Annotated in this window: 49 protein-coding genes (2 of these 49 running past the window's edge); 30 read left to right on the forward strand and 19 right to left on the reverse strand. The window is 70.3% G+C overall.

Annotation, left to right across the window (positions count from 1 at the left end):
* The 3 genes from ABTW72_RS19715 to ABTW72_RS19725 all read right to left on the reverse strand — a co-directional run.
* Window positions 1-256, reverse strand: partial view of a hypothetical protein gene (locus tag ABTW72_RS19715; protein ID WP_350860670.1) — the beginning only. 299 nt of this gene lie to the left of the window's left edge; 256 of the gene's 555 nt are visible here — the first part of the coding sequence; the start codon lies at window positions 254-256; its stop codon lies off the left edge, out of view.
* A 129-nt stretch (window positions 257-385) separates the two neighbouring features.
* Window positions 386-2,233 (reverse strand): glycoside hydrolase family 15 protein, encoded by a 1,848-nt coding sequence (locus tag ABTW72_RS19720; protein ID WP_350860672.1) that lies wholly within the window; start codon window positions 2,231-2,233, stop codon window positions 386-388.
* A 144-nt stretch (window positions 2,234-2,377) separates the two neighbouring features.
* Window positions 2,378-3,382, reverse strand: a complete 1,005-nt coding sequence (locus ABTW72_RS19725) for a LacI family DNA-binding transcriptional regulator (RefSeq protein WP_350860674.1) — start codon at window positions 3,380-3,382, stop codon at window positions 2,378-2,380.
* Between the two features lie 139 nt (window positions 3,383-3,521).
* Here ABTW72_RS19725 and ABTW72_RS19730 point away from each other — a divergent pair, with 139 nt between their 5' ends.
* The 4 genes from ABTW72_RS19730 to ABTW72_RS19745 are packed head-to-tail and all read left to right on the forward strand — an operon-like array spanning window position 3,522 to window position 9,050.
* A complete protein-coding gene (locus ABTW72_RS19730) occupies window positions 3,522-4,829 on the forward strand; it encodes an ABC transporter substrate-binding protein (RefSeq protein ID WP_350860676.1) in 1,308 nt (435 codons plus the stop codon).
* Window positions 4,826-5,824, forward strand: a complete 999-nt coding sequence (locus ABTW72_RS19735) for a carbohydrate ABC transporter permease (RefSeq protein WP_350860678.1) — start codon at window positions 4,826-4,828, stop codon at window positions 5,822-5,824. The genes ABTW72_RS19730 and ABTW72_RS19735 overlap by 4 nt, the downstream gene beginning before the upstream one ends.
* Window positions 5,825-5,826: 2 nt before the next feature.
* Window positions 5,827-6,687, forward strand: a complete 861-nt coding sequence (locus ABTW72_RS19740) for a carbohydrate ABC transporter permease (RefSeq protein WP_181539431.1) — start codon at window positions 5,827-5,829, stop codon at window positions 6,685-6,687.
* Window positions 6,688-6,725: 38 nt separating this feature from the next.
* On the forward strand, window positions 6,726-9,050 hold the full coding sequence (locus ABTW72_RS19745; RefSeq protein ID WP_350860680.1) for a beta-xylosidase/alpha-l-arabinosidase: 2,325 nt from the start codon (window positions 6,726-6,728) through the stop codon (window positions 9,048-9,050).
* 135 nt (window positions 9,051-9,185) lie between these two features.
* Here ABTW72_RS19745 and ABTW72_RS19750 read toward each other — a convergent pair whose 3' ends face one another.
* The 3 genes from ABTW72_RS19750 to ABTW72_RS19760 all read right to left on the reverse strand — a co-directional run bounded on the left by ABTW72_RS19750 (window position 9,186) and on the right by ABTW72_RS19760 (window position 11,918).
* Complete coding sequence (locus tag ABTW72_RS19750) at window positions 9,186-10,049, reverse strand: oxygenase MpaB family protein (protein ID WP_350860682.1); 864 nt, start codon at window positions 10,047-10,049, stop codon at window positions 9,186-9,188.
* A complete protein-coding gene (locus ABTW72_RS19755; RefSeq protein ID WP_350860684.1) occupies window positions 10,046-10,702 on the reverse strand; it encodes a haloacid dehalogenase-like hydrolase in 657 nt (218 codons plus the stop codon). The genes ABTW72_RS19750 and ABTW72_RS19755 overlap by 4 nt, the downstream gene beginning before the upstream one ends.
* A gap of 169 nt (window positions 10,703-10,871) precedes the next feature.
* The gene (locus ABTW72_RS19760; protein ID WP_350860686.1) at window positions 10,872-11,918 is read right to left on the reverse strand and encodes an SMP-30/gluconolactonase/LRE family protein; all 1,047 of its coding nucleotides are present in this window, start codon (window positions 11,916-11,918) and stop codon (window positions 10,872-10,874) included.
* Window positions 11,919-12,199: 281 nt separating this feature from the next.
* Between ABTW72_RS19760 and ABTW72_RS19765 the strand changes: the two genes are divergently transcribed.
* The 3 genes from ABTW72_RS19765 to ABTW72_RS19775 all read left to right on the forward strand — a co-directional run bounded on the left by ABTW72_RS19765 (window position 12,200) and on the right by ABTW72_RS19775 (window position 15,163).
* On the forward strand, window positions 12,200-13,378 hold the full coding sequence (locus tag ABTW72_RS19765; protein WP_350860688.1) for a MalY/PatB family protein: 1,179 nt from the start codon (window positions 12,200-12,202) through the stop codon (window positions 13,376-13,378).
* A gap of 103 nt (window positions 13,379-13,481) precedes the next feature.
* Window positions 13,482-13,997, forward strand: coding sequence for a SigE family RNA polymerase sigma factor (locus ABTW72_RS19770; RefSeq protein WP_112676297.1), 516 nt, complete (start codon window positions 13,482-13,484; stop codon window positions 13,995-13,997).
* Entirely contained in the window at window positions 13,994-15,163 is a 1,170-nt protein-coding gene (locus ABTW72_RS19775; protein WP_350860693.1) for a hypothetical protein, read from the forward strand. Before ABTW72_RS19770 ends, ABTW72_RS19775 begins: the two co-directional genes overlap by 4 nt.
* Before the next feature lie 103 nt (window positions 15,164-15,266).
* On the opposite strand, the gene ABTW72_RS19780 is transcribed toward ABTW72_RS19775, so the two are convergent.
* On the reverse strand, window positions 15,267-15,665 hold the full coding sequence (locus ABTW72_RS19780) for a hypothetical protein (RefSeq protein WP_350860695.1): 399 nt from the start codon (window positions 15,663-15,665) through the stop codon (window positions 15,267-15,269).
* A 125-nt stretch (window positions 15,666-15,790) separates the two neighbouring features.
* On the opposite strand from ABTW72_RS19780, the gene ABTW72_RS19785 reads away from it, so the two are divergent.
* A complete protein-coding gene (locus ABTW72_RS19785) occupies window positions 15,791-16,021 on the forward strand; it encodes a hypothetical protein (protein ID WP_112584423.1) in 231 nt (76 codons plus the stop codon).
* A 7-nt stretch (window positions 16,022-16,028) separates the two neighbouring features.
* On the opposite strand, the gene ABTW72_RS19790 is transcribed toward ABTW72_RS19785, so the two are convergent.
* The gene (locus tag ABTW72_RS19790; protein WP_350860697.1) at window positions 16,029-16,904 is read right to left on the reverse strand and encodes an alpha/beta fold hydrolase; all 876 of its coding nucleotides are present in this window, start codon (window positions 16,902-16,904) and stop codon (window positions 16,029-16,031) included.
* Window positions 16,905-17,010: 106 nt separating this feature from the next.
* The gene (locus ABTW72_RS19795) at window positions 17,011-17,355 is read right to left on the reverse strand and encodes a DUF1330 domain-containing protein (RefSeq protein WP_350860699.1); all 345 of its coding nucleotides are present in this window, start codon (window positions 17,353-17,355) and stop codon (window positions 17,011-17,013) included.
* Window positions 17,356-17,533: 178 nt separating this feature from the next.
* On the opposite strand from ABTW72_RS19795, the gene ABTW72_RS19800 reads away from it, so the two are divergent.
* Window positions 17,534-18,337, forward strand: a complete 804-nt coding sequence (locus ABTW72_RS19800; RefSeq protein WP_350860701.1) for a helix-turn-helix domain-containing protein — start codon at window positions 17,534-17,536, stop codon at window positions 18,335-18,337.
* A gap of 15 nt (window positions 18,338-18,352) precedes the next feature.
* Here the strand turns inward: ABTW72_RS19800 and ABTW72_RS19805 are convergent, their stop codons facing one another.
* On the reverse strand, window positions 18,353-19,357 hold the full coding sequence (locus ABTW72_RS19805) for a hypothetical protein (protein WP_350860703.1): 1,005 nt from the start codon (window positions 19,355-19,357) through the stop codon (window positions 18,353-18,355).
* Between the two features lie 470 nt (window positions 19,358-19,827).
* On the opposite strand from ABTW72_RS19805, the gene ABTW72_RS19810 reads away from it, so the two are divergent.
* On the forward strand, window positions 19,828-22,827 hold the full coding sequence (locus ABTW72_RS19810) for a glycoside hydrolase family 95 protein (protein ID WP_350860705.1): 3,000 nt from the start codon (window positions 19,828-19,830) through the stop codon (window positions 22,825-22,827).
* 221 nt (window positions 22,828-23,048) lie between these two features.
* On the opposite strand, the gene ABTW72_RS19815 is transcribed toward ABTW72_RS19810, so the two are convergent.
* Both ABTW72_RS19815 and ABTW72_RS19820 read right to left on the reverse strand, forming a co-directional pair.
* Entirely contained in the window at window positions 23,049-26,510 is a 3,462-nt protein-coding gene (locus tag ABTW72_RS19815; protein WP_350860707.1) for an alpha-glucuronidase family glycosyl hydrolase, read from the reverse strand.
* Between the two features lie 147 nt (window positions 26,511-26,657).
* Window positions 26,658-27,740 (reverse strand): LacI family DNA-binding transcriptional regulator, encoded by a 1,083-nt coding sequence (locus ABTW72_RS19820; protein ID WP_350860709.1) that lies wholly within the window; start codon window positions 27,738-27,740, stop codon window positions 26,658-26,660.
* A gap of 185 nt (window positions 27,741-27,925) precedes the next feature.
* On the opposite strand from ABTW72_RS19820, the gene ABTW72_RS19825 reads away from it, so the two are divergent.
* Genes ABTW72_RS19825 through ABTW72_RS19840 form a run of 4 tightly spaced genes read left to right on the forward strand, consistent with a single transcriptional unit; the run spans window position 27,926 to window position 32,041 of the window.
* Window positions 27,926-29,146, forward strand: a complete 1,221-nt coding sequence (locus ABTW72_RS19825) for an ABC transporter substrate-binding protein (protein ID WP_350860711.1) — start codon at window positions 27,926-27,928, stop codon at window positions 29,144-29,146.
* The gene (locus ABTW72_RS19830) at window positions 29,143-30,255 is read left to right on the forward strand and encodes an ABC transporter ATP-binding protein (RefSeq protein ID WP_350860713.1); all 1,113 of its coding nucleotides are present in this window, start codon (window positions 29,143-29,145) and stop codon (window positions 30,253-30,255) included. The genes ABTW72_RS19825 and ABTW72_RS19830 overlap by 4 nt, the downstream gene beginning before the upstream one ends.
* On the forward strand, window positions 30,252-31,151 hold the full coding sequence (locus ABTW72_RS19835; protein ID WP_350860715.1) for an ABC transporter permease: 900 nt from the start codon (window positions 30,252-30,254) through the stop codon (window positions 31,149-31,151). Before ABTW72_RS19830 ends, ABTW72_RS19835 begins: the two co-directional genes overlap by 4 nt.
* Window positions 31,151-32,041: an ABC transporter permease gene (locus tag ABTW72_RS19840; RefSeq protein ID WP_350860717.1), complete on the forward strand. Its 891-nt coding sequence runs from the start codon at window positions 31,151-31,153 to the stop codon at window positions 32,039-32,041. The genes ABTW72_RS19835 and ABTW72_RS19840 overlap by 1 nt, the downstream gene beginning before the upstream one ends.
* On the opposite strand, the gene ABTW72_RS19845 is transcribed toward ABTW72_RS19840, so the two are convergent.
* Window positions 32,019-33,545, reverse strand: coding sequence for a gluconokinase (locus tag ABTW72_RS19845; protein ID WP_350860719.1), 1,527 nt, complete (start codon window positions 33,543-33,545; stop codon window positions 32,019-32,021). The two genes, ABTW72_RS19840 and ABTW72_RS19845, sit on opposite strands and share 23 nt — an antisense overlap.
* A gap of 292 nt (window positions 33,546-33,837) precedes the next feature.
* Between ABTW72_RS19845 and ABTW72_RS19850 the strand changes: the two genes are divergently transcribed.
* Complete coding sequence (locus ABTW72_RS19850; protein WP_350860994.1) at window positions 33,838-34,446, forward strand: class I SAM-dependent methyltransferase; 609 nt, start codon at window positions 33,838-33,840, stop codon at window positions 34,444-34,446.
* Between the two features lie 9 nt (window positions 34,447-34,455).
* Here ABTW72_RS19850 and ABTW72_RS19855 read toward each other — a convergent pair whose 3' ends face one another.
* The 3 genes from ABTW72_RS19855 to ABTW72_RS19865 form a co-directional block, all read right to left on the reverse strand.
* Entirely contained in the window at window positions 34,456-35,169 is a 714-nt protein-coding gene (locus tag ABTW72_RS19855) for a hypothetical protein (RefSeq protein ID WP_350860721.1), read from the reverse strand.
* A 106-nt stretch (window positions 35,170-35,275) separates the two neighbouring features.
* Complete coding sequence (locus tag ABTW72_RS19860) at window positions 35,276-35,938, reverse strand: response regulator (protein ID WP_112736509.1); 663 nt, start codon at window positions 35,936-35,938, stop codon at window positions 35,276-35,278.
* 25 nt (window positions 35,939-35,963) lie between these two features.
* Window positions 35,964-37,094 carry a sensor histidine kinase gene (locus ABTW72_RS19865; protein WP_350860723.1) on the reverse strand — a complete coding sequence of 377 codons (1,131 nt, stop codon included), beginning with the start codon at window positions 37,092-37,094 and terminating at the stop codon, window positions 35,964-35,966.
* Window positions 37,095-37,238: 144 nt separating this feature from the next.
* Here ABTW72_RS19865 and ABTW72_RS19870 point away from each other — a divergent pair, with 144 nt between their 5' ends.
* The 11 genes from ABTW72_RS19870 (at window position 37,239) to ABTW72_RS19920 (ending at window position 48,492) form a co-directional block, all read left to right on the forward strand.
* Window positions 37,239-38,231, forward strand: a complete 993-nt coding sequence (locus tag ABTW72_RS19870) for a carboxymuconolactone decarboxylase family protein (protein WP_350860725.1) — start codon at window positions 37,239-37,241, stop codon at window positions 38,229-38,231.
* A gap of 9 nt (window positions 38,232-38,240) precedes the next feature.
* The gene (locus ABTW72_RS19875) at window positions 38,241-38,693 is read left to right on the forward strand and encodes a DUF6220 domain-containing protein (RefSeq protein ID WP_350860727.1); all 453 of its coding nucleotides are present in this window, start codon (window positions 38,241-38,243) and stop codon (window positions 38,691-38,693) included.
* Complete coding sequence (locus tag ABTW72_RS19880) at window positions 38,690-40,429, forward strand: multicopper oxidase family protein (RefSeq protein WP_350860729.1); 1,740 nt, start codon at window positions 38,690-38,692, stop codon at window positions 40,427-40,429. The genes ABTW72_RS19875 and ABTW72_RS19880 overlap by 4 nt, the downstream gene beginning before the upstream one ends.
* A gap of 25 nt (window positions 40,430-40,454) precedes the next feature.
* Window positions 40,455-40,898 carry an OsmC family protein gene (locus ABTW72_RS19885; RefSeq protein WP_350860731.1) on the forward strand — a complete coding sequence of 148 codons (444 nt, stop codon included), beginning with the start codon at window positions 40,455-40,457 and terminating at the stop codon, window positions 40,896-40,898.
* Window positions 40,899-40,955: 57 nt separating this feature from the next.
* Window positions 40,956-42,041, forward strand: coding sequence for a hypothetical protein (locus tag ABTW72_RS19890; protein WP_350860733.1), 1,086 nt, complete (start codon window positions 40,956-40,958; stop codon window positions 42,039-42,041).
* A 186-nt stretch (window positions 42,042-42,227) separates the two neighbouring features.
* Entirely contained in the window at window positions 42,228-43,622 is a 1,395-nt protein-coding gene (locus tag ABTW72_RS19895; protein ID WP_350860735.1) for a glycoside hydrolase family 62 protein, read from the forward strand.
* Between the two features lie 259 nt (window positions 43,623-43,881).
* Entirely contained in the window at window positions 43,882-44,439 is a 558-nt protein-coding gene (locus ABTW72_RS19900) for a GNAT family N-acetyltransferase (protein WP_350860737.1), read from the forward strand.
* A 107-nt stretch (window positions 44,440-44,546) separates the two neighbouring features.
* On the forward strand, window positions 44,547-45,161 hold the full coding sequence (locus tag ABTW72_RS19905) for a dihydrofolate reductase family protein (protein WP_350860739.1): 615 nt from the start codon (window positions 44,547-44,549) through the stop codon (window positions 45,159-45,161).
* Between the two features lie 75 nt (window positions 45,162-45,236).
* A complete protein-coding gene (locus ABTW72_RS19910) occupies window positions 45,237-45,911 on the forward strand; it encodes a DUF6891 domain-containing protein (RefSeq protein ID WP_350860741.1) in 675 nt (224 codons plus the stop codon).
* 122 nt (window positions 45,912-46,033) lie between these two features.
* Window positions 46,034-46,927, forward strand: a complete 894-nt coding sequence (locus ABTW72_RS19915; protein WP_350860743.1) for an SGNH/GDSL hydrolase family protein — start codon at window positions 46,034-46,036, stop codon at window positions 46,925-46,927.
* A gap of 125 nt (window positions 46,928-47,052) precedes the next feature.
* Entirely contained in the window at window positions 47,053-48,492 is a 1,440-nt protein-coding gene (locus ABTW72_RS19920) for a serine/threonine-protein kinase (RefSeq protein WP_350860745.1), read from the forward strand.
* A gap of 163 nt (window positions 48,493-48,655) precedes the next feature.
* Here the strand turns inward: ABTW72_RS19920 and ABTW72_RS19925 are convergent, their stop codons facing one another.
* The 3 genes from ABTW72_RS19925 to ABTW72_RS19935 form a co-directional block, all read right to left on the reverse strand.
* Window positions 48,656-49,681 (reverse strand): glycoside hydrolase family 11 protein, encoded by a 1,026-nt coding sequence (locus ABTW72_RS19925; RefSeq protein ID WP_350860747.1) that lies wholly within the window; start codon window positions 49,679-49,681, stop codon window positions 48,656-48,658.
* 428 nt (window positions 49,682-50,109) lie between these two features.
* The gene (locus ABTW72_RS19930) at window positions 50,110-51,255 is read right to left on the reverse strand and encodes an RNA polymerase sigma factor (protein ID WP_350860996.1); all 1,146 of its coding nucleotides are present in this window, start codon (window positions 51,253-51,255) and stop codon (window positions 50,110-50,112) included.
* A gap of 8 nt (window positions 51,256-51,263) precedes the next feature.
* Window positions 51,264-51,671 (reverse strand): YciI family protein, encoded by a 408-nt coding sequence (locus tag ABTW72_RS19935; RefSeq protein WP_350860749.1) that lies wholly within the window; start codon window positions 51,669-51,671, stop codon window positions 51,264-51,266.
* Between the two features lie 198 nt (window positions 51,672-51,869).
* Between ABTW72_RS19935 and ABTW72_RS19940 the strand changes: the two genes are divergently transcribed.
* The 4 genes from ABTW72_RS19940 to ABTW72_RS19955 form a co-directional block, all read left to right on the forward strand.
* On the forward strand, window positions 51,870-52,325 hold the full coding sequence (locus ABTW72_RS19940) for a Fur family transcriptional regulator (protein WP_279616384.1): 456 nt from the start codon (window positions 51,870-51,872) through the stop codon (window positions 52,323-52,325).
* Entirely contained in the window at window positions 52,322-54,598 is a 2,277-nt protein-coding gene (katG, locus tag ABTW72_RS19945) for a catalase/peroxidase HPI (protein ID WP_350860751.1), read from the forward strand. Before ABTW72_RS19940 ends, katG begins: the two co-directional genes overlap by 4 nt.
* Window positions 54,599-54,842: 244 nt before the next feature.
* A complete protein-coding gene (locus tag ABTW72_RS19950) occupies window positions 54,843-56,135 on the forward strand; it encodes a glycosyltransferase family 4 protein (RefSeq protein ID WP_350860753.1) in 1,293 nt (430 codons plus the stop codon).
* 180 nt (window positions 56,136-56,315) lie between these two features.
* Window positions 56,316-57,369 carry the 5' portion of an O-antigen ligase family protein gene (locus ABTW72_RS19955; RefSeq protein ID WP_350860755.1) on the forward strand. The gene runs 404 nt beyond the window's last position, so the window shows 1,054 of its 1,458 coding nt (coding positions 1-1,054); it begins with the start codon at window positions 56,316-56,318; its stop codon lies off the right edge, out of view.

Consider the following 57,369-nt stretch of genomic DNA (forward strand, 5'->3'; position numbering starts at 1 on the left):
GCAGCAGGTCGCTACGTGTCACGTCCAGCCCGGCGAAGGTGGCGTACGCGCGGCCGGTGTGTGCGGGCCGGGTCGCGTCGCCGAGCACGACGATGCGGGGGCCGGCCGTCCAGCCGGTGGTGCCGCGCTCGAAGCCCGGGTTCGGGTGGATCTGCCCGGCGCAGGGCGGGTCGGCTGCTGGTTGGCCGTGGGATGCGCCGCCCGTGGCCAGGAGCAGCAGGGCCGCAACCGAGACGGTGGTGACGAGTGCCTTCATCGGTTCTCCCCGCGTCAATACATTCGAGACGGTCGATGGATATCGACGATGCGCGATGCGACGTGGGCGCGTCAAGCCCTTCCCGCCGTCGGCTCCCCGTGGGCGGCGGCCGGCCGCAACATGCCGGCGCTACCGCCTGCGGCGGGCGTCGGCCTCGGTGTCGAGCAGGTCGTTGAGCGTCAGCGCTGAGTTGATCAATGAGAGGTGGCTGAACGCCTGGGGATAGTTGCCGATCTGCTCCCCGGTCGAGGCGATCTCCTCGGCGTAGAGGCCGAGGTGGTTGCTGAAGGTGAACATCTTCTCGAACGTGAGTCGGGCGTCGTCGAGGCGGCCGGAACGGGCCAGCGCCTCGACGTACCAGAAGGTGCACATGTTGAAGGTGCCCTCGTGGCCCGGGAGGCCGTCGGGGGAGTGGACCGGGTCGTAGCGGTGGACCAGGCTGTCGGAGACCAGCTCACGTTCGATCGCCTGCAAGGTGGACTGCCACAGCGGGTCGCTCGGCGTGACGAAACCGACCGACGGCATGGCGAGCAGCGCCGCGTCCAGCACGTTCTCGTCGTACGCCTGCACGAAGGTGCCGCGGCCCCGGTCGTACCCGCGCTCCATGACCTGGTTGTAGATGCGGTTGCGCTGCTCGGTCCAGCAGGTCATGTCCCCGGGGCGGCCGGTGCGGGTGGCCAGCCGGATGGCCCGGTCCAGCGCGACCCAGGACATCACCCGACCGAAGGTGTAGTTGCGGGGGTGGTGGCGGCTCTCCCAGATGCCGGCGTCGGGTTGGTCCCAGTTGTGGCAGAGCCAGTCGACCAGCCGGACGGTGCTCTTCCACACCTGGTGCGAGACGCGGATGCCCTGCTCGTCGGCGAGGTGCATGGCGTAGAGGGCCTCGCCGTGGATGTCGAGCTGGAGCTGGTCGGCGGCGCCGTTGCCGATCCGCACCGGCCGGGAGCCTCGGTAGCCCTCCAGATGGTCCAGCACCTCCTCGTGCAGGTCGGAGGAGCCGTCCACCCGGTACATGATCTTCAGCGGGTCCTGGTGGTCGCCGGCCTCGCGGATCCGCTCGTCCAACCAGTTCATGTACCGGCTGACCTCCTCGGTGAAGCCGAGGCCGAGCAGCGCGTGCACCGAGAACGACGTGTCGCGTACCCAGGTGTAGCGGTAGTCCCAGTTGCGGGTTCCGCCGACCAGTTCGGGCAGCGCGGTGGTGGGTGCGGCGATCATCGCGCCGGTCGGCGCGTACGTCATGAGTTTGAGCGTGATGGCCGAGCGCTCGACCATCTCCCGCCAGCGCCCGGTGTAGCGGGAACGCTCGAGCCAGCGCCGCCAGTAGTCCCGGGTCCACTCGAACATGCCCTGGATCTCTTCCGGCGAGAAGATGCGCGGTTCGGCGCCGCCCGTCTCCAGGACCACCCCGCCGGTGTCGCCCTCGTTCAGCGTGCCGTACGCGACCAGGTCGCCGCCCTCAAGGTGGACGTCACCCTGTTCGGAGATCAACCGCCGCACGGGGTCGACCGGGTTGAACGTCAGCGCCGCCGACCGGCTGCGGAAGACGTAACCGTTGTGGTGGCGCTCAAGCTGATGCTCTTCGCGGGCGTAGTCGAACCGCGGCCGGCACTCCACCCGGAAACGCATGCTGCCTCGGACCATGGTGACGGTCCGGACCAGCCGATGCGCGTCGGTGGCCCGCTCGCCGGTGACCGGCATGAAGTCCATCACCTCTGCCACCCCGTCGGCGCTGATGAACCGGGTGATCAGGATGGGTGTGCCGGGCAGGTAGAGCTGCTTGGTCACGTACCGTACGTCGTGCGGCGCGATCTGGAAGTAGCCGCCCTTCTCCTTGTCGAGCAGGGCGGCGAAGATGCTCGGCGAGTCGAACCGCGGCGCGCAGAACCAGTCGACCGTCCCGTCGCACGTCACCAGCGCGGCGGTCTGCAGGTCGCCGATGAGCCCGTGATCCTCGATCGCCGGATAGCTGTCCACGTCTCTCCCCGGTTCGGCTGCGTCCTGCGCACCGAACCTAGGGGAGGAATTGTCGACTTAGGTGAGATTCACGTTCCGCCACCCTGTCGCGTGCCCCCATGTGCCACGGTGACGGCCAAGGTCCTGCGCTGCCCGCCCCGGGCGTCAGTGCAGCGGGCGGCAGGAGGAACGGATGACCAGTTCGGTGGGGAGCCGGATGTGGGTGTCGCGTTCGACGCCGGCGATCAGGTCGACCAGCAGGCGCAACGCCTCGGCGCCCATCCGTTGCAGCGGCTGCATGATGGTCGTCAACGGTGGGTTGACCAGCGCCGACTCCGGTACGTTGTCGAAGCCGATCACCGACAGGTCGTCGGGCACCGACAGGCCCATGTCGCGGGCCACGGTCATCGTGGAGATCGCGGAGAGGTCGTTACCCGCGAAGATCGCGCTCGGTCGGTCGGCGAGGGCGAGAAGCTCCGCTGCCGTGCCGGCGGCGCTCTCGATCCGGAACCCGCCGACGCGGACGAGCCGCTCGTCCACCGGCACGCCGGCGTCGGCCATCGCACTGCGGAAGCCGGCCTCGCGCAGCTGAGCGGACTTCAGGTCCGTGCGTCCACTGATGTGCCCGATCCGCGTGTGGCCGAGGGACAGCAGGTAGTTGGTTGCCAGCACGGCGCCGGCGAAGTTGTCCGAATCGACGGTGGGCAGGTCGGACGGCCCGGTGTGTGGGTCGACGGCCACGACGTGGAAGCTGTGTTCGGTCTCGACCACGGTCGGCGTGACGATCACGGCGCCGTCGATGAGTGTGCCGGAGAGCCGGGCCAGCGAGCGACGCTCCCACCCCACGGCGGCGCCCTCGCCGTCCCCGCTGGAGTAGGCCAGCAGCTGGTATCCGCTCCCGGCGACCTCCTGCGACGCCCCCTTGAGCAGCTCGGTCGAGAACGGCTCGAACTCGGCGACCAGGATGCCGAGCACGTTGGTGCGGTGGCTGCGCAGGCTCTGCGCCCCCAGGCTCGCCTCGTAGCCGAGCTCGTGGATGACCTGCTGGACGCGCTCCACGGTTGCCTGGGCAACGCCGTAGCGGCCGTTGACGACCTTCGACACGGTCGCGACCGAGACGCCGGCAGTACGTGCCACATCCGACATCTTGACGCGCTGCTGAAACACCACGTCGATGATGATAGGGCCCCGTCGTCGGCGCGTCGCCACCGACTCGAAAACGTTATCGATACCGATTGACATCAAGTTACATGACTGTAAAACTTCGCCGCAGGCCGAGTACCGCGACTGACTAGTCGAGGAGACATCGATGGCAACGAAGCGGCGTGCGAGTGCCGTTCTGGCACTGTTAATGACAAGTGTTGTCGTCCTCGCCGGGTGTTCCGGCGGCGGCGAAGAGGCGGCCCCTCAGAGCGAGCTGTACAAGGACCCGGTGACCCTGACCTGGTGGCACAACGCCTCACAGGACGGGCCCGGCAAGACCTACTGGGAGAAGGTCGCCAAGGACTTCTCCGCACTCCACCCCACCGTCAAGATCGAGATCGAGGCGATCGAGACGAACCAACTCCAGCGCACCCGGCTCCCTGCCGCGCTGCTGAGCAGCGACCCGCCGGACATCTTCCAGGCCTGGGGCGGCGGCGAGATGACCGAGCAGGTGGAGGCCGACTACCTCAAGGAGATCACCGACCAGACCAAGACCGAGGTCGGCGACATCGGCAGCGCCGCGGAGATCTGGCAGGTCAAGGGCAAGCAGTACGGCCTGCCGTTCCGGATGGGCATCGAGGGCATCTGGTACAACAAGGAAATGTTCGCCAAGGCGGGCATCGCGGCTCCGCCGACCACCTTCGAGGAGCTCAACGCCGCGGTCACCAAGCTCAAGGCGATCAACGTCGTTCCGATCGCCGTGGGTGCCGGTGACAAGTGGCCGGCCGCGCACTGGTGGTACAACATGGCGCTGCGCGCCTGCTCGGTCGACGCCCTCAAGAAGGCCGCCGCGGAGAAGAACTTCGACGATCCGTGCTTCGTGAAGGCCGGCCAGGACCTGAAGACGTTCATCGACACCAAGCCGTTCCAGCCCAACTTCATCGCGACGCCGGGCCAGAACGACCCGACCAGCGCCAACGGCATGCTCGCCAACGGCAAGGCCGCGATGGAGCTCATGGGTGACTGGAACCGCGGCACGCTGGACACCGTCACCACGGACAAGGCGAAGCTCGCGTCGTTCCTCGGCTGGTTCCCGGTGCCGGCGATCTCCGGTTCCCCGGGTGACCCGAAGGCGGCTCTCGGTGGTGGCGACGGGTTCTCCTGCGCCAAGAACGCCCCGGCCGAGTGCGTCGAGTTCCTCAAGTACCTCGTGAGCCCCGAGGTGCAGAAGGGCTACGCCGAGACCGGCACCGGCCTGCCTGTCGCCAAGGGCGCGGCGGACGCCGTGAAGGACCCCGCGCTGAAGTCCATCTTGGAGGCCACCTCCGGGGCGAGCTACGTCCAGCTCTGGCTGGACACGGCTTACGGCAGCACCGTCGGCAACGCGATGAACGACGCGATCGTCGCCATCTTCGCCGGCAACGGGACGCCTGAGAAGGTCGTCTCGGCAATGAAGGCGGCCGCAAGCAAGTGACCTCCGCCAACCAGCTTCGTATGCCCGCCGGCGGCGCTTCCGCGTCGCCGGCGGGCCCCCACAGGGCCGGGCGCGACTCCGCCCGCCGAGCCGACAACCGCCGTAAGTGGTACGAGATCATCGGGCTCACCACGCCGGCCGTTCTGATCTACGTGATGTTCGTGCTGGTGCCGATGGGCTTCGCGGTCTACTACAGCCTGTTCCGGTGGCGAGGGGTCGGGCCTCCCACCGAGTTCGTCGGTCTGCGCAACTACACCCTCGCCTTCCAGGATCCGATCTTCCTGGACGCCCTGCGCAACAACGCGATCATCGTGTTCGGGTCGCTGCTGATCCAGGGCCCGATCGCCCTGGGCGTCGCCCTGCTGCTCAACCGTCGGTTCCGTGGGCGGGCCGTGTTCCGCCTGCTGGTGTTCGTGCCGTACGTGCTGGCCGAGGTCACCGTCGGCATCATGTGGAAGCTGCTGCTGACCGGCAACGGCACCATCGACGCGCTGCTGCGGTCGCTGGGAATGGGCGGCCTGGTGCAAGCCTGGCTGGCGGACCTGGATGTGGTCATCTGGACCCTGCTGGCCATCCTCACCTGGAAATACGTCGGCTTCGCCATCATCCTTCTCCTCGCCGGGCTGTCCAATGTGCCCGATGAGCTGACCGAGGCGGCGGCCATCGACGGCGCGAGCTGGTGGCAGATCCAACGGCACGTCACGATCCCGCTGCTCGGCCCGACGATCCGGATCTGGATGTTCCTGTCCATGATCGGCTCGCTGCAGATCTTCGACATGATCTGGGTGACCTCGGTGCCCGCGGTGCGGTCCCTCGGCGCATCGGCCACCATGGCGACATACATGGTGGACAACGGGTTCTTCGCCCGGCTGTGGGGCTACGGCAACGCTGTGGCGGTAATCCTGTTCGTCATCTCCTTCGTGGCGGCGCTGCTGTTCCAGCGGTTCCTGCTTCGCCGCGACATCGAGGGCGCCATCACCGGAAGGGCGAAGTGACGATGGCCGTGAACTCGGTTCTCCCCCCGTCCACCGGACGCCGTCAGGTCTCCTGGGGCACGCCGCTCACCTACGCGCTCGCCCTCGCGATCGCCGCGGTGTCGATCGCCCCGGTCATCTACGTGGTCATCGGCGGTTTCCGCACCACCCCGCAGATCGTCGCGGACCCGGCCGGCCTGCCCGACCCGTTCGTCTGGGACAACTACGCCAGGGTGCTGACCCAGAGCAACTTCTGGCAACAGGCGTTCAACAGTGCGGTCATCGCCCTCGGCACCACGCTGGCCGTGGTCGTGCTCGGACTGGCCGCCGCGTTCGTGCTAGCCCGCTACAGCTTCCGTGGGCGGGAAGGGCTCTACACCTTCTTCACCCTCGGTCTGCTGTTTCCGGCCGGGGCGGCGATCCTGCCGCTCTACCTCATGCTGCGTGACCTGAACCTGATCAACTCCTACTACGCGGTGATCCTGCCGCAGGTCGCCTTCTCACTGCCGCTGACGATCGTGATCCTGCGTCCCTTCCTCTCGGCCATCCCGAGAGAGTTGGAGGACGCCGCCGCCATCGATGGTGCGAGTCGGCTCGGCTTCCTCTGGCGCGTCGCGATGCCGCTGTCGCGGCCCGCGCTCGTCACCGTTGGCGTCCTGGCGTTCGTGGCGAGCTGGAACTCGTTCCTGCTGCCGCTGCTCGTCCTCAGCGACGTCAACCTGCACACCCTGCCGCTGGGCGTGCAGAACTTCTCCAGCCAGTACACCACCGACACGGCAGGCGTACTCGCCTTCACCTCGCTGGCGATGCTGCCGGCACTGCTCTTCTTCACGCTCGCGGAGAAGCAGATCGTCGGTGGCCTGCAGGGCGCGGTCAAGGGCTGAGCGGCAGCGGTACGAGCACAACCACAGGAAGGCACAGCATGACTGAGGTCCACGCGGTGGTGGGCGGGCCGGCGCCGGCTCAGGCAGGTCCGGAGCACGGACGGCCGGACGGGCATGACGGCGAGGCCCGCGTACGCGATCTCCTCGGCCGGATGACGATCGAGGAGAAGATCGCCCAGCTCGTCGGCTTCTGGGAGAAGGAGGACGGCGAGGCGGTCGCACCGTTGCAGGGGGAGTTCGGCGACGCCTTCAAGCTCGAAGAATTCTCCCGGCACGGGCTCGGTCACCTCACCCGCGCCTACGGCACCCGCCCGTTGGACGCGGCGCAACGCGCGTCCTGGTTGTGGAAGTTCCAGCGGGACCTGGTCACCGGCACCCGGCTCGGCATCCCGGCGATCGTCCACGAGGAGTGCCTCACCGGGCTGTCCGCGTGGAAGGCGGCCACGTTCCCCACCCCGCTGGCCTGGGGTGCCGCGTTCGACCCTGAACTGGTCACCGAGATGGCCGCGGCGATCGGCGCCTCGATGCGGGCCCTGGGCGTGCACCAGGGGCTCTCTCCGGTGCTCGACGTGATCCGTGACCCCCGCTGGGGTCGGGTGGACGAGTGCATCGCCGAAGACCCGTACCTGGTCGGCACCATCGGCACGTCGTACGTGCGCGGTCTGCAGTCGCAGGGGGTGCACGCCACCCTCAAGCACTTCGCCGGCTACTCCGCCTCGCGCGCCGGGCGCAACTTCGCCCCGGTGCACATCGGCCGCCGGGAACTGGCCGACGTGCTGCTCCTCCCGTTCGAGATGGCGATCATCGACGGCGACGCCCGCAGTGTCATGCACTCGTACACCGAGATCGACGGGGTGCCGGTCGCCGCCGACCCGACGATGCTGACCGGCATCCTGCGGGACCAGTGGGGCTTCGACGGCACGGTGGTGGCCGACTACTACGGGGTCGCGTTCCTGAACCTGCTGCACCATGTGGCGAGCGATCACGCGGACGCGGCCGTGCAGGCGTTGACCGCCGGTCTCGACGTCGAACTGCCGACCGGCGACGCCTATCTGACCCTGGGGGAGTCGGTGCGCTCGGGCAAGCTCGACGAGGCGCTGATCGACCGGGCGGTGCTGCGGGTGCTGCGTCAGAAGCAGGACCTGGGTCTGCTCGACGCGACCTTCAGCGACGAGCCGCCCCAGACGATCGACCTCGACTCGCCCGAGCACCGGTCGATCGCCCGCCGGCTCGCCGAGGAATCGATCGTGCTGGTCGCCAACCGGGATGCGCTGCCGTTGCCCGCCGGACGACGGGTGGCCCTCATCGGCCCGAACGCCGACCGGCAGAGTGCGCTCTTCGGGTGCTACTCATTCCTCAACCACGTCCTCGTCCAGCACCCCGGCGCGGAGACCGGCATCGAGGTTCCGACAGTGCTCGACGCCGTGCGGGCCGAGTTCGGCGGCGATCTCGTCACCTGGGCACGCGGCTGCGACGTGGACGACGACGACCGATCCGGCTTCGACGAGGCCGTCGCCACGGCCTCCGGCGCGGACGTGGCCGTCCTGGTCGTCGGCGACCACGCCGGCCTCTTCGGACGCGGCACGGTCGGCGAAGGCTGCGACCGGGACGACCTGGAGTTGCCCGGCGTCCAGCGCGAGCTGGTCGAGGCGGTGTTGGCTACCGGCACACCGGTAGTCCTCGTGCTGCTCACCGGCCGGCCGTACGCGGTCGGCTGGGCGCTCTCGCGCTGCGCGGCGGTGGTGCAGGCGTTCTTCCCGGGCGAGGAGGGCGCCGGGGCGATCGCGGGGGTGCTCTCCGGGCGGGTCAACCCGTCGGGCCGGCTGCCGGTCAGCCTGCCCCGGTCGGCCGGCGCGCAGCCGTACTCCTACCTGCACCCCACCCTCGGTGCGGGCAACGAGGTGACCAACCTGCCGGCGACGCCGGTGGCACCGTTCGGCCACGGCCTGTCCTACACGACGTTCACGTACAGCGAACTCACCGTGCCCGGCACGGCACCCACCAGCGGGGCGGTAGGGGTGACCGTGCGGGTGACGAACACCGGCGCGGTCGCCGGCGACGACGTGGTCCAGCTCTACGGTCGCGACGTGGTCGCCTCGGTGACCCGGCCGGTGGCGCAGCTGCTCGGCTACCGGCGAGTCCATCTGGAACCGGGCCAGTCCGTCACGGTCGAGCTGACGGTGCCCACCACCCGTCTGGCCTTCTCCGACCGCACGTTCACCCGCGTCGTGGAGCCCGGCGACGTCGAGCTGTGGGTCGGCACCAGCGCGCGGCGGGACGCCCAGGCGGTGACCACGCTGGTCGGTGACACAGTCCCGGTCACCATCACCTCCCCACGCTGGACCACCACCGACGTGCACTGAGAGCCGGTCCATCGGCTGTCCCCAGCGGACAGTCGGCGGACCGGCCCCACTCCCGCGCCGGTTCTCCGCGATGATCTCGCACGGGCAGCGCAGGGCCGGCGCCTCCGAGCCGGCGACGCCAGCACTACCGACGTGCTACTCCCGCATCCCGTCCTGGTGGGGGCCGAGCTGGCTGATCTCGTACCCGTCGGGGTAGCTCCTGGCCTTGATCCCATCGGCGAACAACGCGGTCGTCCGTGGTGCCCCGAACCACCGCTGCAACCGTGAGCGCGTCCGCAAGGACAGGTGCAACCCCGCCCGGACCGGCCAGGCTGGCGTGTCGACCCGCGTGGCGCGCCGCAGCGGCGCGCCATACAGGGCGCTGACCAGTGCGTTTCCCAGTGGAGCGAGCATCCGGGGGATCCGGGTGAGCATCAGCATGCGGGTGGCGCGTTCGATGGCCGCCGCGTCGTCGTTGGGTTGCAGGTGAGCTGCGTCGTACGCGTCGAACCAGGTCTCGAACTCGTCGTAGGAACCGGGGATGTCGGTGATGCCCATTCGTCGGCCGAGTTCCCGGTAGAACAGGTACGTGGCGTGACGTTCGTGGCAGCAGGGTGGGCGCCAGCCGTACTCCTGCAACCACCGGGTGGGGATCACGACCAGGCAGCCGAGGACGTAGCGGAAGTCGTCGTTGCTGATGTCGTACGGGCGGTGGATCTGGTTGACGCGCCGCAGCGCCTCGCGGCCCCGAGGCTGGTCGAGGCCGTTGTTGAGCACCATCTCGTACATCAGCAGACCGGTGTCGTCGATCCGCTTCTGGGTGCGTTCGGTCAGCTCGCCTGTGGCGGTGTGCACGGTGGCGATGGCGGGGATGGAGAACGAACGGTTGAAGGCCAGGTTGAGCCCGAGCTTCATGTCCCACGGAAACTCGTAGCGCAGCATGGTCTGGTAGATGACCAGGTAGTCGCGTTCCGGGTCGAGAGCACGGGTGCGGGTCAGGTTGTCGTAGCGGCCTCTCATCGGCAGACCTCCGGGCCCTGGCCACCCAACCAGGTGACGGTGGTCAGCCGGGCGCCGAGCAACCGGCGAGCCCGGGCGACCTGACGCGGGTTCGCGTTCACCAGCACGGGCTGCTCGGCGGCGCCGAGGATGGGCAGATCCGTCAGCGAGTCGCTGTAGGCCACCCGCCACGGTGGCGTCACCCCCTGGTCGGCGAGCTGCGCCATCTTGGTCGCCCCGTGGTTGTGCACGATCAGCCTCGGCCCGCGAATGCGCGAGGCCACGAGCTCGACCCCGGCGAGGCCGATCGCGTCGAGCACCGCGCGCGCCAGGGTGTGCTCGCACGCGGTCACCACGATGACCCGGTCGCCGGCGGCGAGATGGGTACGGATCATCCGTAGGCCGGGCGCGATGATCCGCCCTGGCTCCGCACCGAGGTCCGCGCCGAAGCGTTCCAACTCCGCCCGCAACGCGTCGGCGTTCCGGCCCAACAGGCCGATTCGGCTCACCCACCGTGCCGCCCACGGACGGAAGGCGGGAACGGTGGCGATGGACGCGAGCAGGATGAGCGCGGCGACGGCGAGCGGGAGGCGAGCACCCGCGAAGGCAGTGCGTCGCAGGAACAGCCCGAACGCGTCCCCGCGGAGCAGTACACCGTCGAAATCGAAGATCACGGTATCTGCGGTCGACGCCCTCACTGGTCTACCGACCCTGGTGCCACGGGCGGTTCGCCATGAGCCGAGTGTACGGGTGGCCGGGTGGGTCGGGTGGGCTGCCGCGACCGCCGGCTAGCGCGCCGCCCCGTCGAGCTACGACGGAGGCGGCGCGCCATCCCGCCGTCGGTCAGTACGGATATCCGGGCACGTTGAGTCGCACGCTGTACAGCCCGGAGTCGCCCCACCGGCCCGACGTGACGAAGAGGGTCTGCCGGTCGGGGCCGCCGAACGCCACGTTGGTCGTGCCGGAGGCGCCGGACCGGATCGTGCCGAGCTGGGTGCCCGTGGGGGAGTAGACGTGGACCAGGGAGTCCCCGCCCGAGGTCCAGTACACGTTGCCGGCGCAGTCGATCGTGCCGCCGTCCGGGCCGCCGATGTAGTTCACGAAGACGCTGCGGGCGCCGATGCTGCCGTCGGGCTGGACCGCGTACTTGTAGATCTTGTTCTCGGAGTAGGCGCCCACGTACAGCGCGGTCCCGTCCGGCGAGAGCGAGATGCCGTTGGGTTGGCGCAACCGGTCGTCGACCAGCGACACCTGCCCGTTGGAGACGCGGAAGACGCTGGTACGTCCGCTCATCTGGTCGGGGCGGTTGCCGCGCTGGAAGTTGGGGTCGGTGAAGTAGACGACGCCGTCGGAACGGACCGCGACGTCGTTCGGCGAGTTGAACGCCCGGCCCTGGTAGTTCGGCGCGACGGTGCTGCGGGCCCGGCCGCTCAACCGGTACGCGGACACGCTCCGCTGGTCGTGGGTGGCCGCGACGAGCTGCTGGCCGTCGGCGCTGAGTGCCAGGCCGTTGCTGCCGGCGTCGGCGATGAACGTGTCGAAGCTCGCCGGCGGGGTGAACCGGCGGATCGTCGACGGCTGAACGTTGTACGGCCCGGTGCCGGCGGTCATGTCGGACATCAGCAGGTAGCCGCCGTCGGCGACCCAGACCGGCCCTTCGAGGAACGTGAATCCGCCCTGGATTCGCGGGGCCGTCACGGTGCTGGCCGGCAGCGGTGGACCGTAACTGGCCCCCGTCGGACAGGCGCCGGGCGGTGCGCCGGGCGGACCGGCGAGCGCGGCGTGAGCGCTGACCTGCGCAGCGCTGGCGGCAGCACCGGCGGGCAACGGGGTGGCGCTGACCGCGAGGCACAGGCCGGCCAGTGCGGCGATGGTTGGACGCCAGGTCATCGAATACTCCAATCGGCGTCGAGGGTTGCGATGGCCGGCGTGCGAGGTCGGTGGCTGGCACGGCGTGAGGGCGGGCCGTCGATGTGGATATTCGGGAGCCTAGGTTATGAACTGGCAACCCGCAGCAATCTTTCGGCGTTGATTCCGAGACAGATCCGGGATCGCACACAAAGACGCTGGTCAATGGCAAAGAACCTCCGAAAATCCTTCCGGTACGACCACAGTGGACGGATCAGTGGTGACCCGAGTCGTCGGCCGGAGGCAGGGAATAGGGTGGGGACATGAGTGGCCTGCTCAGTGGTGCGCGAACCTCGGTCAATCCCCTCCGCCAGCTCACGATCGACCAGCTCCGGCAGCGGACGAGCCTCAAGTGGCGGGAGTACCCCGACGACGTGCTGCCGCTCTGGGTGGCGGAGATGGACGTGCCCCTGGCCGAGCCGGTCGCACGGGCGATCACCGACGCCGTCGCGCGTGGCGACACCGGCTACACCGCCGGAACGGCGTACCAGCAGGCAGTGGCCGACTTCGCTGCGCGGCGGTGGGGTTGGAACGGTCTGGCCGTGGAGCGCACCGCGCTCGTGCCTGACGTCATGCACGGCGTCGTCGAGGCGCTGCGACTGGTCACCGAGCCCGGGGACGCGGTGGTCGTCAACTGCCCGGTCTACCCGCCATTCTACGAGTCCGTCGCGCACGCCGAGCGCCGGATCATGGAGGCACCGCTCGGCGAGGACCTGCGGATCGATCTCGGCACGCTGGAGGATGCGTTCCGGCGGGCTCGCGCCGGCGGACGGCCGGCGGCGTACCTGCTCTGCAGCCCGCACAACCCGACCGGCGTCGTGCACAGCGCGGCCGAGTTGACCGCCGTCGCCGGACTGGCCCAGCGGCACGGGGTGCGGGTGGTCGCCGACGAGATCCACGCTCCGGTGGTGGCTGGGGGAGCCCGCTTCGTGCCGTACCTCTCGGTGCCCGGCGCGGAGAGCGGCCTGTCGCTGATGTCCGCCTCCAAGGGGTGGAACCTGGCCGGCCTGCGCGGCGGGCTCCTGGCAGCCGGCCCGGCCGCGGCCGGGGACCTCGCCCGTGTCCCGTTCGAGGTCAGCGTCAGCACCAGCCACCTCGGCGTGATCGCCCACACCGCTGCCTTCCGCGACGGCGGCGAGTGGCTCGACGCCCTGTTGGCCGGCCTGGACGACAACCGTCGGCTCCTGGCCGCGCTCCTCGCCGAGCACCTGCCGGCCGTCCGCTACCAGCCCGGCCAGGCCACCTATCTGGCCTGGCTGGACTGCCGCGCCCTGGGCCTCGGCGACGACCCGGCCACCGTGTTCCTCGACCGTGGCCGAGTGGCGCTGAACTCCGGCCTGGCGTTCGGCACCGGCGGTGTGGGGCATGTCCGATTGAACCTGGCCACCGCGCCGGAGCTCATCATCGAGGCGGTACGCCGGATGACCAGCGCCGTCGACTGAGACCGTGGCGCGCGGCCGAGCGAGAGGGCTTCCGAGCGTTCTTCGACGGGACGCAACCTGATGATGCTCCGGTCCCGTCGAGCTTGCGGAGGAGGGAGCCTCGATGGTGGATGCCGAGGGTGAGTTCGTGGAGTACGTCTCCGCGCGACTGCCGAGCCTGCATCGGACCGCGTTCCTGATGTGCGGTGACGCCCATCTGGCCGACGACGTGGTGCAGCAGACGGTCACGGCGCTCTACGTGAACTGGCGCCGGGTCAGCCGGGCCGACAACGTCGACGCGTACGTACATCGGATGCTGGTGCACAAGCTCGTCGACGAGAAGCGGTTGAGCTGGGCGAAGGTTCGCCTGCTGGGGTCGGTGCCGGAGCCGGAGCGCTCGCCGGTGACGCCGCACGACGACCTGGCCGAGCGGGACAGCCTGCTCGCCGCGCTCGCCCGCCTCCCGCGCGGCCAGCGCACCGTGCTGGTCCTGCGGTTCCTGTGCGACCTGTCGCTGACCGACACGGCCGCCGCGATGGGCTGCTCCGAAGGCAACGTCAAGTCGCAGACGGCTCGGGCGCTGGCGGCCGTCCGCCAGGTGCTCGACGTCACCGAGATGTCAGTGAGGAGTCCGAAATGACCACGGTGGACGATCAGCGGATCGCCGAGCTGCTGCGCTCGGTGCCGGTGCCGGAGCCGCGGGTCGACCTGAGCCGGGCGGTCCGCGACGGCCGGCGGCGCCGCCAGCGTCGCCGAGTCGGCGGGATCGCCGCGCTGACGATGCTGGCCGGGGTCGGTGTCGTGGGTGCCGTCCAGGTCGGCGGGACCACCAGCCCGCCGGCTCCCACCACGCCGGCGCTCGCGGTGTCACCGACCGGGACCGGGTCGGCCGCCTCCCGCCCGCCGGTCACCTGCCAGGCGTCGTGGTTGCCGCAGCCGGTCGGCGGTCCGGTAGCGGTGGCCAGCGGGGTCGATCCCACCGGACGGCACATCGTCGGCGACATCGGCACCGGGCGGGAGGACGGGCGGGTCGTGCTGTGGACCGACGGCCGGCCGGTCGTCCTGCCGGCGACCGCGCGGCACGCGGCCGCGGTCAACACCCGTGGCTATGTGGTCGGCACCAACGGCGACGGTACCGGCTGGCTGTACGGGGACGGGAAGCTGCGCTTCCTGACCACCCCGCCCGGTTACGACGCGGTGCTCGTGCACGCCGTCAACGGCCGGGGCGACATCGTCGGCACCGCCCGCAAATCCGACGACTCGCACCAGGCTGTGCTGTGGTCGACGGAAGACCCCCAGAAGTACCGGCTGCTCGGCCAGCGGGGTTCGTCCGCGACCGGGATCACCGAGGACGGCACGATCGTCGGCACGGTGGACGATCAGCCCTACCGGTGGACGCCGCGGGGGGTCGGGGCGGCGCTGGCAGTGCCCGACGGCTCCCCGCGGGCGTCGGTCGACTCGGCGCGGGGCGAATGGGCGATCGGGATGGTCCCCGGCGGCGAACGGAGCGGCGCCGTGCAGATGCTGCCGGTGCGGTGGAATCTCGCCACCGGAGCGGTGAGCCTGCTGCCCTTCCCGGGGGCGAGCGGCATCGCCGGCAATGGTGATGTGCTGGTCGTCGACGGTGCGCCGCTGGTCGTGGCCCCGGACGGCACCTCCCGCCGGTTGCCCGGCCGACCGGAGGTCCAGGCGACCGAGGCGGGCACGTACACGGCCGAGGGGATCAGCGACGACGGTCTGACGGTGGTCGGGGCCGTCTACGAGAACCAGGCGTATCGACCGCTGGTGTGGCGGTGCACCCGCTGAGGGGTTGAGCGGCTCAGCTCGAACTCCGTCGTGGGGGCGTGCCGTCCGGGCCGTTTCAACCGAACGGGTCCGTCTGCCCGCTCCCACGGGCTGACCAACCGGGTCACGTGGTGGTGGACGGTCGCGGTGCCCAGGTGCCCGCCGCGCTGGCGATCAGGAGTATCACCGCTGGTAGGAACGCGACACCGATGCCCAGCCCGAGCAGCAGACCCCATCCGGTGAGGACGAGCGCGGCCACCAGATCGGCGACCACTGTCAGTCGACCGACCCACTGCGCGAGAACGGGCAGCAGTGCCGCGACGACGGGAACGCCGAGCAGATAGCTGGCCGCGGCGCCCGAGTCGTCCACGGTGAAGGGAACCAGCACGGCGGCCACCAGTGCGGTGATCGCCAGGGCCGACCATCTGAGCACCGACCGGGTGTTGGCCGGCTTGCGGACCAGGACCACGAGACCGACGAGCAGGACACCCACGATCGCGCCGACGGCCGCCAGACCAGTCATCTCGTTCTCCTCGACCCCCGTAGGTGGCGTTTAATCGAAGACGGCGGATCGTCGTCTCCGTGTCTCACGATACGGCTGGTCGGATCAGCCGCACGAGATCCGGCGTCGAGCAAGGAGGTCCCGGCATGCCTCTCCTGCGAATCCACCTCGACACCGACCGGACCACTGCCCGTCGGGTGCTGCAACTGCATCAGGAGGGCAGGATCCATCACGAGTCGCGGGAGGCCGCCCGGGAGCAGGCGTGGCGTCAGGGCCGCACCCCGGCCGGTGACCCGGTCTTCGTTGGCATCACCAACGGCCGCCGCGACGTGCAGTTGCTCTACGACGTCGAGGTCTACACCGACGCAACCCGTTGAGCAGGGGTCAGCCCGCGTCCAGCACCTCCCGCAGCCGCGCGGCGAACTCCTCGGGCTTGCCCGCGTAGCCGAACTCGCCGCCGAGGAACCCGCCATGGTGGCTCGGGAACACCACGGCCTCCTGGCCGAGCAGCGCCGCGAGGCCCAGGGCGGTGCGGGCGGTGTACGTCCCGGCCGACTCCTCGCCGACCGCGACCACGATCCGGGTGGGCGCGGCGGTGAGCACGCTCGCGTCGGGACGGTAGTCGGTGATCGCCCACGAGCTCTGCGACAGCAGCGGGTCGTCGCGGGTGCCGTCGTCGTCGGCGGTCATGCCGAACATCGCCGGGTCGGGGGTGGGTTGGGCGAAGTAGGCATCGGTGAATTCGCCCTGCCAGGAGGTCATCGCGATGAACGCGGCCATCCCCGCACCCGAGCCCTTCGCCTGGTACGCCTCGTAGAAGCCGGCTCGGGCGCGCTCGGCGGCCGTGGCGTCGGGGAGCACTGCGTTGATCGGGGGTTCGTGCGCCACCAGGGTGGCGACGTCGCCGGGGTGGGTGGCGACCAGTTCGAGTGCGGTCACCGCGCCGCCGCTGCTGGCGAACACGTCGACCGGACCGACGTCGAGCGTCTCGAGGAGCGCATGCAGGTCGGCTGCCTGCTGCTGCGGCGTGTGGTCGGATCGACCGTCCTTGCGCACACTTCGGCCCAGGCCACGCGGGTCGTAGGTGAGGACCGTGCGGTCCGTGAAGTGCGGGGCGAGCGCGGTGAAGCCCTCCGCCGTCATCGGCTGGCCGATCATGAGAAGCGGACGATGGGCGCCAGTGGGAGGTAGCGGGCCGCGGACGTCGTAGACCAGGTCGACGCCGGGAATGACCAGGGTGTGCGTCTGGATGTCCTGCATCCGATGAGACTACGGCCGGCTGACCTGTACCAGGGTGCCTCGCGGGCGGCGAGCCATCGAGTTCTTCGGGACGGCGCTCGTGCCCTGGCGGGCCGAGTGTCAGGTGCTACCGATCGGTGGCGCGGCGGATGGCCGCGGCCAACTGTGAGGAGTCGTGCCCGGACCCGACTCCGTCGACGAGAATCACCTCGCCGGTGAGGTGCCTCGTCCGCAACGGCTTGATCTCCTGATAATCGCTGGACTGGTACCAGGAGCGGGCCTGCTGCAGGTCGGGAAACTCAATGATGATCACGTCTCCGGGCCAGTCGCCCTCCAGAACGTCGATGGCACCACCGTGGACGATGAACCGGCCCCCGAACGGCGTGAGGGTGGCGTCGATTCGCTCCAGGTACGTCAGCACCTCGGCGTGCACGGGTGCCTTGCGGAGGTGCGCGAGCGCGTACGCGGTCATGATTGTCCGTCCTTTGGTCTGTCTTCTGACGTGGTTCGCGGTGGTGGCGGGCGGCGTGGGCCGCCGCGTCACGGCACCGGATCGGTCGTTCCAGAAGCGATCTTTCCGACGTCGTGGTGGGCTGTCGATTACCTCGCAGGTAATGGCCCGGCTGTCGGTGCGGAATTAGGGTCGGCGGGTGACGATCTCGGCCCGGCACGGGCGACCAGTGGGGGAGCTGCTGCGCGACTGGCGCCGGACTCGCGGAATGAGCCAGCTCGACCTGTCGATCGAGGCGGGAGTGTCGGCCCGGCACCTGAGCTTCGTCGAGACCGGCCGATCCCGGCCGAGCCCCGACCTCATCCTGCGGCTGGCCGAACACCTGGAGATGCCGCTGGCCGAGCGCAACGCGATGCTGCTGGCCGGCGGCTACGCGCCCGCCTACCCCCGCCACGAACTGACCGACCCCGAGCTGGCACCGGTACGGGCCGCCGTACGGCAGATCCTCGACGGCCACCGCCCGTACCCCGCGCTGCTCGTGGACCAGCACTGGCACCTCGTCGACGCCAACACTGCCGTCGCCCTGTTCACCATGGACGCGCAGCCCCACCTGCTCACCCCACCGATCAACGTGCTGCGCCTCAGCCTGCACCCCGACGGTCTGGCGCCGCGCATCGTCAACCTGCCCGAGTGGCGCGCCCACCTGCTGAAACGGCTGCACCAGCAGGCGGCGTCAACCAACGACCCGATCCTGTACGACCTGCACGAGGAGCTTCGCGGCTATCCCGGTGGCGACGTCGACACGACACCGACCAGCGATGCCCTCTCACGTGTTCTCGTTCCGCTGCGCTACCGACACGGTGACCAGGAGCTGTCCTTCGTCAGCACCACGACCCTCTTCGGTACGCCCCGGGAGGTCACCGTCGCCGGGTTGGCCGTCGAGGCGTTCTTTCCCGCTGACTCGGCGACCACGCAAGTCCTCCGAGCCCGTGCCGCGTCGTGACTCGGCCGCTGCCCGTCATCTCGGGGGAACGGGCGGCGGCTGACGGAGCGCGTCGCCGATGATGCCGGGCATCCGTCGGGCCACGCCCGCGAGGAGATCCGCGACCTGGACGCGCGGATCGTCCCGGGAGTCGACCACCACCAGCCCCGCCAGGGGTGACACCCCGTTCGGCAGTGCCTTGGTCCGGTGGACGCCGGCCGCCGACGCGTCGCTGTCGGCCAACACCCGCTGGAGGCGGGTCAGCCGGTCGGCCGTCAGGGCGCTCTGCTCGTCGTGGGTCACCAGCACCTGCCGCTGGCCGCCGCTCCAGGACAGGACCGTCTCCGCCAGCGCCGGCAGCAGCGGTTCCAGCGGAGGAGGAACCGTACGGTCGTCGATGTCGAGCCTGGCCACCACGGCCCGTACGTGGCTCGGGCTGAGCTCGTCGAGGACGGCGTCGGCCACCGTGCCGAGGCCGTGTCGCCGCAGCACGTCCCGGGCCTGGAAGAACCGCCGGACCGTCTGGTCGACCGGCAGTCGCCTCTTCATCCGGACCAGGTCGACGAACGCCGACAGGAAGGCGCCCCAGTCGCCTCCGGCCGAGCGTCCGGCCTCGTGCAGGGCGAGAGCCGCCGGATGATGCTCGCGAGCCAGGCGGGTGCCCGCCGCGTACGACGGCTCGGCCAGCAGGAAGTCCACGATCCGGGTGACGAGGAAGAACTCCTTGTCGATCAGGTGGACGTGCGCGCGGCCGGCCAGCGCCGCCAGGAACCACTCCAGTGCCTCTTGCGCACCCGAGCCGCGCAGGAACCGGCCGGACTTGAGCTCGTGCGGTGCGAAGCGGAACCCGGACCGCAGGGCGGTGATGAGCGCGACCGCCTCGTCGACGGCCAGGTCGACGCTCGCGTGTGTGATCACCGGGGCGGTCGAGTGCAGCAGGTTCGTACCTGAGAATCCCGACTCGTCGCAGGCGATCTCCACGACGGCCCCGACCACCACCGCGCCGCCCGGCGGCAGTCCACCCTGAAGAGGCGATCTCACCGCCGCCCTCCCGCCATGCCGCCCATGGTCACCCGTGCGTCGGCAGAGAACAACCCGATTGCGGACGGGAGTCCCAGTCCTCAGCCGCTTCGGGGCGCACGTCGGAGCTGGTGCGCGGCTGGCCCGGCTGTCCGCCCGCGTACATCTGATGTATGTCCATCGGGTTGGGTGGTCGTCGGCCTGATTCTGGTGATTCACCGTGCTGTGCCGTGTTGCTACGCCGCTGCTCATGTGCCCGTACATCTTGTTGACCGGCCGGAGCGGCACCGCGTCCATCCATCGATCGACCGTTGCCTATTCTGTGGCCCCGGAGTAACCTTCCCGAAACACATCAGATGTCTGGCTCGCCAAGGCCCGGCGTCGGCCTGCTCAGGCAGGGTCCCGGTTGGCCCCACCAAGCGGATCCCCATGTCGAGTCCCATAGTTGTCACGCTTCGGGGTGGCCGGACTGGTCACCGTTTGGAGGATCGATGTCAGACCTGACCCGACGGCAGGCCCTCAAGATCGGCGCAGCCGGCGCGGGTGGCGCTCTCCTACCGGTGCCCTGGACCGCCGTGGCACGAGCGGACTCGGTGGCGCCGCCGCAGGTGCTGGCCGCCGGGGACCTCGCCCTCTGGTACGACGAAGGGGCCGGGACCGACTGGCTGCGGGCGCTGCCGATCGGCAACGGCCGGCTCGGCGCCATGGTCTTCGGCAACGTCGACACCGAGCGACTTCAGCTCAACGAGGACACCGTCTGGGCCGGTGGGCCGCACGACCCCAGCAACCCCAGAGGCGCGGGAGCGCTCGCGGAGATCCGGCGGCTGGTCAACGCGAACCAGTGGACCCAGGCCCAGGATCTGATCAACCAGACCATGATGGGCAACCCCGGCGGCCAGTTGGCCTACCAGACCGTCGGCAACCTGCGGCTCGCGTTCGGTTCCGCCAGCGGAGCGTCGCAGTACGACCGGACGCTCGACCTCACCACCGCCACCGTCACGACGACGTACGTGCTGAACGGCGTTCGGCACCAGCGGGAGGTGTTCGCCAGCGCGCCCGACCAGGTCATCGCGATGCGACTGACCGCCGACCGGACCGGCTCGATCAGCTTCACCGCCACCTTCGACAGTCCGCAGCGCACCACGGTCTCCAGCCCGGACGGCACCACGATCGGCCTCGACGGCGTCTCCGGAAACATGGAGGGCGTCACCGGCGCGGTCCGCTTCCTGGCCCTGGCCAACGCGACCGTCAGCGGCGGCAGCGTGTCAAGCTCCGGCGGCACCCTGCGGGTGACCAACGCCAACAGCGTGACCCTGCTGATCTCCATCGGCTCCAGCTACGTCAACTACCGCAACGTCGGCGGCGACTACCAGGGCATCGCCCGGCAGCGCCTCACCGCCGCGCGGGCCAGCAGCTACGACCAGCTGCGCAGCCGGCACGTGGCCGACTACCAGGCGCTGTTCGGCCGGGTCACTCTCGATCTGGGCCGCACGTCCGCGGCCGACCAGACGACGGACGTCCGGATCGCCCAGCACAACAGCGTCAACGACCCGCAGTTCTCCACGCTGCTGTTCCAGTACGGCCGCTACCTGCTGATCTCGTCGTCGCGGCCCGGCACCCAACCGGCCAACCTCCAGGGCATCTGGAACGACTCGCTGGCCCCGGCGTGGGACTCGAAATACACGATCAACGCCAACCTGCCGATGAACTACTGGCCGGCCAACACCACCAACCTGGCCGAGTGCCACAACCCGGTCTTCGACATGGTCAGAGATCTCGCCGTCGCCGGAGCGCGCACCGCCCAGGTGCAGTACGGCGCCGCCAGTGGCTGGGTCACCCACCACAACACCGACGCGTGGCGGGCCACGGCGGTGGTGGACGGCGCGTTCTGGGGCATGTGGCAGACCGGCGGCGCCTGGCTGTCCACGTTGATCTGGGACCACTACCTGTTCAACGGCGACATCGAGTTCCTGCGGACGAACTACCCGGCCATGAAGGGCGCGGCGCAGTTCTTCCTCAACACCCTGGTGACCGAGCCGACCCTCGGTTACCTGGTGACCAACCCGTCGAACTCGCCGGAGCTGAGCCACCACGCGAACGCCAGCGTGTGCGCCGGCCCCACCATGGACAACCAGATCCTGCGGGACCTGTTCGACGCGTGCGCCCGGGCCAGCGAGATCCTCAACGTGGACAGCACCTTCCGGGCGCAGGTTCGCGCCACCCGGGACCGGCTCCCGCCCATGAAGATCGGCTCGCGCGGCAACATCATGGAGTGGCTCTACGACTGGGTGGAGACCGAACCCAACCACCGGCATATCTCGCACCTGTACGGTCTGGCCCCCAGCAACCAGATCACCAAGCGCGGCACTCCGCAGCTGTTCGAGGCGGCCCGGCGGACCCTGGCGTTGCGCGGCGACGACGGCACGGGCTGGTCGCTGGCCTGGAAAATCAACTTCTGGGCTCGGATGGAGGAGGGCAAGCGGGCCCACGACCTGATCCGCTACCTCGCCACCACCGCGCGGCTCGCGCCCAACATGTTCGACCTGCACCCGCCGTTCCAGATCGACGGCAACTTCGGCGCCACCTCCGGCATCGCCGAGATGCTGTTGCAGAGCCACACCGGCGAGCTGCACGTCCTGCCCGCGCTGCCGCCGGCCTGGCCGAGCGGTCGGGTGACCGGCCTGCGCGGTCGGGGTGGGCACACGGTCGGCATCACCTGGGCGAGCGGTCTGGCCACCGAGATCCTCATCCGACCGGACCGGGCCGGCACCGTCCGCCTGCGCTCCCGGATCCTGACCGGCACCGTCACCGTGGTCGACACCGCCGACGGTACGGCGGCCCGGACCACCCGGATCGAGTCCGACCTGATCGACGTCACAGTGCAGGCCGGGCGCACCTACCGGGTCACCAGTTCCGGTGCCACCACGCCGACACTGGAGCAGAGCTTCAGCAACGTCGGCATCACCAGCGACAGCAACACCAACGTCGGGAACTTCGACGGTGGCGGGGCTTCGCTCTCCGCGCAGGCCCTGGCGCAGGCCGGTGCCAGCCCGGGCGGCACGGTGAGCCGCAACGGGATCAACTTCCGCTGGCCCAACGTCAGCTCCGGGGCCGCCGACAACGCCATCGCCTCGGGCCAGACCATCGGCGTGACCGGCACCGGCAGCACGCTCGGCTTCCTGCTGACCGGCACCTACGGCGCGGTGTCGGGGACCGGCACTGTGGTCTACGCCGACGGCACCCGCCAGACGTTCACGTTGAGCACGCCCGACTGGTACGGCGGGCCGCACTCCGGGGGCACCGCGGCCATCGTGTCCGCGTACCAGAACCGGCCCAACAACGTCCGCCAGGCCACCGCCGCCTGCATCTACTACGTGGGTGTCGCGTTGCAGAGCAAGGCGGTGGCCTCGGTCGTGTTGCCCAACATCAGCGCCCGGCCGGCCACGAACGTGCCGACCATGCACATCTTCGCCATCGCGATCGGGGGCTGACAGCAACGGATCCTGCTCGGGGGAGCTCGACCGGGCCCGTCCCAACGTCAGGGGCGGGCCCGGTCGCGGCTTTCGGTGCTGCGGCAACGGTGAGTGCAGCCCGCGGTCGGCGGTGATCGTCGGTCGTCCGGGTCGGGGCGGATGCGGTATTGAGCGGTATACCTCAGAGGTATGAATATGACTCTGAGGTATACCGCTCAACAGCACATCGACATGCCGGTCTAGCGGATACGTTCGCCGCGGCTCTCGATCCGGAAGTAGTCGAAGGCGACATCGAGGTCGGTGGAGGTGCCCGCCCGGTTGAAGGCCAGCAGCCCGGCCTTCGTCGGCTCGACGGTGAGCGTCGTGGAGCCGATGTAGCGGTAGACGCTCCCGTCGGTGGAGTAGTAGGCGCGGTAGCTGTTTCCGATCTTGGTCAGTCGCAGCCAGATGGCGCCGTCGGCCCCGACGATCCGCTGGGCGTCGGCTCCGGTGATCTCCAGGGTGGACGCCGCGCCGTTCTGCTCGCGTAGGAAGACGATCCGGGTCCTGTTGACGGCGGCGGTCGCGTTGCCCATCTCCCAGGCGAGCTTCACGTAGTTGTCGTCGTCCGCGTACCCGAGTACACCGCCCTGCTCGTTGTTGGTGGCGAGTGGGCGGGAGAAGACGACCCTGGACTCGGCCGTCCAGTCGCCGTCGACGTCCTGCAGGGCCAGGTTCCTCGCGGTGTTGGCGTTGCCCTGGAGGTCGCCCTGCTGCGCGGTGACGACCAGGGACCCGTCGGCCAGGCGCCGGCTGCTCTCGTCCGGACGGACCCACTGCCACTGCGGGCCGGGTTGGGCCGAGTCGAACTCGTCGCTGCCGGTGATGCTGGTGTTCAGGTCCACGGTGTAGACCGACGAGGCTCCGCCGTTGGTGACGGTGACCCGGGCCTGCCCGGTGGGGCTGGTCGCCTGCGCGACCGCGACGGTGGCGGCGGGGTCGGCGGCGCTGGCGGTGACCGTCGGCACGGTCGTGGTGCCGGCCGGCGTGAGGGCGTTGTAACGCAGCACCGTCGGCGCGAACGACGCCAGTCGCTTGCCGTCTACGCGCAGGGCCGTCAGCGTCGTGTCGGGCACCAGGTTGAAGACGTAGTTCTTCACCAGGGGGCCGAAGAAGCTCTCCGTCGTGACCTTGACGACCGCCTGGCCGGGTACGTCGGCCGCCTGGGAGATGATCTCGTAGCGGGCCTTCCGGTCGGCCGTCCGCACCTTCGTGATGGTCGGTGACGCCCCGGCTGGCACCGGGATGGTGTACGAGGTGTCCGACAGGTTGAAGCCGCCGAACCTCTTCCCGTTCACCACGATCGTCGCCGACAGTGGCGCGTCGTCGACCGGAATGTCCCGCCCGCTGAACTCCTTCCAGTAGTTCACCGAGGTGTCCCGCCAGTCGGCGGCGTCCGCCTCGTGCACCGCCAGCTTGGCGCGTACCTCCGCGAACCGGCGTGCGTCGAGGTCGGGTTGGAGCGCGTCCCAGGTCTCCCGCATCCAGGTCACGTACTGCACGCCCATCTGGTAGCGGTAGATCAACTCGTCCCAGAACGGCCGGCCGCTGTCCATCCGATGGCCCCACGGCACGTGGTGGAACCACATCAGCAGGTTCTCCGGGACCGAGTTGATGTTCCCGTAGCGCTGCTGCAACCGGGGGAAGTACTGGGCGGCCAGGTTGCTGCCGGTGGGGGAGCGGTCGAAGCCCAGACCGACGCTGTCGGCCTTGTTGTAGTAGATCGGGCTCCAGTCGTCTCGGCCCGCCCAGTCGGCGGGGTCGGGACGGTAGTGAGCGCCCTCGGCGAACTGGTGGCCGATGCCCAGCGGCGTCTGGTAGCTGACCAGCGACTCCCACGAGCCCATCATCATCTTGCGGATGGTGTCGACGACGCGCCGGTCGTTGCTCCAGGTCATCCGCGTCCAGTCGGTCGCGATGTCCGCCGAGTCGAGCGTCCAGTCCCACGCCTGGCGTCCGAAGGCGAACAGGTTCGCCTGGGCGAAGTGGTGCCCGGTCAGGTTGTCCGCGTTGCCGAGGTTGGCGACACCCACGATGGCGGTGTCCGGGTGGTGCTGGGCGGTCCCGTCGACGATGTTGCCGACCAGGCGCTTCTTGAGCAGCTTCCCGTTCGCGTCGGTCGCGTACGTGTCGGTCTTGAGGATCTCCTCGTACATCGGGCCGAGGTAGGCCAGCATCCAGTTCTGGCCGGTGTACTCCTGCGTGATCTGGAGTTCCAGGGCCTGGTTGGTGTTCTCCATCCGGCCGAACATCGGGTGGATGGGCTCCCGGGCCTGGAAGTCCAGTGGCCCGTTCTTGGTCTGGAGGAACACGTTGTCGGCGAAGCGTCCCCGGCTGCCGTCCGGCTGGACCTCGTCGTCGATCGGCCCGAACTCCAGGTAGGCCCGCTTGAGCCGGTCGTTGTCGACCTCGGCGTTGTAGACGAACGTCCGCCAGTGCACTGTCATCCCGAGCGGTGCCACCGCGGCGGCGATGGCGTTGGCGCCGTCACCGTGGTCGTACCCGAAGTCCTGTGGCCCCGGCTGGCCCTCGGAGTTGGCCTTCACGGTCAGGCCCATGAAGTCCGGAATCGCGGCCTGGATCTGCTGGGCCCGGCGGTGCCACCAGCCCCGGAAATCCGCGCCGTACGGATCGAGTTGGCTGTTGGTCAGCGTGTCGGGCGCGAACCGGCTGTCGGTGGGCGCGGTGTAGCGGATCGACAGGCCCAGCCTGATGCCGTACGGACGCAGCGCGTCGGCGAGGGCCGCCTCCTGCGCGATGCGGGTGCTCGTCAGGTACGCGTTGTCGGCGTTGACGTTGTTGATGGTGATGCCGTTGATGCCCAGGGACGCCAACGCGCGGGCCATGACGAGGTAGCGGTCGAGAATGACGGGCAGGTTCCGGCCGGCGCTGGCACCGGTCGCGGCGAAGTTGAAGATCGCCCCGCTCTCCCCGTTCAGCCCGCCCAGCCCGGAGGGATTGTTGCCCGCGTAGAGGCGCTCGGTCTCCCAGTTGTTCAGCAACCGATGCTTGATCTTCGGTGACTCCGCGACGCGGAGGTGGTCGATGGGTTTCCGGGTCTGTAGCAGCCGGAGGAAGGCGAAGGTGCCGTACAGCGCGCCGAGGTCGGTGTTGCCGGCGATGACGGTGAAGCGTGCCCTGCCCTTCGACACCGACCGGACGAGGTAGCCCTCGTCGCCCACAGTGGCCAGGTCGCGGGTCGCGATGGTGCGGCCCACCAGCGGCGAACTCGTCGGCGTGCCGACCACGATCGCGCCGTCCGGGACCGTGCCGCCGCCGACCGTCGCCACGGGTGTCGGTTGACCGAGCAGCCCGCCCAGACCGCGCACCAGTTCGTCCCGGGCGGCGCCCAGCGTGCTCTCGACGAGCTTCTCGCTCGAATCGGGGGCCATGGCGAGGTCGGTCGTGTGCCGGTGGACCTTCGTGGCGTCGGCGTTCTCGACCACGATCGCCGTGGCCGCGCGGCGGTAGTCACGCAGCAGCTTCGCGTCGTCGACCGGCACGTACCGCAGCCACAGGTCGGAGCCGTTGTAGTCGTCCGGCGACGGGGCTGCGGCGACCGGCGTGGTGGTGGCGACCGTGAGGGTGGCCGCGACGGTGGCCAGTGCCGTGCCCAGCACGATGAGGGTTCGCCGTAGCCGGGGCACCGAAGCTCGGTTCATCGCCATCTCCTCGTTCGTTCGCTGGGACGCCGTTCGGCCCGTCCCGCGAGCGCAACGACGTTGCTGGATGGATGCGCGTCGATCCTTCCCGGCGTGGCTGCGCCTCGGCAACGAGTTGTCGTTTCTTGTCGCGGGGCCGCTCGGCCCTCACGGCAGGTGGGCCGCCGGGCCGGGAACCGGCCGCTGCCGTACCCACGCTGGTCTGGCCCGACCGGGGCTCGGGTTGCGCGCGGCCGTCGAGTCGCGGACCACGAGGCGTACCGGCAGGACCATCGGCCGGCCGGTGTGCCCGCGCGCACCCTCGATCATCGTGAGCAGGTGCCGGGTAGCGGCCGAGCCCTCCGCGTAGAGCGGTGCCGCGACGGTGGTGAGCCCGGGCGTGACGATGTCGGCGGCGAGGATGTTGTCGAAGCCCACGACGCTGACGTCGCCCGGAACGTTGACGCCCATCCGGTTGAGACCACGGATGATCCCGATGGCCATCTGGTCGTTGAAGGCCAGGACCGCCGTCGCGGGACGCGCGCACAGCTCCTGCGCGGCCCGCTCACCGCCGGCCAAGGTGGGGCTGAACGGCCCGATCTGGCGAACCTTGATCTCCAGCTCCATGCCCGCCTCGAGCAGCGAGCGCCAGCGCACGCCGTTGGGCCAGGACGCCTGGGGGCCCGCGACGTAGGTGATGTGGTCGTGCCCCAGCTCACCGAGGTGTTCGGCGGCACGCCGCACCCCACGACTGTCGTCCGTGACGACGCACGGCACGTCGGCGAGAGCGCGGTTGAGGACCACCACCGGTCGCTGCTTGGCGACCATCCGGATGGCCGAGTCGGACATCCGGCTGCTGGCCAGCACGATGCCGTCGACTGTCGACATGGTGCGTTCGACCGCCGCCCGTTCCAGCCGGTCGGACTCCTGGGCGTCGATCAGCACCGTGGTGTATTCGCCGTCGGCCGCCACCTCCTGCGCTCCGCGCACGATCTCGGCGTACACCGGGTTGGTGATGTCGGCGATGACCAGCGCGATCATCTGGGTGCGGGACGTGGTGAGGGCGCGAGCGAGGGGGTTGGTCCGGTAGCCCAACCGCTCGGCGACCTGCCGGATCCGTTCGGCGGTCTCGGAGTTGACGCGACTCGGTCGGGAGAAGGCGCGGGACACCGTGGACGGTGAGACGTCTGCCTCGAGGGCGACGTCGTAGATCGTGACTCGCTGTCCCGGCGGCCTGATGTGGTCGGGCATCTGCATGCTCCTCCCGGCTACGCGCCGTGATCATGGTATGGCGGCTGTGAATACTCGGCAATGCCCCCGCAACAATCCAGCAGCCCGATCACATTCGCGCGAGGCAATACATGGCAACCCGTTGCCGCCGCGGCGCGCCGGCTGCCTCAATCAGCACTGATGACACCTGGCGGAGGGAACGGCTCATGGGTATCTCGCGGCGCGGCGCTCTCCTGGTCACGGCATCGTCGCTCCTGGTGGGCGCGGTCGGGTGTGGGGCACCCGAGGCCCCCGGCGACAACAAGGGCGACAACACCGGTGAGGTGCCCCAGCGGCCCGGTAAGGCCGTCACGCTCAACGTTCTCGACGTGGCGGGCAACCTCCAGCTGACCCAGGGGATGATCGACGAGTTCGTCTCGAAGAACCCCGACGTGATCTCCCGGGTGACCTATTCGAAGGCGCCGGCGCCCGAGCTGGCCGGGAAGATCAAGGCTCAGCAGGGGGCGGACCGGGTGGACATCGGTCTCGTGCTGACCGGCGTCGACGGCCTGGCCGCCGGGATCGAGCAGGGGCTCTGGATCGACGTGTTGCCGACCTTCCAGGACCGTCTCGGCGGCATGAGCAACTACCTGGAGCCGGCCGCCGCGATGCAGAAGCTCGCCGGCAACGCGGGCGTCACCGTCACCTACTATCCGTCAGGTCCGTTGCTCGAATATCTGCCGTCCCGCTTGGCGACGCCACCCACCAGCGCGGACGCGCTGCTCGCCTGGGCCAGAGCCAACCCCAGGAAGTTCCAGTACGCCCGCCCGGCCAACTCCGGCCCGGGCCGGACGTTCCTGATGGGTCTGCCCTACATCCTGGGCGACTCGAACCCCAAGGACCCCACCGCCGGCTGGGACAAGACGTGGGCCTTCCTCAAGGAGTTGGGCCAGTACGTCGACTACTACCCGTCCGGCACCACCGAGACCATGAAGAACCTCGCCAACGGCACCGCGCACCTGATCGTCAGCACGACCGGTTGGGACATCAACCCGCGGGTGCTCGGCACCGTGCCCAAGGAGGCCAGGATCACCCCGATCGACGGCTTCCACTGGGTCACCGACGCGCACTACGCCGTCCTGCCCAAGGGCGTGTCGACCGACACCCAGGCCGCCGTGCTGGCCCTGCTGGCGTTCATGCTCACCCCTGAACAGCAGGCGAAGGCGTACGACGAGGGTTACTTCTACCCGGGCCCGGCGATCAAGGAGGTCCAGCTCTCGTCGGCGCCGCAGAAGAGCCAGGACGCGATCCGGGAGTTCGGTCGCCCCGAGTACGACGCGCTGATCGCCGGAAACCCGACCGAGGTCCCGCTCGACGCGAAGAGCCTGGTGGCGGCGTTCAGCCGCTGGGACCGCGAGATCGGCGGCGGCAAGGTCAAGCAGGGATGAGCGCCTTCACCCAGCTGCGGTTGGACGGGGTGTCCCGCCGGTTCGGTGGCCAGGCCGCGCTCACCGGGCTGGACCTGACGATCGAGGCGGGGGAGTTCATCGCCCTGCTCGGCCCGTCCGGCTGCGGCAAGTCGACGGCGTTGAACTGCCTGGCCGGGCTGCTGCCGTTGACGGAGGGGAGCATCTGGCAGGACGAGCGCCGCATCGACACGCTCCCGCCGGAGCGGCGCGGCTTCGGCATGGTGTTCCAGAGCTACGCCCTCTTTCCGCACCTGACGGTCCGGGCGAACATCGCCTTCGGACTGCGGATGCGGCGGCTGCCCAAGGAGGAGACGCGCCGGCGTACGGCGGAGGCGGTCCGGCTGGTTCGACTGGAGGACCACGTCGACAAGCTGCCCGGTCAGCTCTCGGGTGGCCAGCAGCAACGCGTCGCCATCGCCAGGGCCGTCGTGTTCGAGCCGTCCCTGGTGTTGATGGACGAGCCGTTGAGCAACCTCGACGCCAAACTGCGCCTGGAGATGCGGACCGAGATCCGCCGGCTGCACCAGTCGTTGGGGCTCACCACCGTCTACGTGACCCACGACCAGGAGGAGGCGCTGTCGCTGGCCGACCGGCTGGTGGTGCTGCGGGAGGGGCGGGTGCAGCAGATCGGCTCGCCGCGTGAGCTGCACACCCGACCGACGAACTGGCACGTCGCCGACTTCATGGGCTACCGCAACCTGTGGCGGGGGCGGGTGGAGCAGTCCGACGGTGCCCGGGCCACCGTCGAGGCGTCCGGCCATCGCCTGCTCGGCGAGGTGGTGGGGGGCCTCCAGCCCGGGGCGGACGTCGTGCTCGCGGTACGCCCCGAGGACATCCGCGTCGACGGGCCCGGCGAGATCGGCAACGCCATGTCGGCGACGGTCGAGGTGGTGGAGTACCAGGGCCGCCAGTTGGCGGCCGAGGCCCGCACCGACACCGGGCTGCTGCTGCACCTGCGGACCGAGCAGCGGATCGCGCCGGGCGACCAGGTCAAGCTCGCCGTCGACCCGCAGCGGCTGCTGGTCTACTCCACCGACGCGTCGACGCAGCCCGACCGCCTCGCGGACGCCCCGGGGGCGACACGGTGAGCGGCGCCGGGCCCGGGAGGCCGCTGGCGCACTGGCAGCACCGTCTCGCCGAGCGGGGCGTCGATCGTCAGCTCTGGTTGCTGGTCCCGGCCCTGGTCTTCGTCATCGCCCTGTTCCTCTACCCGTTCTTCTACGGGCTGACGCTCTCGTTCCAGCCGACCAGGGGCGGGCCGTTCAGCGACTACGCCCGGTTCTTCTCCGACTCCTACGAGCGGGGCACGATCTGGATCACGCTGCGGATCGCGTTGCCCGCCGCGCTCCTGAACGTCCTCGCCGCGGTGCCGATCGCCTACCGGATGCGCGGCCGGTTCCGGGGCAAGCGGCTGGTCACCACGCTGCTGGTCGTGCCGATCACGCTCGGCACGGTCCTCACCGCACAGGGGTTGTTGAACTTCCTCGGCCCGACCGGCTGGTTCAACCGGATCCTGTTGGCCAGCAACCTCGTCGACGAGCCGGTGCGGCTGACCCACAACTACTGGGGCGTGTTCTTCTCGCTGGTGATCACCGGCTTTCCGTTCGCGTTCCTGCTGGTGCTCTCGTACCTGTCCGGCATCGACCCGACCCTGGAGCGAGCGGCCGCGACGCTGGGCGCGGACTGGCGCCGTCGGTTCACCCGGATCACCCTGCCGCTGCTGATGCCCGGCCTCGCCACGACCTTCTGCCTGACGTTCGTGCTGGCGTTCAGCGTGTTCCCGTCGGCCGTTCTGGTCGGCAACCCGGCCGGGGAGACCCGGGTCATCTCCCTCGCCGCCTATCAGGCGGCCTACGAGCAGTACGACTACCCGTACGCGTCGGCGATCGCCATGATCATGGGCTTCGTCGAGCTGGTCATCATCGCGGTGGTGCTCGCCGCTCGTAGCCGCTTCTACACCGGCTCCACCGGAGGCAAGGGCTGATGGCAACGACCACCCAGGCCCCACCAGCGCGGCCCCCCGCCACCAGCACCGACCGGCGGCGGCGTATCGCCGCGCGTCCGGCCGCCTGGATCGTGTGGGGCGTCGTCATCTTCTTCTTCCTCAACCTGCTGGGCGTCGTGGCGTCCGTGCTGGTCAGCTCGTTCGGCCGGCGCTGGTTCGACACCTGGCTCCCGGACGGCTACACCACCAGCTGGTACGCCCGAGCCTGGGACGAGTTCGCGCTCCTGTCGGTCATCGTCGTGACGCTGGAGGTCTCCGTACTCGTCGTGGGCCTCTCGCTGGTGATCGGCGTGCCGGCCGCCTACGCCCTCGCGCGGCGCTCGTTCCCGGGCAAACGGCTGATCTTCCTGGTGTTCCTGCTGCCCATCCTGATGCCCCCGATCACGTACGGCATCCCGCTGGCGACCGTCCTCTACAAGTTCGGCCTGGCCGGGCACATGTCCGGGGTGGTGCTCGCCAACCTCGTGCCGTCGGTGCCCTTCGTCATCCTGACCATGACCCCGTTCATCGAGCAGATCGACCCGAGGATCGAGAGCGCCGCGCGCATGTGCGGCGCGGGCCTGCGGACGGTGTTCCTCCGGGTCCTCACGCCGCTGCTCGTGCCGGGCATCCTCGCCTCCGCGATCCTCGTGCTGGTCCGGACCGTGGGCATGTTCGAGCTCACCTTCCTGACCGCGGGGCCGGACTCGCAGACCCTGGTGGTGGCGCTCTACTACTCGATGTCCGCGTCCGGGATCAGGGCGCAACAGTCGGTCGACGCCATGGCGGTCATCTACACCTCGATGATGCTGGTCCTCCTCGTCGTCGCGCTGCGCTACGTCAACCCGACCCAGTTGGTGGCCCAGGTCAAGGACGAGCCGGAGCACTGAGGCCGGCGCTGGCGTCGAGGATCTCACCCAGCCGACCCGCGACGGTGAGGAGCGCGGGCAGCCTCGTCCGCAGACCGCGATAGGCCGCGGCGAGAGCCGGGTCCACCGCGACGGGCTCGCCGCCGGCGACCTCGGGATCGAGCTGGGTGACCGCCTCCTGAAGATCGGCGGTGTGGCCGACCGCGAAGAGCCCGAGGGTCGCCGCGCCGAGGGTCACGTGGTCGGCCACGCCCGCGACGCGGACCGGGCAGTCCAGCACCGCCGCCATCACCTCGCGCCACAGCGCAGACCCGAAGGCGCCGCCGGTCAGGCGGACGCTGTCGATCGGCGTCAGCTCGGCCAGCCGGTCACGGACACCGGCGAGTTGCAGGCAGACGCCCTCCACGGCGGCCCGGACCAGGTGGCCGCGCGAGTGCTCGCTGCGCAGGCCCAGGAACGCGCCCGGCGGGGCGTAGCCCTGCGGCGGGGCCTCGTCGGCCCGCAGGTAGGGCAGCATCACGAGACCGTCGCTACCCGGTGCGATCCGCTCGGCGAGATCCAGGAGAGCGGGCGCGGCACTGTCGTCACCGAGGACGCGTCCCGCCCAGCGCACGACGTTGCCGCCGTTGCTGAGCGCGCCGCCGACAACCCACGCGTCGTCGGTCAGCGCACCGCAGGAGAAGGTCTCCGCCGGATCGGTGAGGGGAGCCTCGACGACCGTCCGCAGGGCCCCGGTGGCCCCGAGCGTCAGACCACCGACGGTGGGGTCGATCGCCGCCGCGCCCAGACTGCGCAACGGACCGTCTCCCGCGCCGACGACGACCGGTGTGCCGGAGGGCAGGCCGACCGTGCGCCCGGCCGTCGGCGACAACCGCAACACCGCCGTCGTGGGCAGCACCGGGGGCAGCTGACTCTCGGACACCCCGGCAAGATCGAGTACGGCGGGACTCCACCCCCGACGGTGCACGTCGAACATCCCGGTGCCGGATGCCGAGGACAACTCGGTCACCAGCATCCCGGTGAGCCGATGGACCACGTAGTCCTTGAGGCCGATCCACCACCGCGTCGCCGTGCAGAGGTACGGCTCGTGGCGGGCGAACCACAGGAGCTTGCAGAGCGGGTTCATCGCGTGCACGGGTGTGCCCGTCAACCGGTGCAGCTCCCGGCTCTGGCCGGACAACCGCAACTCACGGGCCGCCTCCGACGACCGCACGTCGCGCCGGGTCAGCAGTGGCGTCACCGGCGTCATGGCCGCGTCCAGCCCGATCAGGCCGTACCTGGCGGAACTCAGCGCGAGGGCGACCACCTCCGCCCCGGCGGTGCCGGCCACACACGCGGACATCGCCGCCAGGGTGGCCGCCATGAGCACGTCCGGCTCCTGCACCTGCCAGCCGGGCACCGGCTCCAACAGTGGGTACTCCCGCGTCGCGACGTATCGTGCGGTGCCGTCCAGTGCGAACGCGACAGCCCGTACGGCAGTGGTGCCCACGTCGACTCCGACGATCACCCGACGCTCCGGCCCCATCCGCACATGGTCGAGCGGTGTGCGGATGGCCGGCAAGCGGTTGCGGGCAGTTGTCGTCACGGCGGCGCGTAGCCGACCCGTTCGCCTGGAAGATCAGGCATCACCGACGTGAGCCGTGACAGGATCGTCGGCATGCCGGTTCGTGCACTGAGCTTCGGGACGGTGGCGCGACAGTACGAACGGTACCGACCGGGCTACCCCGCCGAGCTCGTCGACCTGGTGCTGACGTACGCGGACCGGCCGGTTCGCAAAGGCGCTGGAGATCGGCGCCGGCACCGGCAAGGCGACCCGGCTGTTCGCCGGAGCGGGCGTCACGGTCACCGCGACCGAGCCGGACGGGGCCATGCTCGCCGAGCTGCGCAGGCACGTGCCAGCAGGCGTCCGGACCGTGCGGGCCGCATTCGAGGACCTGCGGCCGGGTGCGCGGTACCACCTGGTCTACGCGGCAGCGGCACTGCACTGGACGAACCCGCAGGGGCGATGGTCGCGGATGGCCGCGCTACTGGAACCCGGCGGCGTGTTCGCCTCGTTCGGTGGACCAACCCAGCTGGTTGACCCGGCGGTGGCCGACGCTGTCCGCGTCGCCCGGGCACCCTTCCTGGAGAGCGACGAGATTCCGTCGCCCGACGGCACGCCCCCGGAGCAGGCCATGCAGTGGCCGGGCACCGAGCTCCGACGTTCCGCCTGGTTCACCGATGTGCAGCAGACAGTGATCGAGCGTCGGCTGACGATGAGTGCGCGCGACTACGTCGGGCATCTGTCGACGATCTCGGCGTATCTCGAGCTGCCGGCTTCGAAGCAGCAGCAGGTCTTCGCCCAGATCGAACAGGTCCTGCCCGAGACGGTCGAGCTTTGCGCCGACGTCGTCGTGCATCTCGCGCGTCGATGCCCCGAGCGGTAGCGAGGGTGGTCAGACCAGGAACTGCTCCCGCATCCGCGCGCCCAGGTTGATCCCGCCCACCGCCCGAGGGCCGGCCGGGTCGTGCACGGCGACGGTGTTGTTGCGACGCATCAGCTCACGGACCGCGGGCGGTAGTCGTGGCGGGTCGTCCATGGCCGCGAGGACCTGCCCGGCACTGACGATCAGTCGATCGGCCAGGGTGGCGGCGTCGGTGTCCACCCGCACCCGGCCGTACTCCCAGCCGGAGGTGGTCAGGTCGAGCACCTCGAACACGCGGCTCACCAGCGGGTTAGGGTCGGTCACCCGGTCGAGCCGGGGCGCCCGGTTGCCGACCACGGTGACGGCGGCGGCCACCTGCGCGTACGGGTGGAAGCCGCACGGCAACGCGAACAGCGGCCAGCGCAGGGCCGGACCCGCCTCCTTCCACAGCGGCCGGTAGTTACGGCGGTGCACCAGCAGTCGCCGGCCCGTCCGTCGGTGGATCTCCTGGGCCTGCGCCTGAAGGTCCACGTGGGCCTCGTCGGCGACCTGACTGACGATCCGGGTCGCCACCACCAGGCCGTCGTCACTGTCGAGCGAACCGGCGAGCGCCTCGACCTGCTCGTTGAACCGGATCCGCGCGTGGGGGCCGTACCGGGACTGGACGTCGTGCAGCAGCGCCTGCTGGCGTCCCGGGTCGAGCTGGACTCGCCTACCGCCCAGCAAACGACGGAGCCAACGCATGTCGCCTCGATTCAGCAGAGCCGTCGCGGACGGCGGCAATGCTAGTGCGTCGACTCTCCCTCATGTTCCCAAGGGGGGTGATCGACTCGGCTCTCGGAAACGGCGGTCACCGCCGACGCGGCGTGATCAGCCCCGACTCGTACGCCCACACGACCAGCTGCGCCCGGTCGCGGCAGTGCAGCTTCGTCATGGCCCGGTTGACGTGTGTCTTGGCGGTCAGCGGACTGATCACCATGCGCACGGCGATCTCGTCGTTGGTCAGCCCACGGGCGACCAGCTCGACGACCTCCTGCTCCCGGGCGGTCAGCACGTCACGTCCGGCCGTGGGCACGGCCGGCGGTGGGCCGGCCACGAACTCACTGATCAGTGTGCGGGTGACGGTCGGCGCGAGCAGCGCGTCACCGCGCGCGACGACGGTGACGGCGTGCAGCAGGTCGGCGGGGTCGGCGTCCTTCAGGAGGAAGCCGCTGGCGCCGGCGCGGAGGGCGGCGAACACATAGGAGTCGAGCCCGTAGTTGGTGAGGATGAGCACGCGGATCGCGGCGAGGTCGGGATCGGCGGCGATGCGCCTTGTGGCCTCGATGCCGTCGAGGCCCGGCATCTGCACGTCCATCAGCACGACGTCCGGGCGCAGACACCGCGACAGGTGGACGGCCGAGGTGCCGTCGGTCGCCTCACCGACGACCTCCAGGTGGTCCTCGGCGTCGAGCAGTGCCCGGAAGCCGGCTCGCATCAGCGCCTGGTCGTCGGCGAGCAGCACCCGGATCATCCCGGCTCCTCCGGCCGGCGGGCGGTCATCGCGGGCCGTCCAGCGGGAAGGTGGCCCGTACGGTGAACCCGTGGTCGTCGTGTGCGGCGGTCCGCAGCGTGCCGCCCAGGGCGCTGACCCGCTCCCGCATGCCGCGCAGGCCCACGCCCGGGGTCAGGGGCTCAGCCGGCGACGCCTGACCGTCGTCGGTGACCGCGACGGTCAGCCCTGCCGGGGCGTACTCCACCTGGATGTGCGCTGTCGCGGGCCCGGCGTGGCGGGCCACGTTGGTGAGGGCCTCCTGGATGACCCGGTACCCGGCCTGGTCGACCTCGTCGGGCAGGTCCCCGCGCTGGCCGGTGACGGTCACCTGCACCGGTACGCCGACGGCCCGGGTCCGCTCGGCCAGCTCGTCCACCCGGGCCAGCCCGACCCGATCGCCGTCGGTCGGCGCGCGGAGGACGTCGAGGGTGGTGCGGAGTTCCCGCATCGCGGCGCCGCTGGCCTCCTGGATCGCCAGCAGCGTCGCCGACGGCTCCTCGCCGTGCTTGCGGGCCAGGTGCACGGCGATCCCCGCCTGCACCTTGATCACCGAGATGCTGTGGGTCAGGGAGTCGTGCAGGTCGCGGGCGATGCGCAGGCGCTCCTCCCCGGCGCGCCGCAACGCCATCTCCTCGCGGGTGCGTTCGGCCTCGATCGCCCGCTGCTCGACCTGCTCCAGGTACGCCCGGCGCTGCCGCGCGACGAGCCCGGCGACGTTGGCCGCCACGAACCAGCCGAGCAGCAGGGCCGTCCGCTCGGCGACCAGTTGGCCTGGTCGGCCGGCCGGCGCCATCGAGATGTCGCGGGCCAGGAAGCTACCGAGGAAGGCGAGGCTGGCCACGGCGGCGGCCGACCGGTGTCCCTGCCAGGCGCTGACGTAGACCGCGCAGAGGACGGGGAACGCGGCGGACACCCCGGGGTGCACCCGGACGTGAACGGCCAGCATGGCGACGGTGACCACGCCCAGCGCCACCACCGGGTAGCGCCGGCACGCCGCCAGGGCCAGCACGGTGGCGAGGACCAGGGCGACGTCGAGCACCTCGACCGGCGCGGCGTCCGGGGTGAGCACGGCGTTGCCGAGCAGGAGGACGCCGAGGGCGAGACCGCCGAGGGCGTACGGGAGGTCACGGCGCATGGTCGCACTGTAGAACGGCCGTCGTCGGTGGAGCATCCCACGCGCGTGGTACCTGCGGCGTACCACGGGCGCGGTATGAGCGGCGGGGCAAGTGTCTGCGGTGGCACGACGATTTCCCGGGCCGCCGGAACGAGCATCGAGCCCATGACATACCGCTTCTTCACCCCCACGCCGACGAGGGCGGCCACCGGCCGCACCGCGGCCGTCTACCAACAGTTGCGCGACGACTTTCTCGGGCCGTTGCCGACCTTCCAGGCGCTCTCGGCCGTGCCGGAGGTGCTGGCCGCGACCTGGGCGCTGATGCGGGAGGCGCTGCTCGCCGGGAACGCGCCCCGGGTGGAGCGCGAACTCGTCGCGGCCGCGGTGTCCCGAGCCAACCGCTGTCAGTTCTGCGTCGACGCCCACGTGCTGCTGCTGCACGCGCTGGGCGCACCGAAGCTGGCCGAGGCTGTCGCCCGGGGCGAGACGCCCACCGAGCCGAGGCACGCCGCGCTCGTCGGCTGGGCGCAGGCGAGCCGCAGCCCCAGAGCCGCCGACTGGACCGGCACCCACGGCCCGGAGATCACCGGCACCCTGCTCGCCTTCCACTTCGTCAACCGGGTCGTCTCCGCGTTGCTCGACTCCGATCTGCTCCCCGGCGGCCTGCAACGCTCCCCGCTGGTGCGCTCGGTCGGCGGTCGGCTCTACGCCAAGGCGGCCCGGGAGCCGAAGGAGCCCGGCCGAAGCCTCCCGCTCCTCGACGCCGACCCGACGGCATCACCTCCCGTCTGGGCGGGGGACAGCCCCGTGGGCGTCGCCTACGCGTCGCTGCGCAACGCCGCCAACCGGGGTGGGGACCTGCTGGGCGACGTGGCGCGCCAGACCGTCACGGCCACCGTGCGCTGGGAGGACGGGCGGTTCCCGGCCCGGCCCGCGGACTGGGCCGTCGACCTGGTGCGGGACGTGCCGGGCACGGACCGCATCGGGACGCGGATCGCGTTGCTGGCGGCGTTCGCGCCCAGTGCGATCAGCCCGGGCGACGTCGCTCTCTGGCGGCTCTCCCACCCCGCCGACGCCGACCTCGTGCGGTTGGTCGCGTACGGGGCGATCACGGCCACCGATCACGTCGCCCGGGCCCTCGCCTCGGCGCGCCTCTAGGAGGTAACCATGCGCAAGGCTCTCGTCATCGTCAGCGCCCTGCTGCTCGTCGCGTTCGCCGTGCAGTTCGTCCTCGCCGCCGTGGGTGGGTTCACCAGACCCGCCGGCGAGGACGCGTACGCGCTGCACAGCGTCAACGGCATGGCGGTCATCCCGATTCTCACAGTGCTCACCGCAGTGCTCGCCGCGCTGGCGAAGGCGCCGGGAAAGATCGTCGGCCTCGCGGTCCTGCCGATCGGCCTCGTCCTCCTCCAGCCGCTCATCGCCATGTTGGCCGAGGCTTCCACCGACGCGTCGGGTGTCAGCACCCCGCTCGGCCTGACCATCGGTGGGTTGCACGCGCTCAACGGAATCATCGCGGTGCACGTCGTGGTCGGCGTCCATCGGGCGGCGCGACAGCTGGCCGTCCCGGTTCCCGCCGGCGCGGCTCGGCTGGTCACCCGGGAAGGAGAGCCGGCGTGACCACCGGGTCGCTGCTCGTGGCCGACCTCGTGATCGCGGTCCTCGCGGCCGCCGCCTGGCTGGGTGGTGGCGCCGCGTCCGCCGCCCGTCGCCGCCCGCTCGCACTGGGACTGGCGGCCGTCGCCGTGCTCGCCACGCTCGCCCGCGCGATCACGATCACCGCCCTCGCCCGTGCCGGCTGGTGGTTCGCCGCGGAGAAGGTCCTCATCGCGGCCCCACTGTCGCTCACGGCGGTGGGCGTCGCCGGTCCGCGGTTGCTGCGGGCCCCGGGCGACATCCGGGCCGTCGCGGTCCCGCTGCTCTTCGCCGGGTACGCCACGAGCGGCGCCCTGCTCGTGACGATCCTGCACGGTTATCCGGCGTCGGCCGGGGCGGGGCTGCTCGCGGTCGCCGGAGTCGTGGCGGCCACGGTGATCTCGGGGCGTGCGCTCGGTGCGCGCCCGTCCCGGACGGCGTCCCGGTTGGCCCTCGTGGTGGCGGTCGCGGCGCTGTTGACCGGAACCGGGCTGACCGTCGCCCCGGGCGCCGCGCCCGCCGTACCGCATGATCATGGTTTTCCGGCGGCCCGGATCGCCGACGAACCCACCCGGCGGTTCACCCTGACCGCCGGGACCGCCACGGTGGACGCGGGCGGCCGGAGCGTCGCTGCGTGGGCGTTCAACGGGCAGGTACCCGGACCGGAGCTGACCGCCACCGTCGGCGACGTGGTGGAGGTGACGCTGCGCAACCGGGACATCGGGCGCGGCGTCACTGTGCACTGGCACGGGTACGACGTGCCGAACGATCAGGACGGGGTACCCGGCGTGACGCAGGCGGTGGTGCGGCCCGGGCAGGAGTTCGTCTACCGTTTCCGCGCCGACCAGGCCGGAACGTACTGGTACCACACGCATTCGGCCTCCGATGTCGGCGTACGGATGGGCCTCTACGGCGTGCTGGTGGTGCGACCGGGGCCGGCGACCGGTCTCGACGTCACCGTGGCGGTGCACACCCTGGCGGGCCGTCCGTTGCCCGCGCCGAAGATGGCGAAGGTCGAGGCCGGCGTACCGGTGCGGTTGCGGCTGATCAACACCGACAGCACGACGCACCGGTACGCCCTGGCCGGGACCGCGTTCCGGGTGGCCGCGATCGACGGCGTCGACCTGCGCGGCCCGACGCCGCTGGTGGACACCGCAGTGCTGATCCCGGCCGGGGGCCGCTACGACCTGGTCTTCGACGCGCCGGCGACCCCGGTGGCGCTGTTCGTCGACGGGCGGGCGGTCTACTCGACCGGCCCGGTGTCGGCGGCGACCGGTGCCTGGCCGGTGCTCGATCCGCTCGGCTACGGGGCGGCCGCTGCGGTGCCCTGGTCCCGGTTCGACAAGACGTTCACCCTCGTCCTCGATCGTGGCCTCGACCTAAGCGGTTTGCTGCCCCGGTACGCCCACACCGTCAACGGCGCGGCCGATCCGGACATCCCACCGCAGGTCGTACGCCTGGGCGACGTCGTACGGTTCACCATCGTCAACCGGTCGCAGATCGTGCACCCGTGGCACCTGCACGGCCACCACGTCCTGGTGCTGGCCCGCGATGGCGAGCCGGCGGCCGGAAGCCCACTGTGGCTGGATTCGTTCGACGTCCGTCCGGGCGAGGTGTGGGAGGTGACGTTCCGGGCCGACAACCCGGGGATGTGGGCCAACCACTGCCACAACCTGGCGCACGCCGATGCCGGGATGACGCTGCATCTCATGTACTCGTGATCGCGGAGGCCTGTAGTTTTCGGTCATGACTGAGGACACCTTCCGTTCGGTGGCGATCGAGCGCACCAGCCTGGGCAACTACGTCGTGCGGAACTCCCGTGGCGGGTCGGTGTCGTTGGGCACGGGCGACGACGGCAGTTTCACGCCGGTGGAGTTGCTGCTGGCCGCCATCGGCGGCTGCACCGCTGTGGACGTGGACCACATCACCAGTCGTCGTGCCGAGCCGACCGGGTTCGCCGTCGCCGTCACCGGTGACAAGATCCGGGACGAGGCCGGCGGAAACCGGATGCGGAACCTGCGGGTCGAGTTCACAGTGACGTTCCCGGAGGGCGCGGAGGGCGACGCGGCCCGTGCGGCGCTGCCCCGGTCCTTGCAGCAGTCGCACGATCGGTTGTGCACGGTCTCCCGTACCGTCGAGCTCGGCACTCCCGTCGCGATCGCCGAGGGCCCCGGGCCCGCCGGAGACTGACGGGCGCTGAGCACGACTACTCAGGCCCGTGCGTTTCGTTCGTGTGAGGGTGACGGCATGCGTCGACTACTGGTGCCACTGCTGATCGTCCTCACCGTGGTGGTGGCGTGCGCCGACCCGAACGCCCAGCCGGGTCGCTCGGACCCGACGGTCGCGGAGCCGGCGCCCACCGAACTGCTCGCCGACGGCAGCGTGCCCTGGGCCGACCTGAAGATCACCGGCGAGGACCTCAACGGCCGCCCTGCCGCGCCGAGAACGCCGGCCACCGGCAGCGAGCCGTGCCGGGCGGAGCAGCTGACCGGCCGGCTCACCACGTGGACGCGGCCCGGCACCGGCGGTGAGACGCCTCGCGGCTTCGACGCCGCCATCGGCAAGCTCATCGGCGAAGTGGACGTGCGGAACTCGTCGACGGTCGAGTGCACGCTGCAGGGCGAGGTGCCCACGACCATGCTCGCCGGCGGCCGCGAGATCCCGATGCTCTACACCCACGGCATCGACGTGGAGGGCCGCACCCGGGTGGTCGCCGTGCCGGCCGGCGGCCACGCCAGCCTGCGCCTGGACTGGTCCGGTCCGTTCTGTCAGCCCGTGAAGGGGTCGTTGGAGCTCGCGATCGAGCTGCCGCACGACGGCGGCAGGTTGCGCGCACCGGTCACCGCCGACGAGCGTCCGGGCTGCCCGCAGGGGGAGGGGGTCCACCCTCGCGCGCGGGGGACGCTGTCCGCGAGCGGGTTCACCGAGCCGGTGACGGTGTCGAAGCCCCCGTCCTCGCCGCTCGAGAAGCTCACCGTCGCCGTTGAGGGGCCGACGACCGCCGTCGCCGGGTCGCGGCTCACCTTCCGGGTGACGCTGGGTAACCCGACCGACGGCGCCCTCGCGCTGGACCCCTGCCCGGGGTACCTGATGGAACGGTTCTCTCTCGGCGACGCGACAAACGACGCGGTGAACTCGGCCCAGTTGTACCGACTGAACTGCCGCGCGCTTCCGCAGATCCCCGCCGGCGGCAGTGCCGTCTTCGAAATGGTCACCGAGGTGCCAGCCTCGATGCGGGCCGGGCGCGAGCTGAGCGTGACGTGGAAGTTGTATCTGCCGCACTACGTGCAGCGGGCCAACCAGTTCGGTGTCCTCACCCTCACCGTCGTCTGAGGAAGGTCCCTGCCGGGTCAGCCGCACCGGCCAAATCGACGCGGGCGAGAACGAGGGATAGATGCTGTTGAGGGTATGGGAGCGCTCCCGTAACATACCTGACGCGGCCTGTTAACGCTCACAATCGGTCACCGTACAGAGACCGCCACCAATGCAGGGGCCGCCATCCCGCGAGGAGGGTGCTACATGGCCAGATCCAGAGCCACCAACGTCGGTCTGGTTGCGGCCGGCGTCGGTCTACTGGTGTCGTCGACGGTTGTCGCGGCGCTGCCGGCCGGTGCCGCGGCTGAGGGTTGTTCGGTGAACTACGCCGTGTCGTCGCAGTGGCAGGGTGGCTTCGGCGCCAACGTGGCGATCACGAACCTGGGTGATCCGTTGAGCAGTTGGACGTTGACCTGGTCGTACGGCGCTGGGCAGACGGTGACGCAGGCCTGGAACACGTCGCTGACGCAGAGCGGGTCGGCGGTGACGGCGAAGAACGTGAGCTACAACGGTGGGGTCCCGACCAACGGCACGGTGTCGTTCGGCTTCAACGGGTCCTGGACGGGCAGCAACCCCGACCCGACGAGCTTCGCCCTGAACGGCGTCACCTGCACCGGTGGCACCACGACCCCGCCGCCGACCGACCCGCCCCCGACCACCCCGCCGCCGACCGACCCGCCGCCGACGTGCAACCTTCCCTCGACGTACCGGTGGTCCTCCACCGGAGTGTTGGCGACCCCGAGATCGGGCTGGGTGTCACTCAAGGACTTCACCGTCGCCCCCTACAACGGTCAGCAACTCGTCTACGCCACCACCCACGACAACGGCACCCGGTGGGGCTCGATGAACTTCGGCCTCTTCACGAACTACTCGCAGATGGCCTCCGCCAGCCAGAACGCGATGAACAACGCGACCGTCGCGCCGTCACTGTTCTACTTCGCGCCAAAGAACATCTGGGTGCTCGCCTACCAGTGGGGTGGTCCCGCGTTCTCCTACCGGACGTCGACCAACCCGACCAACCCGAACGGCTGGTCCGCGGCACAGACCCTGTTCAGCGGAAGCATCACCGGTTCGGGCACCGGCCCGATCGACCAGGCGGTCATCGGTGACGACACGAACATGTACCTGTTCTTCGCCGGCGACAACGGCAAGATCTACCGGGCCAGCATGCCGATCGGCAACTTCCCCGGCAGCTTCGGCTCCAACTACACGACCATCATGAGCGACACCACGAACAACCTCTTCGAGGCCGTTCAGGTCTACAAGCTCCAGGGCCAGAACCGTTACCTCATGATCGTCGAGGCGATCGGTTCGCAGGGCCGCTACTTCCGCTCGTTCACGGCCACCAGCCTGGGCGGCTCCTGGACGCCGCAGGCCACCAGCGAGAGCAACCCGTTCGCCGGCAAGGCCAACAGCGGCGCCACCTGGACCAACGACATCAGCCACGGTGAGCTGCTGCGCACCAACGCCGACCAGACGATGACCGTCGACCCCTGCAACCTGCAACTGCTCTACCAGGGCCGTTCACCCAGCTCCGGCGGCGACTACGGCCTCCTGCCGTACCGGCCGGGTCTGCTGACCCTGCAACGCCCGGTCTGATCACGCTCGACCGACCCGCAACGGGCGGGCTCGGCGCCACCACGCCGAGCCCGCCCGGCACCACACCGGGTGCGGTGATCCTCTGGCGTCCCGGTCCCCGGCCCTCGGTTGGGACCTGCCTCGCCCGGTCCGGCGCTTGATCACTCGCGTTCATGGAAGTCGCGGTATCCCGGTCGCCCCTGACGCCGGGACCTTCAACGCGAGTCGATCAAGCAACGGCAGCGCCGAGGCCGGCGCGACGTCCGTGTCAGGATGTTGCGTGACCTGCGAATCAACAATTTCGTCGGCGGTCGATCCAATCGCCTCCCCTCTCGTACTGGAAGGGGAGGGGATTGTGCTGCGGGACTGGCTCGACGCCGATCTGCCGCACATGCCGGGCCTCTTCGACGCGACGGACATCGCCGCGAACACCGATATTCCCTCTCCATTCGACGCGGACGCCTTTCTGGTCAGAATCCGGCGGCGCCGCGCCCAGGGCGTTGTCGACCTGGCCGTGACGCGCGACGGCGGCGAGCCGCGTGGCCTCGTCGCACTGCACGTGGCGAGCGGCGTGCTGGGGTACGCCATCGGCCCCGCGCACCGCGGCCGAGGCCTGGCGTCGCGTTCCCTGCGGTTGATGACGACCTTCTGCCACGAAGAACTCGGCTCCACCAGACTGCGGCTGAGCATCGTGCAGGGCAATGTGCCCTCGCAGCGGGTCGCCGAGTCCGCCGGATACGTCCGGAGCGACGATGACGTCGTCGAGAGGACGAATGGGTTGGGGCAGCCAAAGCTGCTCGAAACGTGGCATTGGACCGCTCCTGCGGTGTCTGGCTGACAAAGACGGGATACGACACGCACCATCGGGGCGGCCTGTGGCTGAGGAGTTTGGGACGATGCGCCGGTCGACCTAGCGACATCACCCGATTCGAAGGGACCCCCGCGATGGCAAAGGTCATCTCCACGCTGTTCATCTCGGCCGACGGTGTGGCCGAGATCGACCCCGACTGGCACTTCCCGTACTTCGACGAGAACATGGGCCGCGCGGTCACCGAGGACTATGACGCCGCTGATGTGCTGCTCATCGGCCGCGAGACGTACGACAGCTTCGCCGGGGCCTGGCCCGACCGGGAGGCCGCGGGTGGGGACGACGCGCCGTTCGCCAAGCAACTCGGTGACATGCGCAAGGTCGTCGCCTCGCGCCAGCCGCTGGAGTTCTCCTGGCGCAACTCCGAGCTGATCAACGGGGACCTTCTCGACGCCGTCACCGCGCTCAAGGCCGATGCCGGTGTCCGGGGAATCCTCATCCCCGGGTCGATCTCCGTCGTGCAGCAACTGCTCGCCGCCGGCCTGGTCGACGAGCTGCGTCTGCTGGTGCATCCCGTGGCCGCGCGCAAGGGCCGCAAGCTGTTCGACGAGGGCGACGTGGCGTACCACCTGCGACTGGTGACGTCGGAGGCGTTCCCGACCGGCGTCCTCCGTGTGATCTACGCGCCGGGTACGGCACCGACTCCGGTGGGCTACGACGACATCAAGGACCAGGTTCCGGCCGGAAACTAGGCGTGCTTCGGGGACGGCCGCCGCGCCGGCCGTTCTCCGACCGAGCCCGTCACAGGCCCATGTGAAGATCGCGCCGTGACTGAGTGGACGTACAACGATCGCCCCGCTGGCGTCAGGTTCCTCACCGATCGGGTCCCGGAGCCGGGCCGCACCGCCGTCGAGGACGAGCTGTGGGCCTGGGTCGTGCGGGGTGAGGCCGACGCGGACGAGTTCGTCGACTTCTTCGACGACCCCGACGAGCGCCACGGCGCCACAAACGACGAGCTCAGGGCGGCGCACGAGACGGCGTTGGCGGTCCGACGGGAACAGCAGCGCGAGTGGGGTGAGGTGCGCGGCAACCTCACCCGCGCTTTCGTCGAGCTCAACGAGCTGGGGGTGTTGGCCCGGGAGAACTTCAGCTGCTGTGGCACCTGCGCGAGCGCCGAGATCGACGACGAGCGGGACGACTCCCGGCACTGGCGCGGGTTTCTCTGGTACCACCAGCAGGACACCGAGTCGCTGCTCGCGAGCGAGGACGGCGAGGTCTATCTGGGCTACGGCGTCTATCCTCCGGCCGACTTCGACGAGGTCGCCTACGCGGGGCTGTCGGAGGCCGAGCAGCAGGCCAGCTACCAGGCCGACCTGGAGCGACTGCTGGACGAGGTCGCGTTTCCGGTGCTCCGCAAGCACGGCATGCGGGTGGAGTGGAACCGCAAACAGTCCCGGCGGATCCGGGTCACCGGTGCCCAGTGGTACGCACCACTTGATTGACCACCACCAATTGATCCTACACTTCGGACCGGCATTTAGTGAGGTCCATCGATATTGACGGGGGGCGTCGACGGCGACAGGATCTCGGGCACCACCACCCCTGATCCCTCCTGGGAGGCGCCATGACCCGTCCCCGCCTGCCCCGCCTGCGGGCAGCCACCCGGTTGGCCGCACTCGCGCTCGCCACCGCCGGCGTGCTGCTCACCGTCGCCACCCCCGCCAGCGCCGCTGTGCCCACCGGCCGTTACGTCGCGCTGGGCGACTCGTACACCGCAGGTCCGCTGATCCCCACCCAGGTCGATCTCAACTGCCTGCGGTCCAACCGTAACTACCCGTCGCTGGTGGCGGCGTCCGCCGGCTCGTCGTCGTTCGCCGACGTGAGCTGCTCCGGCGCCACCACGGAGGACATCCTCTACGGCGGTAGTGGCCAACTGGGCATCACGTTGCCGCCGCAGCTCAACGCGGTCACGGCGAACACGTCGCTGGTGACGGTGCAGATCGGCGGCAACGACATCGGCTTCTCCGGCATCATCGGCGACTGCGCGGAGGCGAGCGTCAGCAGCCCACTCGGATCTCCGTGCAAGAACCGGTACACCGCCGGAGGTGTCGACCAGTTGCAGGCGCGGATCGTCGCCGCCACGCCGAAGATCACCGCTGTGCTCCAGGCGGTCCGGCAGGCAGCACCGGGCGCGCGGGTCGTGGTGCTCGGCTATCCGGCGATCCTGCCGGACAGCGGTTACGGCTGCTGGCCGGTCGTTCCGATCGCCTACCAGGACGTGCCGTACCTGCGTGGCGTCGAGAAGTCGCTCAACACGATGCTGGCCAGCGTCGCGAGCGCCAACGGCGCCACCTACGCCGATGTCTACACCCCGTCGATCGGCCGCGACGCGTGCAAGGGCAGCGGCACCCGGTGGGTCGAGGGTCTGGTGCCGCAGAACTCGGCCGCGCCGTTCCACCCCAACGCCCGAGGTGAGCAGGGCATGGCCACCGCCCTGATTGCCCGGCTGAACAGCTGACCGGGCCGTAGACGGCCGAGCCCGCCCCGCCGGCAGCGGCGGGGCGGGTCACCCCTGCGGTGCGCCGGGCGGCGGTGCCCAGACTCGCTGTGCTTGAAATCGCGGAGTCCGGGGTACCGAAAGCTATGCCGAATGTGGGGCAAGTCGTCGGAGACCGTTACCGCCTGGTCGAAAGCATCGCCAGCGGCGGAATGGGTGACGTGTGGCGGGCGGTCGACGAAACCCTCGACCGCTGTGTGGCGGTCAAGATGCTGCAACCTCGGTTGGCCACCGACGGCGACTTCGGTGAGCGGTTCCGGCGCGAGGCACGGGCCATGGCGGCCCTGCGCCACCCAGGTGTCGCCCAGGTCTACGACTACGGTGAGGTGTCCCAGCCCGGAGTGCCGGTCCTCGCCTACATCGTGATGGAATGCGTGCAGGGGCAGCCCTTGTCGGAGCGGATCGCCGAGGTCGGCCGGCTGGGCGTGGCCGAGACGATGTCGATCGCCGCGCAGGCCGCCCGTGCCCTGCAGGCCGCGCATGACGCCGGTGTCGTGCACCGTGACGTCAAGCCCAGCAATCTGATCATCGAGCCGGACGGACACGTCGTACTCGTCGATTTCGGTGTCGCGGTGACGCAGGAGGCGACGAGCCTGACCGCAGCGAACCAGATCGTCGGCACCGCCCTGTACATGGCACCCGAGCAGGTCGCGAAGAACGAGACCACATCGGCGATCGACATCTACGCGCTGGGGGCTGTCGTCTACCACTGCCTCGCCGGGCGGCCGCCGCACCAGGGCGAGAATGCCGTCGCGGTGGCGCTGCGGCATCTTGAGGAGGAACCGTCGCCGCTGCCCGAGGACGTTCCGGCGGAGGTCCGGCATGTGGTGGCCACCGCGATGGCCAAGGAGCCCGCCCACCGATTTCCGACGGCGGCGGCCATGGCCAGGGCGGCGCAGACACTCGCGGCCCCGTCCGACCACCTGCTGGCCACCGCGACCGGGGCGACCGAGATCGGGGTACGGACCGAGGTCACGGATGCCCGGCGGTCGGCCCTCGGCGGCACGGTGAGCCGGGCCGTCACCCCTGGGCCGAGAGCGCTCGCGGTGCTTCTCGGGTCGTTGGCCGCCGCGGCTGCCGTCCTGGTGCTCGCCGATCCCATCGGGATCATGCCCGGCCCGACCGGGCGACCGTCGACGCCTCCCGTGGTGCCGCCCGCGGTGTCGCCAACGGTGCCGCCGCAACGGGAACCGGGCCCCGGCGTCGGCGGCGGTGAACCAGCCACCCGCAGTTCTGCGGGCCTGCCGGTACGAGCGCCCGGCTCCCCGACCCCGACGCCCACCCGGGCCGAGGGGACGGTGGATCCGTCGACGCCGTCCGGTGGAAGCACTTCGGATGCGCCCGGTCCCACCGCGTCCGAGAGCGCTCCCGCGGAGCCGACGGAAGCCCCGACGGGCGGAACGACAGCGCCGCCGACCTCTGGGACGACGGAGGCTCCAGCGGAGGACCCAGCGGCGGATCCAACCTCGGAACCGTCGACGGAGGAATCGACGGCCGGAGGAGAGACCGCGGTGCCGCAGGTGTAGCGGACGGCGGCAACGACCGTGGTCTCGCAACTGGCACGTCGAGCGGGGTCGGCCCGAGGCCGTCATGGACGCCGAGGCGGACGGGGCTGCCTGCGCACCGCAGACCGGCGTGGCGACCGAGGCCGCCACGCCAGTGGTGCGATGTGTCAGGAACTGATCGGGGTCAACTGGTACGGCAGCTGATCGTTGGCCAGTTCCAGTTGCCGTTGGCCATGATCGTTACGCCGAAGTTGTTGCCGTTGCCGTTCGGCGTCGCGGTGACGGTGCCACTGTTGCCGTTGACGGCGGCGTTCCAGCTGTTCTGAATGCTCTGGCCGCCACCGAGGCCGAGGCTGACGACCCAGTTGTTGGTGCCGCTGACCGCGACGTTGAGGTTGAACCGGTCACCCCACTGCTGGCCGGCGGAGATCGTCGCGTTGCAGTTTCCGGTCCCCGGGTTTCCGGTGGGGGGCGGGGTGGTCGGGTTGCCGCCACCACTGCCCTCCCGGACGGTGATGTCGGAGCTTCCCTGGCTCTGGTAGCCCTCGGTGGCCATCACCTGGTAGCTGTGGTTGGTGCCGAGGTTCAGGCCGGCGCGGGCCCAGGCGTCGAAGTGGTTGGCGGTGGTGATCGTGCCACTCGAGCGCTTCTGCTGGCGGACGCTCCAGAACTGGTAGAACGTCTGGTTGCCGTCGATCGACGGGGCGTTGACCCGCTGGCTGCGGAGGATGTCGTAGGTGCCGCCGTCAGTGGTGACGGTGCCCATCCGGGTGGCGCCGCTGCTCGGGTTGTAGCTGCCGAAGTTCTCCACCACGTAGTACTCGATGAGCGGGTTGCGCGTCCATCCGTACAGGGCCAGGTAGGTGTTGTTGTTGCCCGGGTTGTAGCTGCCCGAGTACGTGACCGTCCGGCGGGTGCCGGTGGCCCAACCCTTGCCGCCGACCCAGTTGTTGGTGCTCCTGTCCCAGCTGCTGGTGTACCGGCCGTCGGCGCGCAGCGTCATGCTGGCGTTGCCGCTGTCCTTCCAGAACGAGAAGTAGTACCCGTTGTGCGTGCCGGTGAGGTTCGACGTGAGGGTCCGGTCGGCCTCGGCGTACGCGTTGGTGGCCGTCATCGTGCCGGCGACGGCCACGACGGCGGCGCAGGCGGCGCCCAGGAGCAACCGCATGCGGCCGCGGCCTCTCGGTTTGGTGTGGCTGGTGTCGGTCATGGAACTGTTGCCTCCTCTGACGGCTGGCGGGGGCCAGCGGCGCGGTACGCCTCGGCAGGCTGCCGGTGGTCGGGTGACGGCCACGGCGTCGTACCGCTCGGTGGTGGGCCGGTCGTCCTGCACGACGACCGGAGAAGTGGGTCGTGGTGGCTGGTGCTGACGACAATCGAGCGCCGTCGATGGCGACCGTATTAACCCAGCCGTCGACTTGTCAACAATTTCCGGAAACAGCGTGGCAACATCGCTGTCGTCCCCGGAGCGACATCCATCCAGGTCAGTAGTCGATCAGAGTTCGGGGCGGTCACTGCGGCGTCGCCACAGCCGAACATCGGTCGGGGTGAGGGCTCCCGGAAGTTCCGGAGACTTTCCGGACCAGGTGTCCCGGCCGTGGCCGGTGGCACGGGCGGACGCTCCCGGTGCCCGAGCGGTCAGCGACGCCGCAGGGCGTTGAGTCGGGCGGCCTGGCGGGTCAGATGGTCGCGTTCGGCGAGGTTGGGGGCCTGCTGGGCGGCATCGGCGTACAGCCGTGCCGCCCGTGCCGGATCGCCGTCGCGCTCGTGCAGGTACGCCGCCACCGCCGTGTACCGGGGCAGCGCGTCGTCCACCGCCGCGAGCGCCGTCAGGCCGGCCCTGGGGCCGTCGGCCTCACCGACTGCCACCGCGCGGTTGAGTCGGACGACCGGGTTCCCGGTCAGGCGCGCGAGTTCGTCGTACCACTCCACGATCTGCACCCAGTCGGTCTCGGCGGCGGTGGGCGCGTCCGCGTGCAGCGCCGCGATGGCGGCCTGGGCCTGGAACTCGCCCAGGTGGTCGCGGGCCAGGGCCGCCTGCAGGATCTCGACGCCCTCGGCGATGGACCGGGTGTCCCAGCGGCTGCGGTCCTGCTCGGCGAGCGGCACCAGGCTGCCGTCGGGCGCGGTCCGGGCGGCGCGCCTCGCGTGGTGCAACAGCATGAGGGCGAGCAGCCCCGCCACCTCGGGGTGGTCGATCGCGGCCGCGAGCTGCCGGGTGAGTCGGATGGCCTCGGCGGCGAGGTCCACGTCACCGGAGTAGCCCTCGTTGAAGACCAGGTAGAGCACGCGAAGCACGGTGGCGACGTCACCGGGTCGGTCGAAGCGCAGCCCGGAGACGGTGCGCTTGGCCCTGCTGATGCGCTGCGCCATGGTCGCCTCGGGCACCAGGTAGGCGTGGGCGATCTGGCGGGTGGTCAGCCCGCCGACGGCGCGCAGCGTGAGGGCGACCGCCGACGACGGCGTCAGCGACGGGTGGGCGCACAGGAAGTAGAGCTGGAGCGTGTCGTCCACCGTGGGAGCGGGCCCTGGCGACGGCTCCTCGTCGACGAGATCCTCCCGCCGACGGCGAGCGGCGTCGGCCCGGGCCGCGTCGAGGAACCGTCGCCACGCCACAGTGATCAGCCAGCCCAACGGGTCGCGCGGCGGGTCGGCCGGCCAGACCCGGACCGCCTCGACCAGGGCGTCCTGCACGGCGTCCTCGGCCGCCGCGAAGTCGATTCCGCGGCGGACGAGGATCCCGAGGACGCTCGGCGTGAGGCTGCGCAGCAGCGTCTCGTCCATCGGGGCCGTCACTCCGTGATGGTGGGGGGCTCGCTCAGGAACGGGCGCAGCTCCAGCCACTCGTGGATCGGCTTCCCGCCCGCCCCGGGAGCGGCCGACAGCTCCCCGGCCAGCTCGACGGCCCGGTCGTGACTGTCGACGTCGATCACCATCCAGCCGGCGATGAGATCCTTGGTCTCGGCGAAGGGGCCGTCGGTGACCGGCGGGCGGCCCTCGCCGTCGTACCGGACCCACACTCCCTCCGGGGCGAGCGCCTGACCGTCGACGAACTCGCCGGTGCCCTCCAGCCGGGCCGCGAAGTCGCGCATGTACTGCATGTGGGCCGAGATCTCCGCCGGGGTCCACTGGTCCATGGGCACGTCGTTCACCCCGGCCGGGGCGCCCCGGTAGTGCTTGAGCAGCAGGTACTTGGCCATCGTGATGCTCCTCGGTGCTGGCTGTGACCCATCGTGGCCACGTTCACTCCGGGGACGAAGCCGGTCGCCACTTCTCGACATGGCTGTCCGATTTTTTTCCTCCCGCAGGTTAACCTCGGGTGAATCGTCCGCCGTCGGGGCACCTCGGGCGGCACAAAACTTGATTCGTTCCAAAATAGTGAGCTAGTGTTCGTACCCGTGATGTCCGACTTCGAGGCGCAGCTGCGGGCCGTCTCGTTGCGCGTGACCCGGCCCCGGTTGGCGGTGCTCGCGGCGCTGCGCGACCACCCGCACGCCGGCACCGACGCGGTGATCGCGCTGGTCCGCGCGGATCACCCCACGGTCTCCCACCAGGCCGTGTACGACGTGCTGCGCGTGCTCACCGATGCCGGCCTGGTGCGGCGCATCCAACCGGCCGGGGCGACCGCCCGCTACGAGTCCCGGGTCGCGGACAACCACCACCATGTCGTGTGCCGCTCCTGCGGCGCCATCGCCGACGTCGACTGCGCCGTCGGTCACGCCCCCTGTCTCACCGCGTCGGGCGACCACGGTTTCGTGGTCGACGAGGCGGAGGTCGTCTACTGGGGCAGCTGCCCCGACTGCGCGACCGAACGCACGCCCCAGAGATCCGCAAGCTCGGAAGGAAGTACATGAGCGACACCCAGGACAACGGCCCCGTCAGTGCGCAGGGCGTGGACCAGAAGGCAGCTGCCGGCTGCCCGGTCGCGCACGACTCGGTGACCGCGCACGGCAGCGAGAGCGAGAACCCGGCGATCGACTCGCCGACCCCGAAGACCGGTGGTCGTCCGCGCACCAACCGGGACTGGTGGCCCAACCAGCTCGACCTGTCGGTGCTGCACGCCCACTCGTCCAAGGGCAACCCGCTGGGCGAGGACTTCAGCTACGCCAGGGAGTTCGCGAAGCTCGACGTCGAGGCCCTCAAGCGCGACATCGTCGAGGTGCTCACCACCTCGCAGGACTGGTGGCCGGCCGACTTCGGCCACTACGGCGGCCTGATGATCCGGATGAGCTGGCACGCCGCCGGCACGTACCGCATCGAGGACGGCCGCGGCGGCGCCGGCGACGGTGGGCAGCGGTTCGCCCCGCTCAACAGCTGGCCGGACAACGCCAACCTGGACAAGGCCCGCCGGCTGCTCTGGCCGGTCAAGCAGAAGTACGGCCAGAAGATCTCCTGGGCCGACCTGCTCGTGCTCGCCGGCAACGTCGCCCTGGAGTCGATGGGCTTCAAGACCTTCGGCTTCGGCTTCGGCCGCGAGGACGTCTGGGAGCCCGAGGAGATCTTCTGGGGTCCGGAGGACACCTGGCTGGGCGACGAGCGCTACGCCTCCGAGAAGGAGATGGCGGCCGGCGTCGGCTCGACCGAGATGGGTCTCATCTACGTCAACCCGGAGGGCCCGCGCGGTAACGCGGACCCGGCCGCGGCGGCGCACTTCATCCGCGAGACCTTCGGCCGGATGGCGATGAACGACGAGGAGACCGTCGCCCTCATCGCCGGTGGTCACACCTTCGGTAAGACCCACGGTGCCGGCGTCGCCGACAACCACGTGGGTCCGGAGCCCGAGGGCGCGCCGCTGGAGGCGCAGGGCCTCGGTTGGCTGAGCACCCACGGCAGCGGCAAGGGCGCGGACACGATCACCAGTGGTCTCGAGGTGACGTGGACCGACGTGCCGACGCAGTGGAGCAACCGCTTCTTCGAGATCCTCTTCGGCTACGAGTGGGAGCTCACCACCAGCCCCGGCGGCGCGAAGCAGTGGGTCGCCAAGGACGCCGAGGCGATCATCCCGGATCCCTTCGACCCGGCGAAGAAGCACCGTCCGACGATGCTCACGACCGACCTGTCGCTGCGCGTCGACCCGGCGTACGAGAAGATCTCCCGCCGCTTCCTGGAGAACCCCGACCAGTTCGCGCTGGCCTTCGCCAAGGCGTGGTACAAGCTGCTGCACCGCGACATGGGCCCGATCGAGCGCTTCCTCGGGCCGTGGGTGGCCGAGCCGCAGCTCTGGCAGGACCCGGTGCCGGCCGTCGACCACGAGCTGGTGGGCGACGCCGACATCGCCGCCCTCAAGGCGAAGGTTCTGGAGTCCGGTCTCACGATCGACCAGCTGGTCTCCACCGCCTGGGCCTCGGCTGCGAGCTTCCGGCACACCGACAAGCGCGGTGGCGCCAACGGGGCCCGCATTCGCCTCGAGCCGCAGCGCAGCTGGGAGGTCAACCAGCCCGAGCAGCTGGCGACCGTCCTGGCCGCCCTGGAGGGCATCCAGCAGGAGTTCAACTCCGCTGGTGGGGCGAAGATCTCGCTCGCCGACCTGATCGTGCTGGCCGGTTCGGCCGCCGTCGAGAAGGCGGCGCGGGACGCGGGCGTCGAGGTGACAGTGCCGTTCCGGCCGGGCCGCACCGACGCGACCCAGGAGCAGACCGACACCGCGTCGTTCCGGGTCATGGAGCCGCGCGCCGACGGTTTCCGCAACTACCTGCGTCCCGGCGAGAAGACCCAGCCGGAGGTGCTGCTCGTCGACCGTGCCTACATGCTCAACCTGACCGCGCCCGAGATGACCGTCCTCATCGGCGGTCTGCGCTCCCTCGGCGCCAACGTCGGCGGTAGCCAGCACGGTGTGCTCACCGACCGGCCGGGCGTGCTCACCAACGACTTCTTCGCCAACCTGCTCTCCCCGGGCACCCGGTGGAGCGCGTCGAAGTCCGACGAGCACGTGTACGAGATCCGCGACCTGGCCACCGATGAGGTGAAGTGGACCGCCACCGCGGTCGACCTCATCTTCGGGTCCAACTCGCAGCTGCGCGCCCTCGCCGAGGTCTACGCCAGCCAGGACGCCCGGGACAAGTTCGTGGCGGACTTCGTGGCCGCCTGGACCAAGGTCATGGAACTCGACCGGTTCGATCTCGCCTGACAGGTACCACCGACGAGCCCCGGACGATCCGCCAGGATCGTCCGGGGCTCGTCGCCCTTTGCGTGCCGTTCGACGCGGCACCAGCGCCGTCCACCTCGATGTCACCCCCGGCGCCATTCCCTTCTCGACGAATCCCATGGATGATTTTCCTGTCTCATTGATCAGCTGGCGGACGGGCCCATCCATGGCAAGGTGTTGACCCTGCCCGGTGGCGGGCGCGGACCTAGTCACGCAGGGAGTCAACGTGGCCCATCCCGACCTGCAGGCCGAGGACGTGGACCAGTACGCCGGAAGCCCTGCGATACCCCGGCAGCGGGTGGTCCCCCACCAGCGGTCCCGAGCGGGCGTCGCCGGCAGCGCCGTCGCCTGGCGTCCGCTGCGGATCGCGATGATCGGCCAGAAGGGGATGCCGGCGACCTACGGCGGGATCGAACGGCACGTGGAGGAGATGGCCAGCCGGCTCGCCAGCTACGGCCACGAGGTCACCGTCTACTGCCGCCGCAGCTACGGCGAGACACCCGCCGACGGCTACCGGGGCGTACGGCTGCGCCAGACCCACACGATCGCGAGCAAGCACCTCGACGCCATCGTGCACGCGGCGACCTCGACCATGGCGGCGATGGCTGCGCGGCCCGACATCGTGCACTACCACGGGCTCGGGCCGGCCCTGGTCGCCCCACTTCCGCGGGCCCTGTCCCGGGCGCGCGTGGTGCTGACCGTGCACGGGCTGGACAACCAGCGGGCCAAGTGGGGGCTCGCCGCGCGGGCGGTGCTGGGCAGCGCCCACTGGTTCAGCGGGTACGTCCCGCATCAGCGGGTGGCGGTCTCCCAGGGGCTCGCCGCCCACTACTCCGCCCGGTTCGGCCGGCCGACGACCTACATCCCGAACGGCGTGAACCCGGCCCGGCCGACGCGGAGCCGCCAGATCCAGGAGCGGTTCGGGCTGACTCCCGGCGGCTACCTGCTGCTGGTCGGTCGACTGGTGCCGGAGAAGGCGGCCGACCTGCTGATCCGGGCCTTCCGCCGGACCGAGACCCCGATGCGCCTGGCGATCGTCGGCGGATCGTCGTTCACCGACGACTTCGTGGACCGGCTGCGCCGGGACGCCGGGGCGGACGACCGGATCGTCTTCACCGGGTTCGCCTACGGCGACCTGCTCGCCGAGCTGTACGCCGGTGCCGCCGGCTTCGTTCAACCGTCCCGGTTGGAGGGACTGCCGTTGACGTTGCTGGAGGCGGCCGCGTACGGCCTACCGGTGGTCGCCAGCGACATCGCGCCGCACGTCGAGGTGCTCAAGTCCGACACGGCCGGCGGGCGGTTGTTCCGCGACGGCGACGAGGACGACCTGGTCCGGGTCTTGACGTCGCTGCTCGCCGACCTGCCGGCTGAACGAGCCGGTGCCGTGGCGCTGGGCGAGCGGATCACCAACAGGTACAGCTGGGACACCGCCGCCCGGGAGTTGGAGCAGCTCTATCTCCGGCTGGCTCCGGAACCGGGCCGCCGGGCCAGGGCCCGACCCACGGGGGCCGCCGACTGACCGGGCGGCATCAGCCGGGGGAGTGTCGGATCAGCCCCCCGGGGGACGGAGCAGTCGGTGCAACGGCCCCTTCTGCCGTCGAGGTGACAGGACTAGATTGAACCGATCTTGTGCCGGGAGGACATCGGTTGGCCGCGCCCGGCAGCGGCCGGGCAGCGCCGATTCAGTTCAGTGGGATCAGTGGAACAACACACGCAGCAGGTCACTCCGCTCATGACGAGGCGGCTCGACCCGACCCGCCTGCTCACCGGCGGAGCGGCGCTGGCCGCCGCGGTCGTGGCGGTGGTCGCGGGCGTCTCCATGGCGGCCGGTGACCGCAGGGGCATGGTGCTGCCGCTCGCGGCGGTCGCGGGGATCGCGGTGGCCGTCCTCGCGCTGACCCGGTTCGCCGGGTACGTGCTGCTGATGCTCGCGGTGCGCTCCTGCGTCGACCTGTTCAAGCTGACCGGCCCGAGCGCCGGCCAGGCCGACTCCGCCGGAACGGCCCGGGCGGTGGACCCCTCGACCCTGCTCGCGGTGCTGTTCCTCCTCGCCGCCGGGCTCTGGTTGGCCGCACAGCTCAGCCGGCACGGGCGGCTGCGCGGCTCCCCGCTCAGCTGGGCCATGCTGCTCGTCGGCGCCAGCAGCGTGGTCAGCGCCCTCGGTGCCAGCCGGCCGGCGAACAGCCTGTTGGAGGCGCTGCGGATCCTCACCGTGGTGGTGATGTTCGTGGTGCTGGAACAGCTCATGCCAGACACCGCGGCGATCCGCCGGGTCCTGCTCGCCTGCTACGCCTCGCTGGTGCTGGCGTTGGGCTACACCGTCGTGCTGTCGCTGCTCGGCAACCCGCCAGCCGAGGTGAAGGGCGACTTCACCCGGATCAGCGGCACGTTCAGCCAGTCGACCACGTTCGGCCGCTACCTGATGTTCATGGTGATCTTCGGGTTCGCCGTGTACCGCTTCCTGGATCGTCGCCTGCGGGCGTCCCTCGGGGTGCTGCTCGCGCTCTCGCTGCTGTTCCTGCTGCTCACCAACACCCGCAGCGCCCTGCTCGGCGCGGCGATCGGCCTGGTGGTGGTCGCGGCGCTGCACCGCAGCAAGCGGATGCTGGTCACCCTGTGCGTGGTGGCGGTCGCCGGGGTGGCCCTGGTGCCCGCCGTCGGCGAACGCTTCGCCCAGCTCGGTACGTCGCGCGCGGTCGGCGGAGACCCGACCGGAAACACCCTGGCCTGGCGGATCGGCTACTGGACCGAGA

The organism is Micromonospora sp. NPDC127501 (assembly GCF_040302185.1).
In the GTDB taxonomy this organism is placed as follows: Bacteria; Actinomycetota; Actinomycetes; order Mycobacteriales; family Micromonosporaceae; genus Micromonospora.

Excerpts from the sequence above, each read along its gene's own strand:
- ABTW72_RS19840 (WP_350860717.1), top strand. The coding sequence starts at position 31,151 with ATGGCAACGACCACCCAGGCCCCACCAGCGCGGCCCCCCGCCACCAGC.
- ABTW72_RS19775 (WP_350860693.1), top strand. The coding sequence starts at position 13,994 with ATGACCACGGTGGACGATCAGCGGATCGCCGAGCTGCTGCGCTCGGTG.
- ABTW72_RS19770 (WP_112676297.1), top strand. The coding sequence starts at position 13,482 with ATGGTGGATGCCGAGGGTGAGTTCGTGGAGTACGTCTCCGCGCGACTG.
- ABTW72_RS19815 (WP_350860707.1), bottom strand. The coding sequence starts at position 26,510 with ATGAACCGAGCTTCGGTGCCCCGGCTACGGCGAACCCTCATCGTGCTG.
- ABTW72_RS19905 (WP_350860739.1), top strand. The coding sequence starts at position 44,547 with ATGGCAAAGGTCATCTCCACGCTGTTCATCTCGGCCGACGGTGTGGCC.
- ABTW72_RS19855 (WP_350860721.1), bottom strand. The coding sequence starts at position 35,169 with ATGCGTTGGCTCCGTCGTTTGCTGGGCGGTAGGCGAGTCCAGCTCGAC.
- ABTW72_RS19795 (WP_350860699.1), bottom strand. The coding sequence starts at position 17,355 with ATGACCGCGTACGCGCTCGCGCACCTCCGCAAGGCACCCGTGCACGCC.
- ABTW72_RS19870 (WP_350860725.1), top strand. The coding sequence starts at position 37,239 with ATGACATACCGCTTCTTCACCCCCACGCCGACGAGGGCGGCCACCGGC.
- ABTW72_RS19930 (WP_350860996.1), bottom strand. The coding sequence starts at position 51,255 with ATGGACGAGACGCTGCTGCGCAGCCTCACGCCGAGCGTCCTCGGGATC.
- ABTW72_RS19830 (WP_350860713.1), top strand. The coding sequence starts at position 29,143 with ATGAGCGCCTTCACCCAGCTGCGGTTGGACGGGGTGTCCCGCCGGTTC.
- ABTW72_RS19865 (WP_350860723.1), bottom strand. The coding sequence starts at position 37,094 with ATGCGCCGTGACCTCCCGTACGCCCTCGGCGGTCTCGCCCTCGGCGTC.
- ABTW72_RS19760 (WP_350860686.1), bottom strand. The coding sequence starts at position 11,918 with ATGACCTGGCGTCCAACCATCGCCGCACTGGCCGGCCTGTGCCTCGCG.
- ABTW72_RS19825 (WP_350860711.1), top strand. The coding sequence starts at position 27,926 with ATGGGTATCTCGCGGCGCGGCGCTCTCCTGGTCACGGCATCGTCGCTC.
- ABTW72_RS19790 (WP_350860697.1), bottom strand. The coding sequence starts at position 16,904 with ATGCAGGACATCCAGACGCACACCCTGGTCATTCCCGGCGTCGACCTG.
- ABTW72_RS19820 (WP_350860709.1), bottom strand. The coding sequence starts at position 27,740 with ATGCCCGACCACATCAGGCCGCCGGGACAGCGAGTCACGATCTACGAC.
- ABTW72_RS19925 (WP_350860747.1), bottom strand. The coding sequence starts at position 49,681 with ATGACCGACACCAGCCACACCAAACCGAGAGGCCGCGGCCGCATGCGG.
- ABTW72_RS19875 (WP_350860727.1), top strand. The coding sequence starts at position 38,241 with ATGCGCAAGGCTCTCGTCATCGTCAGCGCCCTGCTGCTCGTCGCGTTC.
- katG (WP_350860751.1), top strand. The coding sequence starts at position 52,322 with ATGAGCGACACCCAGGACAACGGCCCCGTCAGTGCGCAGGGCGTGGAC.
- ABTW72_RS19730 (WP_350860676.1), top strand. The coding sequence starts at position 3,522 with ATGGCAACGAAGCGGCGTGCGAGTGCCGTTCTGGCACTGTTAATGACA.
- ABTW72_RS19780 (WP_350860695.1), bottom strand. The coding sequence starts at position 15,665 with ATGACTGGTCTGGCGGCCGTCGGCGCGATCGTGGGTGTCCTGCTCGTC.
- ABTW72_RS19915 (WP_350860743.1), top strand. The coding sequence starts at position 46,034 with ATGACCCGTCCCCGCCTGCCCCGCCTGCGGGCAGCCACCCGGTTGGCC.
- ABTW72_RS19750 (WP_350860682.1), bottom strand. The coding sequence starts at position 10,049 with ATGAGAGGCCGCTACGACAACCTGACCCGCACCCGTGCTCTCGACCCG.
- ABTW72_RS19765 (WP_350860688.1), top strand. The coding sequence starts at position 12,200 with ATGAGTGGCCTGCTCAGTGGTGCGCGAACCTCGGTCAATCCCCTCCGC.
- ABTW72_RS19740 (WP_181539431.1), top strand. The coding sequence starts at position 5,827 with ATGGCCGTGAACTCGGTTCTCCCCCCGTCCACCGGACGCCGTCAGGTC.
- ABTW72_RS19745 (WP_350860680.1), top strand. The coding sequence starts at position 6,726 with ATGACTGAGGTCCACGCGGTGGTGGGCGGGCCGGCGCCGGCTCAGGCA.
- ABTW72_RS19895 (WP_350860735.1), top strand. The coding sequence starts at position 42,228 with ATGGCCAGATCCAGAGCCACCAACGTCGGTCTGGTTGCGGCCGGCGTC.
- ABTW72_RS19860 (WP_112736509.1), bottom strand. The coding sequence starts at position 35,938 with ATGATCCGGGTGCTGCTCGCCGACGACCAGGCGCTGATGCGAGCCGGC.
- ABTW72_RS19935 (WP_350860749.1), bottom strand. The coding sequence starts at position 51,671 with ATGGCCAAGTACCTGCTGCTCAAGCACTACCGGGGCGCCCCGGCCGGG.
- ABTW72_RS19890 (WP_350860733.1), top strand. The coding sequence starts at position 40,956 with ATGCGTCGACTACTGGTGCCACTGCTGATCGTCCTCACCGTGGTGGTG.
- ABTW72_RS19920 (WP_350860745.1), top strand. The coding sequence starts at position 47,053 with ATGCCGAATGTGGGGCAAGTCGTCGGAGACCGTTACCGCCTGGTCGAA.
- ABTW72_RS19885 (WP_350860731.1), top strand. The coding sequence starts at position 40,455 with ATGACTGAGGACACCTTCCGTTCGGTGGCGATCGAGCGCACCAGCCTG.
- ABTW72_RS19785 (WP_112584423.1), top strand. The coding sequence starts at position 15,791 with ATGCCTCTCCTGCGAATCCACCTCGACACCGACCGGACCACTGCCCGT.
- ABTW72_RS19810 (WP_350860705.1), top strand. The coding sequence starts at position 19,828 with ATGTCAGACCTGACCCGACGGCAGGCCCTCAAGATCGGCGCAGCCGGC.
- ABTW72_RS19845 (WP_350860719.1), bottom strand. The coding sequence starts at position 33,545 with ATGGGGCCGGAGCGTCGGGTGATCGTCGGAGTCGACGTGGGCACCACT.